The 57671-nt window shown below is 63.0% G+C and carries 41 protein-coding genes, 2 tRNA genes and 3 rRNA genes (2 of these 46 only partly in view); 22 read left to right on the top strand and 24 right to left on the bottom strand.

Annotated elements, in window-relative coordinates; all coding sequences use genetic code 11:
- Nucleotides 1–1432, bottom strand: the 5' portion of a protein-coding gene (locus ABCR88_RS03585) for a POTRA domain-containing protein (protein WP_041115749.1). The gene continues 245 nt to the left of window position 1, outside the view; only the first 1432 of its 1677 coding nucleotides appear in the window; it begins with the start codon at nt 1430–1432; its stop codon lies beyond the left edge, outside the window.
- A 192-nt stretch (nt 1433–1624) separates the two neighbouring features.
- Nucleotides 1625–3235 carry a collagen-like triple helix repeat-containing protein gene (locus ABCR88_RS03590; RefSeq protein WP_041115751.1) on the bottom strand — a complete coding sequence of 537 codons (1611 nt, stop codon included), beginning with the start codon at nt 3233–3235 and terminating at the stop codon, nt 1625–1627.
- 413 nt (nt 3236–3648) lie between these two features.
- Between ABCR88_RS03590 and ABCR88_RS03595 the strand changes: the two genes are divergently transcribed.
- Entirely contained in the window at nt 3649–4098 is a 450-nt protein-coding gene (locus ABCR88_RS03595) for a DMT family transporter (RefSeq protein WP_041115753.1), read from the top strand.
- A gap of 6 nt (nt 4099–4104) precedes the next feature.
- On the opposite strand, the gene ABCR88_RS03600 is transcribed toward ABCR88_RS03595, so the two are convergent.
- Nucleotides 4105–4959 carry a MaoC/PaaZ C-terminal domain-containing protein gene (locus ABCR88_RS03600; RefSeq protein WP_325985490.1) on the bottom strand — a complete coding sequence of 285 codons (855 nt, stop codon included), beginning with the start codon at nt 4957–4959 and terminating at the stop codon, nt 4105–4107.
- A gap of 2 nt (nt 4960–4961) precedes the next feature.
- On the bottom strand, nt 4962–6314 hold the full coding sequence (locus ABCR88_RS03605; RefSeq protein ID WP_015634020.1) for a 3-oxoacyl-ACP reductase: 1353 nt from the start codon (nt 6312–6314) through the stop codon (nt 4962–4964).
- Between the two features lie 130 nt (nt 6315–6444).
- Here ABCR88_RS03605 and ABCR88_RS03610 point away from each other — a divergent pair, with 130 nt between their 5' ends.
- Nucleotides 6445–7722 carry an acetyl-CoA C-acetyltransferase gene (locus tag ABCR88_RS03610; protein WP_015634021.1) on the top strand — a complete coding sequence of 426 codons (1278 nt, stop codon included), beginning with the start codon at nt 6445–6447 and terminating at the stop codon, nt 7720–7722.
- Between the two features lie 83 nt (nt 7723–7805).
- Here the strand turns inward: ABCR88_RS03610 and ABCR88_RS03615 are convergent, their stop codons facing one another.
- Complete coding sequence (locus ABCR88_RS03615) at nt 7806–9752, bottom strand: methyl-accepting chemotaxis protein (protein WP_011059076.1); 1947 nt, start codon at nt 9750–9752, stop codon at nt 7806–7808.
- Nucleotides 9753–10195: 443 nt separating this feature from the next.
- Here ABCR88_RS03615 and ABCR88_RS03620 point away from each other — a divergent pair, with 443 nt between their 5' ends.
- Nucleotides 10196–11092, top strand: a complete 897-nt coding sequence (locus tag ABCR88_RS03620; protein ID WP_011059077.1) for a PA4780 family RIO1-like protein kinase — start codon at nt 10196–10198, stop codon at nt 11090–11092.
- 246 nt (nt 11093–11338) lie between these two features.
- Here ABCR88_RS03620 and cueR read toward each other — a convergent pair whose 3' ends face one another.
- The 3 genes from cueR to ABCR88_RS03635 form a co-directional block, all read right to left on the bottom strand.
- Nucleotides 11339–11743, bottom strand: coding sequence for a Cu(I)-responsive transcriptional regulator (gene cueR / locus ABCR88_RS03625; RefSeq protein WP_011059078.1), 405 nt, complete (start codon nt 11741–11743; stop codon nt 11339–11341).
- Entirely contained in the window at nt 11740–14136 is a 2397-nt protein-coding gene (locus tag ABCR88_RS03630; RefSeq protein ID WP_350404134.1) for a heavy metal translocating P-type ATPase, read from the bottom strand. Before ABCR88_RS03630 ends, cueR begins: the two co-directional genes overlap by 4 nt.
- Before the next feature lie 150 nt (nt 14137–14286).
- Nucleotides 14287–14670 (bottom strand): hypothetical protein, encoded by a 384-nt coding sequence (locus ABCR88_RS03635; protein WP_011059080.1) that lies wholly within the window; start codon nt 14668–14670, stop codon nt 14287–14289.
- 145 nt (nt 14671–14815) lie between these two features.
- On the opposite strand from ABCR88_RS03635, the gene ABCR88_RS03640 reads away from it, so the two are divergent.
- Both ABCR88_RS03640 and ABCR88_RS03645 read left to right on the top strand, forming a co-directional pair.
- Nucleotides 14816–15013, top strand: coding sequence for a cation transporter (locus tag ABCR88_RS03640; protein WP_011059081.1), 198 nt, complete (start codon nt 14816–14818; stop codon nt 15011–15013).
- A 93-nt stretch (nt 15014–15106) separates the two neighbouring features.
- Complete coding sequence (locus ABCR88_RS03645; RefSeq protein WP_011059082.1) at nt 15107–16303, top strand: multidrug effflux MFS transporter; 1197 nt, start codon at nt 15107–15109, stop codon at nt 16301–16303.
- A gap of 1 nt (nt 16304) precedes the next feature.
- Here ABCR88_RS03645 and ABCR88_RS03650 read toward each other — a convergent pair whose 3' ends face one another.
- The 3 genes from ABCR88_RS03650 to ABCR88_RS03660 form a co-directional block, all read right to left on the bottom strand.
- Nucleotides 16305–16481: a hypothetical protein gene (locus ABCR88_RS03650; protein ID WP_015634024.1), complete on the bottom strand. Its 177-nt coding sequence runs from the start codon at nt 16479–16481 to the stop codon at nt 16305–16307.
- Between the two features lie 143 nt (nt 16482–16624).
- Entirely contained in the window at nt 16625–17638 is a 1014-nt protein-coding gene (locus ABCR88_RS03655; protein WP_041115764.1) for a zinc-binding alcohol dehydrogenase family protein, read from the bottom strand.
- 34 nt (nt 17639–17672) lie between these two features.
- On the bottom strand, nt 17673–17966 hold the full coding sequence (locus ABCR88_RS03660) for a putative quinol monooxygenase (RefSeq protein ID WP_015634025.1): 294 nt from the start codon (nt 17964–17966) through the stop codon (nt 17673–17675).
- Nucleotides 17967–18082: 116 nt separating this feature from the next.
- Between ABCR88_RS03660 and ABCR88_RS03665 the strand changes: the two genes are divergently transcribed.
- Nucleotides 18083–18994: a LysR family transcriptional regulator gene (locus ABCR88_RS03665; RefSeq protein ID WP_041115766.1), complete on the top strand. Its 912-nt coding sequence runs from the start codon at nt 18083–18085 to the stop codon at nt 18992–18994.
- Nucleotides 18995–19129: 135 nt separating this feature from the next.
- Nucleotides 19130–20506, top strand: coding sequence for an MFS transporter (locus ABCR88_RS03670; protein WP_041115768.1), 1377 nt, complete (start codon nt 19130–19132; stop codon nt 20504–20506).
- 77 nt (nt 20507–20583) lie between these two features.
- Here ABCR88_RS03670 and ABCR88_RS03675 read toward each other — a convergent pair whose 3' ends face one another.
- The 3 genes from ABCR88_RS03675 to ABCR88_RS03685 all read right to left on the bottom strand — a co-directional run bounded on the left by ABCR88_RS03675 (nt 20584) and on the right by ABCR88_RS03685 (nt 23830).
- Nucleotides 20584–21537 (bottom strand): adenosine deaminase, encoded by a 954-nt coding sequence (locus ABCR88_RS03675; RefSeq protein WP_350404135.1) that lies wholly within the window; start codon nt 21535–21537, stop codon nt 20584–20586.
- 179 nt (nt 21538–21716) lie between these two features.
- Nucleotides 21717–22682 carry a 2-oxoglutarate and iron-dependent oxygenase domain-containing protein gene (locus ABCR88_RS03680; protein ID WP_041115771.1) on the bottom strand — a complete coding sequence of 322 codons (966 nt, stop codon included), beginning with the start codon at nt 22680–22682 and terminating at the stop codon, nt 21717–21719.
- A 65-nt stretch (nt 22683–22747) separates the two neighbouring features.
- A complete protein-coding gene (locus tag ABCR88_RS03685; protein WP_350404136.1) occupies nt 22748–23830 on the bottom strand; it encodes a BMP family ABC transporter substrate-binding protein in 1083 nt (360 codons plus the stop codon).
- A 323-nt stretch (nt 23831–24153) separates the two neighbouring features.
- On the opposite strand from ABCR88_RS03685, the gene ABCR88_RS03690 reads away from it, so the two are divergent.
- Nucleotides 24154–25242 (top strand): calcium:proton antiporter, encoded by a 1089-nt coding sequence (locus ABCR88_RS03690; protein WP_232644100.1) that lies wholly within the window; start codon nt 24154–24156, stop codon nt 25240–25242.
- Here the strand turns inward: ABCR88_RS03690 and ABCR88_RS03695 are convergent.
- The 3 genes from ABCR88_RS03695 to ABCR88_RS03705 form a co-directional block, all read right to left on the bottom strand.
- Nucleotides 25239–26246, bottom strand: coding sequence for an SUMF1/EgtB/PvdO family nonheme iron enzyme (locus ABCR88_RS03695; RefSeq protein ID WP_232644101.1), 1008 nt, complete (start codon nt 26244–26246; stop codon nt 25239–25241). The two genes, ABCR88_RS03690 and ABCR88_RS03695, sit on opposite strands and share 4 nt — an antisense overlap.
- A gap of 111 nt (nt 26247–26357) precedes the next feature.
- A complete protein-coding gene (locus ABCR88_RS03700; RefSeq protein ID WP_350404137.1) occupies nt 26358–27716 on the bottom strand; it encodes an 8-oxoguanine deaminase in 1359 nt (452 codons plus the stop codon).
- A gap of 173 nt (nt 27717–27889) precedes the next feature.
- Complete coding sequence (locus ABCR88_RS03705; protein WP_011059094.1) at nt 27890–28573, bottom strand: SDR family oxidoreductase; 684 nt, start codon at nt 28571–28573, stop codon at nt 27890–27892.
- Between the two features lie 185 nt (nt 28574–28758).
- On the opposite strand from ABCR88_RS03705, the gene ABCR88_RS03710 reads away from it, so the two are divergent.
- The gene (locus ABCR88_RS03710) at nt 28759–29181 is read left to right on the top strand and encodes a hypothetical protein (protein ID WP_041115780.1); all 423 of its coding nucleotides are present in this window, start codon (nt 28759–28761) and stop codon (nt 29179–29181) included.
- Here the strand turns inward: ABCR88_RS03710 and ABCR88_RS03715 are convergent.
- The 7 genes from ABCR88_RS03715 to ABCR88_RS03745 all read right to left on the bottom strand — a co-directional run bounded on the left by ABCR88_RS03715 (nt 29178) and on the right by ABCR88_RS03745 (nt 37109).
- Complete coding sequence (locus ABCR88_RS03715; protein ID WP_041115782.1) at nt 29178–30104, bottom strand: ABC transporter permease; 927 nt, start codon at nt 30102–30104, stop codon at nt 29178–29180. The genes ABCR88_RS03710 and ABCR88_RS03715 overlap by 4 nt on opposite strands.
- Nucleotides 30104–31210 carry an ABC transporter permease gene (locus tag ABCR88_RS03720; protein WP_041115784.1) on the bottom strand — a complete coding sequence of 369 codons (1107 nt, stop codon included), beginning with the start codon at nt 31208–31210 and terminating at the stop codon, nt 30104–30106. Before ABCR88_RS03720 ends, ABCR88_RS03715 begins: the two co-directional genes overlap by 1 nt.
- 11 nt (nt 31211–31221) lie before the next feature.
- Nucleotides 31222–32787, bottom strand: a complete 1566-nt coding sequence (locus ABCR88_RS03725) for an ABC transporter ATP-binding protein (protein WP_041115786.1) — start codon at nt 32785–32787, stop codon at nt 31222–31224.
- A 533-nt stretch (nt 32788–33320) separates the two neighbouring features.
- Complete coding sequence (locus tag ABCR88_RS03730; RefSeq protein WP_019092788.1) at nt 33321–33902, bottom strand: YigZ family protein; 582 nt, start codon at nt 33900–33902, stop codon at nt 33321–33323.
- Between the two features lie 5 nt (nt 33903–33907).
- The gene (locus tag ABCR88_RS03735) at nt 33908–34576 is read right to left on the bottom strand and encodes a TetR/AcrR family transcriptional regulator (protein WP_041115789.1); all 669 of its coding nucleotides are present in this window, start codon (nt 34574–34576) and stop codon (nt 33908–33910) included.
- Between the two features lie 87 nt (nt 34577–34663).
- A complete protein-coding gene (locus tag ABCR88_RS03740) occupies nt 34664–36058 on the bottom strand; it encodes a nucleobase:cation symporter-2 family protein (RefSeq protein WP_041115791.1) in 1395 nt (464 codons plus the stop codon).
- A 130-nt stretch (nt 36059–36188) separates the two neighbouring features.
- Nucleotides 36189–37109 carry a LysR family transcriptional regulator gene (locus ABCR88_RS03745; RefSeq protein WP_011059101.1) on the bottom strand — a complete coding sequence of 307 codons (921 nt, stop codon included), beginning with the start codon at nt 37107–37109 and terminating at the stop codon, nt 36189–36191.
- A 125-nt stretch (nt 37110–37234) separates the two neighbouring features.
- Here ABCR88_RS03745 and ABCR88_RS03750 point away from each other — a divergent pair, with 125 nt between their 5' ends.
- The 13 genes from ABCR88_RS03750 to ABCR88_RS03810 form a co-directional block, all read left to right on the top strand.
- A complete protein-coding gene (locus ABCR88_RS03750) occupies nt 37235–38584 on the top strand; it encodes an aspartate aminotransferase family protein (protein WP_015634038.1) in 1350 nt (449 codons plus the stop codon).
- Between the two features lie 73 nt (nt 38585–38657).
- A complete protein-coding gene (locus ABCR88_RS03755) occupies nt 38658–40151 on the top strand; it encodes a CoA-acylating methylmalonate-semialdehyde dehydrogenase (protein ID WP_041115792.1) in 1494 nt (497 codons plus the stop codon).
- A 626-nt stretch (nt 40152–40777) separates the two neighbouring features.
- A 16S ribosomal RNA gene (locus ABCR88_RS03760) occupies nt 40778–42316 on the top strand.
- A gap of 123 nt (nt 42317–42439) precedes the next feature.
- Nucleotides 42440–42516: transfer RNA gene (locus ABCR88_RS03765), tRNA-Ile, on the top strand.
- A 10-nt stretch (nt 42517–42526) separates the two neighbouring features.
- Nucleotides 42527–42602 (top strand) — tRNA-Ala (locus tag ABCR88_RS03770).
- A 233-nt stretch (nt 42603–42835) separates the two neighbouring features.
- Nucleotides 42836–45727 (top strand): 23S ribosomal RNA (locus ABCR88_RS03775).
- 138 nt (nt 45728–45865) lie between these two features.
- Nucleotides 45866–45981 (top strand): 5S ribosomal RNA (gene rrf / locus ABCR88_RS03780).
- The 16S, 23S and 5S rRNA genes sit together here with 2 tRNA genes alongside, the layout of an rRNA operon.
- 163 nt (nt 45982–46144) lie before the next feature.
- Nucleotides 46145–49597, top strand: coding sequence for an exodeoxyribonuclease V subunit gamma (gene recC, locus ABCR88_RS03785; RefSeq protein WP_350404139.1), 3453 nt, complete (start codon nt 46145–46147; stop codon nt 49595–49597).
- Nucleotides 49594–53286 carry an exodeoxyribonuclease V subunit beta gene (recB, locus tag ABCR88_RS03790; protein WP_041115796.1) on the top strand — a complete coding sequence of 1231 codons (3693 nt, stop codon included), beginning with the start codon at nt 49594–49596 and terminating at the stop codon, nt 53284–53286. The genes recC and recB overlap by 4 nt, the downstream gene beginning before the upstream one ends.
- Nucleotides 53283–55364 carry an exodeoxyribonuclease V subunit alpha gene (recD, locus tag ABCR88_RS03795; protein ID WP_350404140.1) on the top strand — a complete coding sequence of 694 codons (2082 nt, stop codon included), beginning with the start codon at nt 53283–53285 and terminating at the stop codon, nt 55362–55364. Before recB ends, recD begins: the two co-directional genes overlap by 4 nt.
- Before the next feature lie 116 nt (nt 55365–55480).
- A complete protein-coding gene (locus ABCR88_RS03800; RefSeq protein ID WP_026020227.1) occupies nt 55481–56062 on the top strand; it encodes a YfiR family protein in 582 nt (193 codons plus the stop codon).
- Nucleotides 56059–57327, top strand: a complete 1269-nt coding sequence (locus ABCR88_RS03805) for a diguanylate cyclase (RefSeq protein WP_041115800.1) — start codon at nt 56059–56061, stop codon at nt 57325–57327. Before ABCR88_RS03800 ends, ABCR88_RS03805 begins: the two co-directional genes overlap by 4 nt.
- A gap of 14 nt (nt 57328–57341) precedes the next feature.
- Nucleotides 57342–57671, top strand: partial view of an OmpA family protein gene (locus tag ABCR88_RS03810; protein ID WP_041120533.1) — the 5' portion only. Its footprint extends 165 nt past the window's final position; only the first 330 of its 495 coding nucleotides appear in the window; its start codon is at nt 57342–57344; the stop codon falls past the right edge of the window.

Below are 57671 nucleotides of genomic sequence, written 5' to 3' on the forward strand. Positions count from 1 at the left end.
AACTGTAGTTCACTTCGTAGGCCACGCCCCAGCCCTTGTCCCCGGTCGCCTGGTCATCGGGGTAGCCGCGAGCGAAGTTCTGCCCGCCAAAGGACGCCCGCTCGCTGTCGGGCAGGTTGTCGTTGCTCCAGTACCAGGCGGCGGAAAGCACGCCTTGCCAATTGTCCAGGAAACGATCGCTCTGTACCCCGGCCAGGCGCAGGCGGAAGAAATCCAGATCATAGAGGCTGTTGTTGGTCTCGGCGCCCATGCTGTCCAGGCCCCGATACAGGCCGGCGCTGAGAATCCGCAGTTGGCGCGGATCGGACTTGCTCCAGTCCGCCTCAAGCGCCAGGGCGCGGATGTCGGTTTTTTCTTCCAGGGTCAGCGGGCTGTTGCTGACCCGGTAACGGGTCTTGTCATTTACCGCATACAGGCGTGTGCCGGCGGTGAGCATTTCATTGGGCGAGGCGATGAAAGGGTGGCTGACGCCGATGGAAAAGCGGTCGTTCTCCCGATGGGGCTCCAGCTCGATCCCGTTGTCCAGCTGCACGTTGCTCCGTGGGTCGGCGCGGTAGCGAGCGCCGTAGAGGCTCAGTTGCGTGCCTTCCGAACCCAGCAACTGGCTGTAGTCCAGGCGGTAGTAGTGTTCCTTGTCGTGGCCCGGCGGGAACAGCCCGCTGAGGCTGAGCTGTTCGCCCCAGGCGGTCTGCGAGTTGCTGGTGATGCCCACCAAGGCCTGCAGGCCGTTGCGGTTGTCGTCGGTGCTGTTGAGGGTGGTGGCGATGGCCTTGCGGCTGGCCACTGCCACCAGTTGGGTTGCGCCGTCGGTAGTGCCCGGTGGCGGCACTACCGCCTGCAGGGTGACCCCGGGAACCTTGCTCATCAGTGTGGTGTAGCGTTCGAAGGTCTTGCGGGTCAGCGGGCGCTCGGCCTTGAGCTTGCTCACCAGTTTGTCCAGGTAAGCGGATACCGGGCCTATATCGCCCTGCAGCTGGTAGTCCCGAATGTAGCCTTCCACCAGCACCACCCGCAGCACGCCCTGGTCGAAGTTCTGCTGTGGCATGAAGGCGTAGGACAGCAGGTAGCCGTCGTTCTGATAGCGCCGGGTGATGTTGCGCGTGGCCTCGATCAACTGGCCGAAGCTGGCCTCGTGGCCGAGCAGTGGCTGGTAGATCGCTGCCAGTTCTTCGAGGGGGTAGACCGTACCGCCCTCGATCTGCACCTGGCGCACCGTGACCTTGGTGCCCATCATCAGCGGCTGCTGGCCTTGCGGCGCAGTGGGTTGCTCGGGCAGTTGCGGTTGCGGGGTTGCCGGGCGGTAGGCATCCACCGGCAGGTTGGGTTGGGGCAGGTTGTTGATGCTGTCATTGCTGTTGAGAAAGCGCGGAAGGGAGTCGGCGTAAACGGAGGTACAGCATCCAACTAACAACAAACTGGCCAACGTGCGCATAGGACACTCCATGGTCGAGCCGCAGCGGTGTAGAAAGTTCCTGGCTCCAGTTGCCGCTCGGGTCTTGGCCACAATCTGGCTCTGGATGCTTGTCTCTGGATAAACAAAAAGGCGAGAGACTCGTGGGAATCTCCCGCCCTCAACCAAGCGTAGGCGCTGCAGGTGAGGCCGTCGAATCGGCCAGGTGCAAAATTATTTCTTGTTGCCGCCCAGGGCGCCGGTCAGGCCGCCGAGCACTCCACCCAGGCCGCCATTGAGGCCCGCACCGGCAGAGGCACTGCCACTGGCGCTGGCGTTGGCGCCTACGCCAAGGCCACCGAGCAAGCCGCCACTGGGCGCTGTGCCGCCGTTGACCAGGCCGCCAACCGAAGCCACGGTGTTGCCCACGGCTCCAAGGGTGCTGCCCAAGGCGGTACCTATCGGATTGGCGCCACTATTGCTGGCCACGCCCGCACCTACGTTGCTGACTGCGCCGCCCACCTGGCCTAGAAGACTGCTGGTCGGGCTACCCAGGCCGGTAGCAGCACCTACTTGCTGAGTCAGGCCGGCAACCGAACTGGTGACGGGGTTCAATGCCGAGCCCAGGCTCACTCCGACGCTGGCCAATGGTGCAGTGACTACCAGGTTAGGGGTACCGCTGCCGCCTAGAGCGCCGCCTACCGAGGCGATCAGGTTGCCGGCTGCCGCTCCGGTGACCCCGCCTGCGCTAACGGTACCGTTGGTATTGCCGGCATTCAGGCCGTTGCTCAAGTTGGCCACTGCACCGCCGACAGTTTCCAGCAGGCCGTTGTTGCCGCCGAGGCCACTGCCATTCCCGGTTCCGCTACCCGAGTTGCTCACATAACCGCCGGCAGTGCCCACGGCCGTACTTGCGTTGCTCAGGGTGTTGCCCAACAGATTTGTTACAGGGTTGCCGTTGCCAGCGTCAGTGATCTTGTTACCGGTGCTGTCCACGGCCTGAGCTACGCCATTGAGCAGACCTTTTACAGGGGAGCCAAGACCGGTGGCGCCGCCGATATTGCCGGTCACGTCTTCCGCCAGGCTGACCACTGGAACCAGTACCTTATCGCCGACATTGTCGGTCAGTGTTCCCAGAGGTCCGCTGCTGGTGACGGTGCTCAGGGTATTACCGAGCATGGTCACCCGGGTGCCTACGCCGCCGACTACCGGAGCCACCCTGGTCACCAGGCCACCCACCACCGGAACGCTCTGGGTGGTGGTTGCCAGTTTGCCGCTGAGGTCGGTGACCCCGGTGCCCACATCGCCGACCACATTGCCGACGGTGGCAGTGGTCTTGCTCAGTGCCTTGGGATCGGTGCCCAGTTTGCCCAGGCCGTTGGTCAGGCCGTCACCGACGGTGTCCACCACGTTGCCGGTGGTGTTGACGGCGCTTTGTACCACGCCTCCAACCACAGGTACGGTGGCCAGGGAAGTGCCCAGGCCGCTGACACCGGTACCGACGCCGCTGAGGGTGGTACCCAGATCCGAGACCAGGCTGCTGGTCGTCAGGGGAGTGGTGGTACCGCCAGTTCCTCCGGTTCCGCCAGTGCCACCTGTGCCTCCGCCAGTGCCGCCGGTACCACCTGTGCCTCCACCGGTACCACCAGTGCCACCTCCAGTGCCTCCTGTTCCGCCTGTGCCGCCACCAGTGCCACCGGTGCCGTCAGTACCGCCGCTGGCACTGGCTGGCGAGCTGCTGCCACCACTTTTATGACCGCCACCACCGCCGCTGCAGCCTGCCAGGCTGAGGGTCAGGATCATGGTTATTGCCGTTAACGCTTTCCATCCGAATTGAGTTTTCATGTCTGGTATTCCTTGCACCTATTACAACGTTCGTTGTTTTCGATAGCTCTCCAGTTCTTGCGCTGGAGATACCTTCGTCCGTTGTCTACATAAAAGGCGCAGGGAATAAATTGAACAATTATGAACTTGGTATTAATGACTTATTTTTGCTCGGTTTATTGATTTACAAGTAGCTAGTCTCAAAGTATTGGTTGGCGCTCCTAGTGTGTGATGAATTGTTTTAAAACAATGATTTGGTGTTTTTTAGTGTCCTTGGGAAGTGCTCGTTAAACTAAAGTTATATATATACAATTAATAGGCTGTTTTTGTGCAGAGTTCGCGGTACTTGCACTTTCCCGTTGGGGTTTAGTGGCTGGCAGGGGGATGGGGGGCCTGGTTTATACTGCGCCGCCCAAAACTCTCTGGAGCTCAATATGCAGATGCCGGTCTGGTGGCTGCTGTGCCTGCCGTTTGTTGCCGGGGCCTTTCTCGCCCTGCAAGCCGGAATCAACGGTCAACTGGCCAAGCAGGTCGGCGGGGTGCTGGCTGCGGCCCTGATCTCTTTTTTTGTCGGCACCGCGGCGCTGCTGGTGCTGGTGGTGCTGCAGCGCGAAATGCCGACCCTGGGTGCCCTCAAGGGCCTGACCTGGTGGCATTGGTGCGGCGGCCTGCTGGGGGCGTTCTTCATTACCACGGCCGCCTTTGCCGGGCCGCGGGTCGGCGCCCTGCTGTTCATGTCGCTGGTGCTGGCCGGCCAGTTGAGCATGGCTCTGGCGCTGGACCACTTTGGCTGGGTGGGGTTTCGGGAAGCGCCGGTCAGCCTCGGCAAGATTGCCGGATTGCTGCTGATCGTCGTCGGGGTGGTGCTGATCCGCCGGGGCTGAGGCCACTCAGGCGATTGGCTGCCAGTTGCCCAGCATATGCTGCAACTCGCCGCTGCCCAGCAACTGCAGTTCTCCGCTTGAACCCCCGGCACTGGCCAGCAGGCGCACTTCGCTGGGCAGCAGCACGGGCTTCATGAACTGCACCGTCACTTCGATGTTCGCTGCTGGCAGATGCTCGCTCAGGGCTGCCAGGGTGCGCGCCTTGTTCCACAGGCCATGGGCGATGGCCTGGGGAAAGCCGAACAGCCGGGCGCTCCAGGCGCTCAGGTGGATCGGGTTGTAGTCGCCGGAAACCCTGGCGTAGCGCCGGCCGATATCGCGCTCGGCGCGCCAGCAGGCGACTTCGCCGAGATTGTCGGCGTTGGGCAAGTGTTGGCTGGAAGGTTCTCCCACCAACTTGACTCCACGGCAGAGCATGCGGCTTTGCGCTTCCCAGAGGGGGCCCAGCAAATCGTCCACTGTGGTCACCAGGTCGAATGTTGCGCCTTTGGCGTGGGGTTGCAGGTTGCACACCTGGACCCCGATTCGAACGCTGCTGACATTGCCCATGGGGCGCAACACACGAATCCTGTTGCCCAGGTGAATCAGCCCCAGCAGTGGAAATGGAAAGTCCCGGGCAGTAAGCAGTTGCATCTGCAAGGGAAACGCCAGCACATGGGGGTAGGTCGCGGGCAGCAAGCCGTTATCGGCAAAGCCGCAGACCTTGCGGTAGCCCGCCAGTTGCCCGGGGGCCAGGCTGATCCAGCAGCGCAGGCCGTATTCGGGTAACTGCGTGCCGTTGATCCGTCGGCGCATTGCCGCTTTGAGAAACAGCGGCGGCAGGGACGCGGGCAGGTTCAGTTCGTGCCAGTGTGCAGTCATTTTCAGGCCCCCAAGAGACTTTGTCCGCAGACCCGCAGGGCCTGCCCGCTGACGGCGCCGCTGCCCGGCTGGCCGAGCCAGGCCACCGCTTCGGCAACGTCCTGAGGCAGGCCGCCCTGGCCCAGGGAACTCATGCGCCTTCCAGCTTCGCGCAGGGCGAAGGGCACCTTGGCGGTCATCTGGGTCTCGATGAAGCCCGGCGCCACGGCATTGATGCTGATATCCCGGGCGTGCAGCAGCGGCGCCCAGGCCTGGGCCAGGCCAATCAGCCCGGCCTTGCTGGCGGCGTAGTTGGTTTGCCCGCGGTTGCCGGCGATGCCGCTGATGGAGGCCAGCAGGATCACCCGGCCATGGTCGTGCAGGCGTGCGCTGTCCAGCAGGGCCTGGGTCAGCACCTGGGGCGCATTGAGGTTCACCGCCAGCACCGCGTCCCAGTATTCCGGGGTCATGTTGGCCAGGGTCTTGTCCCGGGTGATGCCGGCGTTGTGCACCAGGATGTCGATGCCCTCCGGCAGTTGCTCGATCAACTGTGCCGGAGCGTCTTCGGCGCAGATGTCCAGGCAGATGGCGCGGCCGCCGAGACGGGCCGCCAGGGCTTCCAGATCGGCCTTGACCTGGGGCACGTCCAGCAGCAGGACCTGGGCGCCGTCCCGGGCCAGGGTTTCGGCGATGGCCGCACCAATGCCGCGGGCGGCGCCGGTGACCAGGGCCTTGCGCCCGGCCAGCGGGCGGCTCCAGTCCTGGACCTGGGTCGCGCAGGGCTGCAAGCGGATCACCTGCCCGGAAACGTAGGCGCTCTTGGGCGAGAGAAAGAAGCGCAAGGCGCCTTCCAGCTGTTCTTCTGCTCCGGCTGCCACATACAGCAATTGCAGGGTGGCGCCGTTGCGCAGTTCCTTGGCCAGGGAGCGGCTGAAGCCTTCCAGGGCGCGCTGGGCGCTGGCGGCGAAGGGCTCGTCAAGGGTTTCCGGGGCGCGTCCGAGGATGACCAGGTGGGCGCTGGGCTCGAGGTTTCTCAGCAGTGGCTGGAAGAATTCCCGCAATTGCTTGAGCTGGTCGGTGTGCAGCAGCTCGCTGGCGTCGAACACCACGGCCTTGAGCCTGGGCCCGTGGCCCGGAATCCATGGGGTGGCCAGGGACGGGTCGGCGCCATAGCTGTAGATGCCATCGGTCAGGCGCGGCGCCAGGGCGGCCACCTGTTGTGCCAGCGCGCCGCCGCCGAGCAACAGCGCACCTTCGATAGGCCGCAGGCGACCGGCTTGCCAGCGCTCCAGGCGTACCGGCGACGGCAGGCCAAGAGCCCCGACCAGGCGCTGGCCGATGGACGAGTTGGCGAAGTCGATATAACGGTCAGACATGGAACGCACTCCGAAGGTTGGGGTTCAAAGTGTGGACCATGAATGGCCCGGGGTCGTTCGATCGGCCAGATCCCTCCTACGCTGGAGGAGGTACCCACCGCAGTCGCACTCACAGAATAGGGAGCTTTCCATGACACAGCTGCGTCGCGTCGCGATTATCGGCGGCAACCGCATCCCCTTCGCCCGTTCCAACGGCCCCTATGCCACCGCCAGCAACCAGGCGATGCTCACCGCCGCCCTGGAGGGCCTGATCGAGCGCTACAACCTGCACGGCCTGCGCCTTGGCGAGGTGGCCGCCGGTGCCGTGCTCAAGCATTCCCGGGACTTCAACCTGACCCGCGAATGCGTGCTCGGCTCACGGCTTTCGCCCACCACCCCGGCCTACGATATCCAGCAGGCCTGCGGCACGGGCCTGGAAGCGGCGCTGCTGGTGGCCAACAAGATCGCCCTGGGGCAGATCGACTGCGGCATCGCCGGCGGGGTGGATACCACTTCGGATGCGCCGATCGGGGTCAACGAAGGCCTGCGCAAGATCCTGTTGCAGGCCAACCGCGCCAAGAGCACCGGCGACAAGCTCAAGACCCTGCTGCAACTGCGGCCCCATCACCTCAAGCCGGAACTGCCGCGCAATGGCGAGCCGCGCACCGGCTTGTCCATGGGCGAGCACTGCGAGCAGATGGCCAAGACCTGGAACATTGCCCGCGCCGATCAGGATCAACTGGCCCTGGAAAGCCATCAGAAAATGGCCGCCGCCTACGCCGAAGGCTGGCAGGACGACCTGATCACTCCCTTCCTCGGCCTGACCCGGGACAACAACCTGCGCCCGGACCTGACCCTGGAAAAGCTCGCCAGCCTCAAGCCGGCCTTCGACCGTAGCGCCAGCGGCACGCTGACGGCGGGCAACTCCACGCCCCTGACCGATGGCGCCTCGCTGGTGCTGTTGGGCAGTGAAGCGTGGGCCAGGGAGCGGGGCCTGCCGGTTCTTGCCTACCTGCGCGACGGCGAGGCCGCGGCGGTGGACTTCGTCAACGGCGCCGAGGGCCTGCTGATGGCCCCGGCATACGCCGTGCCGCGCTTGCTGGCGCGCAATGGCCTGAGCCTGCAGGACTTCGACTACTACGAGATCCACGAAGCCTTCGCCGCCCAGGTGCTGTGCACTCTCAAGGCCTGGGAAGACCCCGAATACTGCAAGGCCAGGCTGGGCCTGGAGGCACCTCTGGGCAGCATCGATCGCGCCCGGCTCAACGTCAAAGGCAGTTCCCTGGCGGCAGGGCACCCGTTTGCCGCCACCGGCGGGCGCATCGTCGCCAACCTGGCGAAGCTGCTGAGTGTGGCGGGGCAGGGGCGCGGGCTGATTTCCATCTGTGCCGCGGGCGGCCAGGGTGTGACGGCGATCATCGAGCGCTGAGGTTCGTGGCCTTCCCCGGCACGCAGGCTCCTACACAGAAATGCCGCCCATTCGTAGGAGCCGGCTTGCCGGCGAAAGCGTCTTCAGGTCTTGAAGCGCCGTACCAGGGCGTCCAGCTCATTGGACAGCCCCGCCAGGCTCTGGGAGTCCAGGCGCGCCGAGTTCGCCAGTTCCGCCACCAGTTGCGCATCGCCATGGATCTGGCTGATGTGCCGGTTGATGTCTTCCGCCACCTGATGCTGCTCTTCGGCGGCGGTGGCGATCTGGGTGTTCATGTCGCGGATCACGTCCACCGATTCGCGGATCTGCCCGAAGCTGTTGCGCGCCAGGCCGATGCGGTTCACCGACTGCTGGGACACTTCCAGGCTGGCGTGCATCTGCTGGGTCACGGCGCTGGTGCGTTTGGCCAGGTTGCCCAGCAGCCCGTCGATCTCGGCAGTGGAGTCGGCGGTACGCTTGGCCAGGGCCCGCACCTCGTCGGCCACCACGGCAAAACCGCGACCCTGCTCCCCGGCCCGGGCGGCCTCGATGGCCGCGTTCAGCGCCAGCAGGTTGGTCTGTTCGGCGATCGAGCGGATGGTGCCGAGGATCGACTGGATGTCGGTGCTGTCGCGTTCCAGTTGCTGCATCGACTGCGCCGACTGTTCGATCTCCTGGCTCAGGCGATCGACGCTGTGCACCGCGTCATCGATCTGCTGCTGGCCTTCCCGGGCCTGGCGCTGGCCACTGTCCGCCGACTCGGCGGCCTGGCTGCAGGAGCGGGCCACTTCGTTGGCGGTGGCGACCATTTCGTGGAAAGCGGTGGACACCATGTCCACCGCTTCGCGCTGGCGCCCGGCGGCTTCGGCCATGTCGCTGGAGACCTGGGTCGAACTGTGGGAAGTGGCGAGGATCTTCTGCGCGGCCTGGCCGATGCTCTGGATCAGGTTGCGGATTGCTGCCAGGAACTGGTTGAACCAGTTGGCCAACTGCGCGGTTTCGTCGCTGCCACGGATATTCAGGCTGCGGGTCAGATCGCCTTCGCCTTGGGCAATGCCTTCCAGGCCACTGGCCACGCCGCGGATCGGCCGCACGATGAGGCTGGCGAAACTCGCCCCGAGCACTGCGAACAGCACCGCCAGGATCGCGGCAATACCGGCGATGATCCAGGTCAGCTGGGTGGCCGCGCCCATGACTTCGTTCTGCTTGATCAGGCCGATGAAGGTCCAGCCCAGTTGCTCCGAAGGCCAGACGTTGGCCATGTAGTGCTCGCCGCCCAGCTCCACCTGCACCAGGCCCTTGCCGGCCTTGGCCAGTTGCGCGTAACCCTCGCCGAGGCTGCCCAGGGCCTTGAAGTTGTGCTCCGGCTGCTTGGGGTCCACCAGCACCGTGCCGTTGTTTTCCATCAGCATCAGGTAGCCCGATTCGCCCAGCTTGATCTGTTTGACGATCTCGGTGAGCTGCTTGAGCGACACGTCGACTGCGACCACGCCGCCCTGGGGGCCCAACTGGTTGGCCAGCGAGCGCACGGTGCTGACCAGCACCGCATCGTCGCTGGCCCAGTAATAGGCCTCGGTGCGCAGGGTCTTGCCCGGGTTGGCCTGGGCGGTCTTGTACCAGGGGCGTACGCGGGGGTCGTAGTTGGCCAGCTTCAGGTCGGCGGGCCAGGAGACGTATCCGCCGTTGCTCACGCCATAGGACACATAGGAATAGGCAGGATGGCTGGCGGCCATGGCGGCGAACAGCTCGAAGATTCGTTTGTCCTGCTCGCCTTCCGGTGCCTTCGCGGCATCGGCGCTCATCCAGGTCTTGAGGTTGTCACCGGCCTGGGTGATCAAGGGTTGAGCGGCCAGGTAATCGATGTTCTGGCTGATGCCTTCGAAGAACAGCTGCATGGCGTTGGCCACTTGGCGGATCTCGCGGCCGCTGCCGTCGACGAAGGTGTTTTCGGCCTCGCTGCGCAGGTTGATCACCACCAGCGTGGCTACCAGCACCACGGGCAGGCTGGCGATGACGGCAAAGGCCCAGGTCAATTTCTGTTTGATGTTCATCCGCGCTCCAGTTTTTTGTAAGACCACGAAGTGCAGGCGACTCGCGGATTTATCGGCAGCTTGAAAGATGACGCTGATTGCATCCCTGGGGTGAAGTCGAGCCCGCGGCGATCGAACCTTGGCCGGTGGCTGACGTCTTTATTGGATTGTCGGACAAACTCCCTGTCTCTCTGAGGGCTTCGGCTGGCGCCGAGCAATATTGAGCCGCAGGCAGAAAAAAACTTCCGCGGGCAGGCCCGCGAAGGGGTTGGCTTGAGTGCCACTGATGGACGGTTGCGGACGCCGTCTCGGCTATGATCCTTGGCGGCGTCGATGGATTGATCTGGCACATTGAGTGCATTGCTGTCGCTCGGTGGTCGGCAGCCCTTTCCCGTCGTGGGAGGATTGCCGTATAACGAGTGACTTTCGCGTGTTTGGTAACAAGGGACCCACAATAAAAGCTGATGAAGACTCCAAAACGCATTGAACCGCTGATTGAAGACGGTCTGGTAGACGAGGTGCTGCGCCCACTCATGAGTGGTAAAGAGGCAGCTGTGTATGTGGTGCGCTGCGGCAACGAGCTACGTTGCGCCAAGGTCTACAAGGAGGCGAACAAACGCAGTTTCCGTCAGGCGGCGGAGTATCAGGAGGGGCGCAAGGTTCGTAACAGCCGTCAGGCGCGGGCCATGGCCAAGGGCTCGAAGTTCGGGCGCAAGGAAACCGAGGACGCCTGGCAGAACGCCGAAGTGGCGGCGTTGTTCCGTCTGGCCAATGCCGGGGTGCGGGTGCCCAAGCCGTTCGACTTCCTCGAAGGTGTGCTGTTGATGGAGTTGGTGGCCGACGAGTACGGCGATGCGGCGCCGCGGCTCAACGATGTGGTGCTGGAACCGGACCAGGCCCGTGAATATCACGCCTTCCTGATTTCCCAGATCGTGCTGATGTTGTGTACCGGCCTGGTGCACGGTGACCTTTCCGAGTTCAACGTGCTGCTGACCCCGGATGGCCCGGTGATCATCGACCTGCCCCAGGCGGTGGATGCTGCCGGCAACAACCATGCCTTCAGCATGCTGGAGCGTGACGTCGGCAACATGGCGTCCTATTTCGGGCGTTTTGCCCCGGAACTCAAGGGCACTCGGTATGCCAAGGAAATGTGGGCCCTGTACGAAGCTGGCACCTTGCATCCGGGCAGCGTGCTGACCGGCGAGTTCGACGACCCTGAAGAACTGGCGGATGTCGGCAGCGTGATCCGCGAGATCGAAGCGGCGCGCCTGGACGAGGAGCGTCGCCAGGCAGTACGCGCGGCGGATGATGCGCCGCCGGGCAAATCCGAAGAACCACCGCCTCCGCCCTGGATGCAGTGATGCCATAAAAAAATCCGGCCTTGGCCGGATTTTTCATTCCCGCAAACTACCCGGCCCCTGGGCCCCTGGGCCCCTTGACCCCTTGCACCTTGTAGCCGCTGCCGAAGGCTGCGCACGGCCCGAAGGGACGCAGGGATCTTGAGGGCGCCGAGGTCTGGCGGGAGATCGCCAAGCAAGGTCCTGCGGGCCTTTTCGCAGCCTCGCCCAGGGCTCGGCAGCGGCTACATGGGGCGGCAGGTCACAGGCTCAGGATCCGCAGCAACTGCCCGAGGCCAGTTCCTTGAGGATCGGGCAGTCCGGGCGGTGGTCGCCCTGGCAGTGCTCCACCAGGTCCTGCAGGGTGTCGCGCAGCCCTGCCAGCTCGCGGATCTTCTGGTTCAACTCGTCGATATGCTGGCGGGCCAGGGCCTTCACATCGGCGCTGGCCCGCTGCCGGTCCTGCCACAGGGTCAGCAGCTTGCCCACCTCCTCCAGGGAAAACCCCAGGTCCCGGGAGCGCTTGATGAAGGCCAGGCTGTGCAGGTCGTCATCGCCATACAGGCGATAGCCGCTGTCACTGCGATGGGCGGGCTTGAGCAGGCCGATGGACTCGTAGTAACGGATCATCTTGGCGCTCAGGCCGCTCTTTCGGGCTGCTTGGCCGATGTTCATTCGGCGTTCTCCAGGTCTTTGGGTTTCCAGGTTTTCAACAGTAGCGCATTGCTGACCACGCTGACGCTGGACAGCGCCATGGCCGCCCCGGCGAGCACCGGGTTGAGCAGGCCGAAGGCCGCCAGCGGGATGCCGATCAGGTTGTAGACGAAGGCCCAGAACAGGTTCTGGCGAATCTTCGCGTAGGTCTTGCGGCTGATTTCCAGGGCCGCCGGGATCAACCGTGGATCGCCGCGCATCAGGGTGATGCCGGCCGCATGCATGGCCACGTCGGTGCCGCCGCCCATGGCGATGCCGATGTCCGCCGCCGCGAGGGCCGGGGCGTCGTTGATACCATCCCCGACCATGGCCACCACGCCGGTCTTTTTCAGCTCGGCCACCGTGGCCGCCTTGTCCGCCGGCAGCACTTCGGCGTGCACGTCGGTGATGCCCAGGGCGTCGGCCACCACCTTGGCGCTGCCGCGGTTGTCGCCGGTCAGCAAATGGCTGCTGATATGCCGTGCATTGAGTTGCTGCACCGCCTGCAACGCGCCGGGCTTGAGGGTGTCGCCAAAGGCGAACAGGCCCAGCACCCGGGATTGCGGGCTCTGCTCGATCAGCCAGGACAGGGTCCGGCCTTCGTGTTCCCAGTCCCTGGCTGCCTGGGCCAGATCGCCGGGGTTGAGGCCGCTTTCTTCCAGCAGGCGGCGGTTGCCCAGGGCCAGTTGGCGGCCCTCCAGGGTGCCGGCGATACCTCGCCCGGTGAGGGACTGGCTGGCGCTGACGTCAGCCACCGGCAGTTGGCGTTCCTGGCACAGGTCCAGCACCGCCTTGGCCAGAGGGTGCTCACTGCCGCGCTGCAGGGCACCGGCCAGTTGCAGCACGCTGTTTTCATCGCCTTCCACCGCCTGCATATGGGCGATACGTGGGGTGCCGGAGGTCAGGGTGCCGGTCTTGTCGAAGACCACCGAACTGACTTCATGGGCCCGCTCCAGGGCTTCGGCATCCTTGATCAGGATGCCGTGGCGGGCCGCCACGCCGGTGCCGGCCATGATCGCCGTGGGCGTGGCCAGCCCCAGGGCGCAAGGGCAGGCGATCACCAGCACCGCCACGGCGTTGATCACCGCGGTTTCCAGCGGTGCGCCGTGCAGCCACCAGCCCACCAGCGTGATCAGCGCCAGCACCAGGACAGTGGGCACGAACACCTGGCTGACTTTATCCACCAGTTTCTGGATCGGTGCCTTGCCGGCCTGGGCGTCTTCCACCAGGCGAATGATCCGCGCCAGCACGGTTTCCGCCCCCAGGGCCAGGGTGCGCACCAGCAGCCGGCCTTCGCCGTTGATGGCGCCACCGGTGACCTTGTCGCCGGGTTGCTTGGGCACGGGCAGGCTCTCGCCGCTGATCAGCGCTTCATCGGCATGGCTCTGGCCTTCGATGACTTCGCCGTCCACCGGAAAGCGCTCGCCGGGCTTGACCAGCACCAGGTCACCCAGGCGCAAGGCGCTGATCGCGACTTCCTGTTCGCGGCCGTCGATGACCTGGATCGCTCGTTCCGGACGCAGGGCTTCCAGGGCGCGGATGGCACTGGCGGTCTGGCGCTTGGCGCGGCTTTCCAGGTATTTGCCCAGCAGCACCAGGGCGATTACCACCGCCGAGGCCTCGAAGTACAGGTGCGGCATGCTGCCCGCGGCGGCGGTGGCCCACTCGTACAGGCTCAGGCCATAGCCGGCGCTGGTGCCCAGGGCCACCAGCAGGTCCATGTTGCCGCTGCCGGCGCGCACGGCCTTCCAGGCCGCGACATAAAAGCGTGCACCGAAGATGAACTGCACCGGGGTGGCCAGGGCGAACTGGGCCCAGGCCGGAAGCATCCAGTGCAGGCCGAACGGCTGCACCAGCATCGGCAGCACCAGGGGCAGGGCCAGGAGGATGGCCAGCACCAGGCTCCAGCGCTCGCGTCGCAGGTTCTGCTGTTGCTCGTCGCCCTGTTTCTGCTCGGCCTGCCACAGGCTGGCGGAGTAGCCGGCCTGGGTCACGGCATTGATCAGCAGCGTCGGGTCGACCTGGCCCAGCAGTTCGACATGGGCACGCTCGGTGGCCAGGTTGACGCTGGCGCTGCGGACGCCGGGGAGTTTGTTCAAGGCGCGTTCGACTCGCCCGGCGCAGGTGGCGCAGGTCATGCCGCCGATGCTCAGTTCGACGGCTTGCACCGGCACGCTGTAGCCGGCGTTTTCCACGGCTTCCAGCAGGGCCGGCAGGCTGTCTTGCGGTGCTTCGACCCGAGCCTGTTCCGTGGCCAGGTTGACGCTGACCGTGCGAATGCCGGCGACCTTGCCCAGGGCACGCTCTACGCGCCCGGCGCAACTGGCGCAGGTCATGCCGGCAATCGGCAGGTCGAAAGTGGTTGATTCAGGCATGGCGACGCTCCCTGTGAATGTTGCCTACAGGATCAACCTTGCCACGCAGGCAAGGTCAAGGGGGCATTGCACGGGTGCTTCATTTTGTCCCAGGGGCTGCTCGCAGTGCGCGAACAGCAGGCCCCCGGTAGCTCGGCAGGGGGCGGGGTGTCAGTATTCCAGGGCGGCGGGCTTGAGGTACATGCCCGAGGCGTTCATGGCGATGCGGAACTTCAGCACATCGCCAGCCCGCAGGCTGATGTCCTGGGAACTCGGGGCAAGCAGCCCGGCGTTGCAGCCCGGGGCCTGGCCTGGCAGCAGTTTCAGGCGCAGGGAAACCTTGCCCGGCGGCAGGTTGAACGAGGCGCTCTGTTCCTGGAACAGCCGACCGGCGAGCTGGTCCTGGATGTACAGGCCGATCTCGCAGGACGTGGCGACTTCCAGCCGCTCCCTGGAAATGATCAGCACGCCGTAGTCCTCTCCGGCGGCCAGCGCCGATGGGGTTGCCGCGAACAGGCCCAGGAGGCCGACGAGGCTGAAAGTTGACCAGCGCATGGCTGAATCTCCCGCTGTGATGTCGTAAGACGTGCAGCTTGGCCGAGCGCGCCGCCGATTTCCAGCCCGGCAGATCAATCCGGAACTTGACCTTGCCACGGTGGCAAGGACAAGACTTGCTCCAACCCAATACAGGAGAAGCGCAATGCAAGTATTCAACGTTCAAGGCATGTCCTGCGGTCACTGTGTGCGTGCCATCACCCAGGCGCTGCAAAGCAAGGACCCGGCGGCCACCGTGCGGGTGGATCTGGCGGCCAAGGAAGTCGGAGTCGAGAGCCGCCTGTCCAGCGATGAGGTGATCAGCCTGATCAGCGAGGAAGGCTACGCGGTCAAGGTTGCCTGAGCCTTTTTATATAGTTAGCGACCTATCGGAATGTTCAAGGCGTCCAAGCGCGGCTAGACTGTGCGACCGCTGACCAACGCTCGTTTGGATGCCATGAACCTCCGCACAATCCTGATTCTCGGCGCTCTGAGCGCTTTCGGCCCGCTGGCCATCGACTTCTACCTGCCGGCTTTCCCCTCGATGGCCCTGGCTTTCGGCACCGATGAAAAACACGTTCAGCTGACCCTGGCCGCCTACTTCCTCGGCCTGTCCATCGGCCAGTTGGCCTATGGCCCGGTGGCCGATCGTTTTGGCCGGCGCCTGCCGCTGCTGGCGGGGGTGGGCCTGTTCACGCTGGCCTCCCTGGCCTGCGCCTATGCGCCGAACCTGGAATGGCTGATCGGCGCACGCTTTGTCCAGGCCCTGGGCGGATGCGCCGGGATGGTGATTTCCCGGGCCGTGGTCAGCGACAAGTGCGATGCGGTGGGTTCGGCCAAGGTCTTCTCCCAACTGATGCTGGTGATGGGCCTGGCCCCGATCCTGGCGCCAATGCTGGGCGGCCTGCTGGTCAACCTCTACGGCTGGCAGTCGATCTTCATCATGCTCACGGTGTTCAGTGCACTGTCCGGGCTGGCAGTGGCCCTGGGCCTGCCGGAAAGCATGCCGGCCACCCGCCCGCGTCTGCCTCTGTCCGGGGCGTTGCGCCAATATGGCCTGCTGCTGTCGGACCGGGTATTTCTCGGCCACGCCTTGACCGGCGGGATCGCCATTGCCGGGATGTTTTCCTACATTGCCGGTTCGCCCTTTGTCTTCATCAAGCTCTATGGCGTGCCAGCGGAGCACTTCGGCTGGTTCTTCGGGATCAATGCCGGGGGCTTCATCCTGGTGGCGCAGATCAATGCGCGCCTGCTGGCCAAGCGTGGCCCGGCGTTCCTGCTGGCGCGCACCGTGTGGATCTACCTGGCAGCGGGCCTGACCCTGCTCGGCGTCAGCGCCTTGCACACCAGTGCGCTCTGGCCGCTGCTGCTGCCGTTGTTCGTGTGTATCGCCAGCCTGGGCTGCATCATTCCCAATGCCGCAGCCTGCGCCATGAATGGTCAGGGCGCACGGGCCGGCAGCGCCTCGGCGATGCTCGGTTGCCTGCAATTCAGCGTGGCGGCAGGGGCGGCGTACCTGGTGGGTGTGCTGCATGACGGCAGCGCCATGCCGATGGCCATGGTCATCAGCCTGTGCGGTGTGCTAGCGGTGAGCATGGCGGTCATGACCCGGCGCTTGCAGAATGCCCGGGCGCTGAAGGCTGCCGAGCTCTGAGTCAGCCGGTGGCGCGCTGGCTCTGGGGAATCGGGTGGGGGGCTTGCAGGCGGCTTTGCAGGGTCTGGGTGAAGGCCCGGGCTTCGGCCTCGCTGCGGAACGTCACCACATGCTGGTCGAGCCGCACCTGCCATTGAGAGCCCTGGGGGTGTGCCAATTCTTTTATCAGGATCTTCATTGCTGACCTCCTAACGGTAAAAGACTGCGCTGCAAGGGCCCCCAGTGTAGACCCGAATACGGTCACAAATATGACCGGAATCAACTCTCGGACTGACGGCAGCCAGCACCTTTTACCGGTGCCGGCTGCCGTTCGTTAACGCCTCAGAAACCTTCGAGGACGATCTTGCCGCGAGCCTTGCCGCTCTCCAGCAGGGCGTGGGCGCGGCGCAGGTTGGCTGCGTTGATCTGGCCGAAGTGCTCACCCACCGTGGTCTTCAAGGTGCCGGCGTCAATCAGTTCGGCGACCCGGTTGAGCAGCACGTGCTGCTCTTGCATGTCGGCGGTTTCGAACAGCGAACGGGTGTACATGAACTCCCAGTGCAACGACAGGCTCTTGCGCTTGAGCTTGGTCACGTCGAGGCTTTTCGGATCGTCGATCAGCGCCAGCTTGCCCTGGGGTGCCAGGGCTTCCACCAGTTGGTCGAGGTGGGCATCGGTCTGGGTCAGGCTGGCGACGTGGGTCACCTGGCCTGCGCCAATGCGCTGGAGTTCGGCGCTCAGTGGCTGGCTATGGTCCACCACCGCATGGGCGCCCAGCTCGCGGACCCAGGCCTGGGTCTGTTCGCGAGAGGCACTGCCGATCACCTTGAGGCCGGTGAGCTGACGAGCCAGCTGGGTGAGGATCGAACCAACCCCGCCGGCAGCGCCGACGATCAGCAGGCTCTGGCCTTTGTCAGCCGGCTCCTGGCTGATCTGCAGGCGTTCGAACAGCAGCTCCCAGGCGGTGATCGCGGTCAGCGGCAGGGCGGCGGCCGCGGCGAAGCCCAGGCTCTTGGGCATGTGGCCGACGATCCGTTCATCCACAGTGTGCAGCTCACTGTTGCCGCCGGCCCGGGCGATGGAGCCGGCGTAGAACACCCGGTCACCGACCTTGAACAGGCTGACGTCGCTGCCCACGGCCTTGACCACCCCGGCCACGTCCCAACCCAGCACCTTGGCTGCGCCGCCTTCGGGCTGGACGTTCTGGCGTACCTTGGTGTCCACCGGGTTGACCGAGATGGCCCTGACCTCCACCAGCAGATCGCGAGGGCCGGCCACGGGCTCGGGCAGCTCGATGTCTTGCAGGGACTTGGGATCGTCGATGGGCAGGGAAGCGTAATAGGCGATGGCTTTCATGTTGAGTTCCTGATGATGAGTAGGGAAAAAAGGCTCAGACAATTAACTGCAGGCGCTTGAGCTCAAAGTGCTCGATCGCCTCGCGGGTCTGATGGAGGAAATGCCGGAAGTGCGCGGTGTTGTTATGAAACTCCAGGGCTGCTTCATCGTCCCAGCGCTCCAACACGTAAAAGGTGCCCGGTTGCTCGGCATCCTGGTGCAGCTCGTAGTACTGGCAACCGCTTTCCTCGCGGCTGGGCGAGACCAGGGCGCTGAGCTCGCGCTTGAGAACGTCTTGCTGCTGGGGCTTGGCGATCAGGGTGGCAATCGCGGTGAAGGCTTGGGACATGTGGGCTTCCTCAGGTGCTGGGCGATGGAAGGGATGATTGGCTATTTCTCCCGAGGATAAAACCGGCTAAAAGAGCAGGCTCTTTCAATATTTTTTTGATAATCCAGGAAGGCCTCATGCTGCGATTCGATGACCTGCAGTTGTTCGTGCGTGCCGCAGACCTGGGCAGCCTGTCGGCGGCGGCCCGGGTCATGGACCTGTCGCCGGCGGTGGCCAGCGCTGCCCTCAAGCGCATCGAGGAACACCTGGGCGCACGCCTGCTGGCCCGTTCCACCCGCAGCCTGCGGCTCACCGCGGAGGGCGAGGGCTTTCTCGAATACGCCCGGGCGGCCTTGAGCAACCTGGATGAAGGCCGGCGCCTGCTGGCCAGTGGTCAGGATCAGGTCAGTGGCGTGTTGCAGCTTTCTGCCCCTTCGGATTTTGGCCGCAATCTGCTGTTGCCCTGGCTCGACGAGTTCCAGCGTGAACATCCCAAGCTCAGCGTGCGCCTGCTGCTGGGGGACCGGATTGCCGACCTGTTCCGCCAGCCGGTGGACATTGCCCTGCGTTACGGCGAACCGGAGGACTCCAGCCTGGTGGCGCTGCCAGTGGCTCCGGACAACCGCCGGGTGCTGTGCGCCGCCCCCAGTTATCTGGCCCGCTACGGCGAGCCGCGCCAGCTGGAGCAACTGGCCCAGCACAACTGCCTGTTGTACATGCTCGACAGCCGGGCTCATGACCTCTGGAGCTTTCATGACGGCAAGCGCGAGGTGAGCCTCACCGTCAGTGGTGACCGTCTGAGCGACGACGCCGATGTGGTGCGGCGCTGGGCAGTGGCCGGAGCAGGAATTGCCTACAAGTCCTGGCTGGATGTGGCCGCCGATGTGCTGGCCGGCCGCCTGCAGATATTGCTGCCGGAACTGCGCTGCGAAGGCGCGTCGCTGAACCTGCTGTGCACCCACCGGGCGCACCTGAGCAAACCGGTGAAATTACTGCGTGACCTGCTCCAGGAGCGTTGCGCGCAGATCAGCGCGCAACGCCCGCGATAGGAGCCGGCTTGCCGGCGAGTCTGGCCACCGTGCCCTCGGCGTCGCTGGCGGACGCGAACAGGTCGCCCTCGGCAATCAGCCCCGGCCTCGATCCCGCACACTCGGGCGGTCAAGCATTCAACCGGGGGAACGGGCATGGGCATACAGGAATACAGCGCCGCAGAGCGCCTGGAACGGTTACCCATCAGCGGCTATCACCGGGTGATTTTCATCATCATCGCCCTGGCGTTTTTCTTCGACTCCATGGACCTGGCGATGATGACTTTCCTCCTCGGCTCGATCAAAACCGAGTTTGGTCTGAGTTCGGCCCAGGCCGGCCTGCTGGCCAGCTCCAGTTTCTTCGGCATGGTGCTGGGCGCCTCGCTGTCGGGCATGCTTGCCGACCGCTATGGGCGCAAGCCGGTGTTCCAGTGGAGCATCGTGCTCTGGGGCGTGGCCAGTTACCTGTGTTCCACCGCCCAGAGCGTGGACAGCCTGACCCTGTTCCGGGTGCTGCTGGGGATCGGCATGGGCATGGAGTTTCCCATCGCCCAGTCGATGCTCTCGGAGATGATTCCGGCCCAGCGTCGCGGGCGCTACATAGCCCTGATGGACGGCTTCTGGCCCCTGGGTTTCGTCGCCGCCGGGGTGCTCTCGTATTTCCTCCTGCCGCTGATCGGCTGGCGTGACATCTTCCTGGTGCTGGCAGTACCGGCGGTGTTCGTGCTGGTGATCCGCTTCTTCATTCCCGAGTCACCGCGCTGGCTGGAACAGGCCGGGCGCCACGCCGATGCGGATCGGGTGCTGTGTGGCATCGAAGACAAGGTGCGCGCTTCCCTGGGCACGGCGCAATTGCCGGAGCCGCTGCACCTGCCGCGTATCGAGAGTGCGCCGGGGCACTTTTTCTCGGCACTGAAGCAGATCTGGTCGCCGCTCTATCGCCAGCGCACGATGATGATCTGGAGCCTGTGGTTCTTCGCCCTGCTGGGCTTCTACGGCCTGACGTCCTGGCTCAGCGCCTTGCTCCAGCAGTCCGGTTTCGCGGTGACCCAGTCGGTGTACTACACGGTGCTGATTTCCCTGGGCGGAATTCCCGGGTTCCTCATGGCGGCCTGGCTGGTGGAGCGCTGGGGGCGCAAGCCGGTGTGCATCGTGACCTTGCTCGGCGGCGGGGTCATGGCCTTCTTCTACGGGCAGAGCGCGGTCTTTGGCGGCAACGTCAGCCTGCTGATCGGCACCGGGCTGCTGATGCAGTTTTTCCTGTTCGGCATGTGGGCGGTGCTCTACACCTATACCCCCGAGTTGTACCCGACGTCGGCCCGGGCCACGGGCTCGGGGTTCGCTTCGGCGGTGGGGCGCATCGGTTCGCTGTTGGGGCCGCTGGTGACCGGGCTGGTGTTTCCGTTGACCGGGCAGGGCGGCGTATTCGCCCTGGGGGCGGCGTGCTTCGTGATTGCCGCGGGGGTGGTCTGGCTGTTCGGGATGGAAACCCGGGGCAAGACCCTGGAGGAGTTGAGCGAGGCGGGGAGCTGATAGAGACGGGGGGGCCTGTTCGCCGGCCAGCCGGCTCCTACAGGTTCGTGTAGGAGCCGGCTGGCCGGCGAAGGCCGTTACGGCTTGACCAGCCGTGCATCCAGGCTGTTCTGCGCCAGGCGCCGGGCCTGGTCCTGGGTCATGCCCAGGTCGGTGTGCAGGGCGTGGAAGTTCTCGGTGACGTAGCCGCCGAAGTAGGCCGGGTCATCGGAGTTGACCGTGACCTTCACCCCGCGCTCCAGCATTTGCAGGATGTTGTGCTGGGACATGTGGTCGAACACGCAGAGCTTGGTGTTGGACAGCGGGCACACAGTCAGCGGGATCTGCTCGTCGATGATGCGCTGCATCAGCCGCTCGTCTTCGAAGGCCCGTACACCGTGGTCGATGCGCTGGATCTTCAACAGGTCCAGGGCTTCCCAGATGTACTCCGGCGGGCCTTCTTCACCGGCGTGGGCGACGGTCAGGAGGCCTTCGCTGCGCGCGCGGTCGAATACCCGCTGGAACTTGCTCGGTGGGTGGCCCATTTCCGAACTGTCCAGGCCCACGGCGACGAATGCATCGCGAAACGGCAGCGCCTGGTCGAGGGTCTTCTGCGCCTCTTCTTCGCTCAAGTGGCGCAGGAAACTGAGGATCAGGCCGCTGGTGATGCCCAGTTGCTGCTCGCCATCTTTGAGTGCGCTGGCGATGCCGTTGAGCACCACTTCGAACGGCACGCCACGGTCGGTGTGGGTCTGCGGGTCGAAGAAGGGTTCGGTGTGGATCACGTTCTGTTCTTTGCAGCGCAGCAGGTAGGCCCAGGTCAGGTCGTAGAAGTCCTGGGAGGTGCGCAGCACGTCGGCGCCCTGGTAGTACAGGTCGAGGAATTCCTGCAGGTTGTTGAAGGCGTAGGCCTTGCGCAGGGTCTCGACGTCGCTCCAGGGCAGGGCGATCTTGTTGCGTTCGGCCAGGGCGAACAGCAGTTCCGGTTCCAGGGAACCTTCCAGGTGCAGGTGCAACTCGGCCTTGGGCAAGGCGTTCAGCCAGTCATACATGGTGTCGTCTCATCAGGTGCAGGCGGGCGCTGCGAGAGTGATGCGCTGCCGGGGCCGTGCCCTTCTGTGGGGAACTGGCTGTGGCTTGCGGCTTTCGCCAGGTTTTCACCGGGCCCGAAAAAGCCGCCATTCTACATCTGGCGGCGCAAATGTTCGGCAAAACCTGACCGAGGGGGCGGTCAGGCCTGCCCCAGCTCCCGGCGGTAGGCGTAGGTATCGGCAAAGCGCGACAGGAGAAATTCGGCGCAGGTGGTCACCGGGTACTTGGCCGGGTGCTCGCGGTCCTGGCAGCCGGGCAGGCACTCGATGCGGGTATCCGGGTGCGGTTCGGCGAAGAACGGCATCGAGTAGCGGTCCACCCCCAGCGGGCTGATGACCCGGTGCGGGGTCGACAGGTAACGGTCGTTGCTCCAGCGCGCCATCATGTCGCCGAGGTTGACCACGAAGCTGCCGTCGATGGGCGGGGCGTCGATCCACTGGCCCTTGACGTTGCGCACCTGCAAGCCGCCGGCGGCGTCCTGGTAGAGCAGGGTGATGCAGCCGTAGTCGGTGTGGGCGCCGGCGCCTTGCTGTTCTGCGCTGCTGGCGGTGTGGCGCGGCGGATAATGGATCATCCGCAGCACGCTCACCGGGTCCTGGAAGCGGCGGTCGAAGAAGTCGCGTTCGATGCCCAGGGCCAGGGTCATGGCCCGTAGCAGGGTCTGGGCCAGGGCCTGCATGTCCTGGTAGTGCTGCTCCATCAGGGCTTGCCAGCCGGGCAGGTCAGGGTGGCGGTTGGGCCCGCGCAGGGGTTTTTCCGCCAGCACGTCCGGGTGCTCGGCCGGCAGGTGCAGGCCCATGTCGAAGGTTTCCTTGAGGTCGCTGGGCTTGCTTGGGTCCAGCTGCTCGGTGGCGATGGCGCCGTAGCCGCGATGGTGACGGCTCTGGGTGATATCGATCTTGAGTTTTTCAACACTGGGCAGGGCGAAGAAGTGCTTGGCCGTGTTCAGCAATTGCTCGATGCGTTGTGCGCTGATCGGGTGACCCTTGATGTAGAAGAAGCCCCATTCGCGACAGGCGCGGTCGATCTGCTTGGCGACACTGTCCCAGCCTTGCTGCTCATCCTGATACAGCGGGCTGATATCGATGATCGGCAGTTGATTCATGAAAATGCTCCCATCCTGTTGGCGGTCCGTCGTCGCTGGCGGATGCTCCGACAGCGACGAGTAGATTATTTGGGGATGTCCGCCTTCAGGCCTTCGACGTAGTAGTTCATCGAGGCCAGTTCGGCATTGCTGGCGCTGACCCCCGCGGCGATTTTTTCGACCCCGGCCTGGTCCTTGATCGGGCCGGTGAACGGGTGGAACTCGCCACTCTTGATGCTGGCGATGATCTGCTGGGCCTCGGTTTTCACCGGGGCCGGCAGCAGGTCGCTGAGGGGCAGTTCAACCGTACCCTCTTTCAGCCCACCCCAGTAGTCCTGGGGTTTCCAACTGTGGTCCATCACCCCCTGGGTGGCCTGGATGTAGTGCGGGCCCCAGTTGTTGACGATGGAGGTCAGCACCGCCTTGGGGCCGAAGTGGGCCATGTCCGAGGCATAGCCCACCGCGTACACGCCACGCCGCTGCGCGGCCTGGATCGGCGCCGGGCTGTCGGTGTGCTGGAAGATCACGTCGGCGCCCTGGTCGATCAGGGCATTGGCGGCGTCGGCTTCCTTGCCCGGATCGAACCAGGAATTGACCCACACCACCTTGATCTCGGTGCCCGGGTTGTACTTGTTCAGGGCCAGCTGGATGGCGTTGATGTCGCGGATCACCTCCGGAATGGGGAAGGAGGCGACGTAGCCGATCTTCTTGCTCTTGGTCATCTTCGCCGCGAGGAAACCACCCACGTAGCGGCCCTCGTAGGTGCGCGCCAGGTAGGTGCCGAGGTTCTTGTCCTGCTTGTAGCCGGTGGCGTGTTCGAAGGTCACCTTGGGGAACTGCCTGGCGACCTTCAGCGTGGGGTTCATGTAGCCGAAGGAGGTGGTGAAGATCAGGTCGTAGTTGTCCTTGGCCATGTTGCGGATCACCCGCTCGGCGTCGGCGCCTTCGGCTACGTTCTCCACGTAGTTGGTCTTGATCTGGTCGCCGAATTTTTCCACCAGGGCCTTGCGCCCCTGTTCATGCTGATAGGTCCAGCCGTGATCGCCTATGGGGCCGATGTAGACGAAACCGACCTTCAGCGGATCGGCGGCGCTGGCGGTAAGGCTGGCACTCAGGCCGATGGCGGCGGCCAGGGTGCAGAGCAACTTGTGCAACGGGCGTGTATGCATGAATGGGAGCTCCATCTTGTTGTGGGGGCTGGGTCGGCAAGCGCTGGAGGGCAATGCAAATAGCTGACCAACAGGACAACAAAGATGGTCGTTGCGCCGGCGAGGCGGTTTCTACGGGGGCTTTGGGGCGTACTTTTCGCTGGTAAGCCAGCTCCTACGGGGCTGGAATGCAGGAGGCCGCTTGCCGGCGAAGGGCTGTACAAGAACCAACCCGGTGCGCGGCGCCTGGGGCTGGTGCACTAACATGTAACGAAACGTTAGTGACTTGGTGCAGTCTTTCAGTCATCTCCTGTACTCGTTTTTATTCCCGTCAAAGGACTGCAATGCTCAATTCCCTCAAGCAAGAAAAGTTTCTACTGCTTGCGCTGCTGGCCGCCGTGGCCGCCTATCCGCTTGAACACCTGTTGCTGGGCAGTGGCCAGGGCATCGCCCTGGGCGCAGGGCTGGTGCTGATCGGCTTTATCGTCATCGCCTCGATGCGCGTCGCCCATCACGCCGAACTGTTGGCGGAAAAGGTCGGCGACCCCTACGGCACCATGATCCTGACCCTGGCCGCGGTGCTGGTGGAAGTGGTGATCCTGGCGATCATGATGAGCAACGAAGCCTCGCCTACCCTGGTGCGCGACACCATCTACTCGGCGGTGATGCTGGACATCAACGGCATCCTCGGCCTGGCCGCACTGATGGGCGGCATCAAGCATGGCGAGCAGCCCTACAACGACGACTCGGCGCGTACCTACAGCGTGATGATCCTCACCGCCATGGGCGTGTCGATGGTGGTGCCGGAGTTCATCCCCGAGGCCGACTGGAAGGTCTACTCGGCCTTCACCATCGGCGCCATGGTGGTGCTCTATACCCTGTTCCTGCGTATGCAGGTCGGGCCGCACAGCTATTTCTTCAGCTACAGCTACCCGGAAAAACGCCGCAATAAAGAGGCCCAGGAACAGCCCCAGGCCATCAACCTGGCCTGGAGCATCGGCATCCTGGTGTTCGGGGTGGTGGTAATCGGCGCCCTGGCCGAGGTGATGTCCAAGACCCTGGACCTGGGCCTGGAAGGCACGGGCGCACCGCCGGTGATCACGGCGATCCTGGTGGCGGCGATTTCCGCCGCGCCGGAAATCCTGACCGCCCTGCGCGCCGCCCTGGCCAACCGCATGCAGTCGGTGGTCAACGTGGCCCTGGGCGCTTCCCTGTCGACGGTGATCCTCACGGTGCCGGTGATGGAGGCCATGGCCTTGTACACCGGCCAGCCCTTCCAGATGGCCATGACCCCGGTGCAAACGGTGATGGTGTTCATCACCCTGATCGTCAGCGCGATCAACCTCAACGACGGTGAAACCAATGCCATTGAGGGCATGACCCACTTCGTGCTGTTTGCGACCTTCATCATGCTGTCGCTGCTGGGTCTTTAAAGCGGCTGCGCTGACTGGATGGCACAGCGAAAGCTGACCCCGGGGGCATTCCAGGCCGCGAGTGCCCCCCAACTCCAACGACGCACGGTGCTGGCCGAGGGCGAAAAGGTCGGGTCGTTGGCATTTACGTTGTTGGCGCCCCGTTGCGCCCGATAAATGCCTGTTTCAGGCCCTTGCGGGTTCTCCACGGGAGACTCGCGATAGTAGTGTTTATCGTACCAATCGTTGACCCATTCACTGGCGTTGCCGGTGAGGTTGTAGAGGCCCAGCGGATTGGGCACGAACCTGTCCACGGCGAAGGTTTCGTTGTCGTCAGGGGCCGGGAAGTTGCGGCCGTAATCCAGATTGCCATTGTCGGTGGCGAACATCACCGGTTGGCCGCGGTTGCGCGCCGCATATTCCCATTGGGCCTCGGTGGGTAGATCGACGGGATAGCCGCTGAGTTCTGCCAGCCAGCCGCAATAATCCTTGGCTTCTTGCCATTCTTTAGACGCCGGGGCGGGCAGGTTTGCCTGGTAAAGGTGCTTCATCTCGGCGAGTTCGCGCAGTTTCGCGTCGAACGGCGGCTTGCCTTGCGCGAGGAAGAACAGATCGAAATCGCCCAGGGTGGTTTGCAACGAGGACAGGTAATAGCTGCTCAATTTGACCGGATGAACGAAGTCGTCATCGACCTCGAGGCTGATCCGCTCCATTTTTTCCGGGGCCACGCCACAGGGCCATTGGCACAAGGCCTGTGGGTCGAAGCCACGGGGCCAGCCGAAATCACCCATCTGGAATTCGCCCCCCTCAATCAGCACCATGTTGTCCAGCGAGCGGACCACTGTGTTAAGTACGGCCTCGCGGTTTTGTGGGGACAGATTCGGGTATTTACGGCTGATGGTCGACGCAATTTCTGCCACTTTTTCAGCTGACAGCACGTTACTGGGCGGGCCAGCAACCTCCTGTTTCTCGCAGCCTGAAATCAGCAGCGCGACGCAAAGCGCCAGTCCGTACTTTTGTTTCACGTAATGTCCCTATAGCGGTTCGTTCGAGGGCGGAAACTAACATGTTTCCTCAATCCGATTCCGCTTAAGGCGCAGGCGAGGGATCGGGTCCCTCGCTGTGGGCGGCAAAGATCAGGTGCCGGCGATCAGTTGCCGGGCCGCCTGGCTGTGATCGGCGATCAGGTTTTTCAGATCCAGCCCTTCGACCTGGCCATCAATCACCCGCCACTGGCCGCCGATCATGACCCGGTCCGCCCGATCCGCGCCGCACAACAGCAGTGCCGAAACCGGATCATGGCTGCCCGAGAAACGCAGTTCATCGAGCTTGAACAACGCCAGGTCCGCCTGCTTGCCTACCGCCAGTTCGCCGATGTCGGTACGGCCCAACAGGCTTGCCGACCCCTGGGTCGCCCAGCCCAGTACACGCTCCGGGGTGATCTTTTCGGCGCCGTAACGCAGGCGCTGGATGTACAGCGCCTGACGCGCTTCGAGGATCATGTTCGAGGCGTCATTGGACGCCGAACCGTCCACGCCCAAGCCGAACAGCGCACCTGCATCGGTCAGCTCGATGCTGGGGCAGATGCCGGACGCCAGGCGCATGTTCGAACTCGGGCAATGGCAGATGCCGGTACCGGCCTGGCCGAGGCGGGCGATTTCATCCGGGTTGAAGTGGATGCCGTGGGCCAGCCAGGTGCGCGGACCGAGCCAGCCGACGCTGTCCAGATAATCCACCGTGCGCAGGCCGAAACGCTGCAGGCAGAAGTCTTCTTCGTCGAGGGTCTCGGCCAGGTGGGTGTGCAGGCGCACATCGAGCCCGTTGGCCAGTTCGGCGCTGGCCGACATGATTTCCGGGGTCACCGAGAATGGCGAGCACGGTGCCAGGGCGATCTGGATCTGCGCACCGTCGCCACGCTCGTGGTACTGCTGGATCAGGCGCTGACTGTCGTCGAGAATCACCTGGCCTTGCTGCACGGTCTGTTGCGGTGGCAGGCCGCCGTCCTTTTCGCCAAGGCTCATCGAGCCGCGGGTGAGCATCGCGCGCATGCCCAGTTCACGCACGGTTTCGACTTGCACGTCGATGGCATTTTCCAGGCCGTCCGGGAACAGATAGTGATGGTCGGCGGCGGTGGTACAGCCGGAGAGCAGCAGTTCGGCCAGTGCCACTTTGGTCGCCAGGGCGAGTTTTTCCGGGGTCAGCCGGGCCCAGACCGGGTACAGGGTCTTGAGCCAGGGGAACAGCGGCTGGTTGACCACCGGCGCCCAGGCGCGGGTCAGGGTTTGATAGAAGTGATGGTGGGTGTTGATCAGGCCGGGCAGCAGCACGTGCTCGCGGGCATCGAAGACCTGCAGGCAGGGGCTTGCAGGTTGCTGGCCGAGGCCTAGCACTTCAACGATCAGGCCGTCTTGCAGTACCAGGCCGCCACGGGCGTCGAGGGCATTGCCGGTGAAGATGGCCAGGGGATTTTTTAACCAAGTACGGATCGCAGGCATGGTTGCCGGCTCCTCTGAAAGTGGGTTCAGGTTAGCCAGCTCAGTGATGCCCTGTCTGCTGATCCAGGGTCGCCGCAAGGGGGCGAGGTGCGCAGTCTAGCGAAAGATGTGCCGGGGGACAAAACTTGCATTTTGCCCTCCGTTCCAGAGCCTTCGCTGGCCTGAGCAAGGGCTTACCAGGGGATGGTTTCGCCTTTGTAGTTGACGAAGTGATGGCCGCCCTTGCCGGTGTAGGCATTGACCTGGGCGATCAGCCCGCGGGTGCTGGTCTGCACATCGATATCGGCGCCTTCGCCGCCCATGTCGGTCTTCACCCAGCCCGGGTGCAGCGAAAGCACGGTGAGCTTTTGCCCCAACTGGGTCACGAAGCTGTTGGTCATGGAGTTCAGCGCGGCCTTGCTGGCCTTGTACAGGGCCAGCTCCGGCGCGTCGGGCATGGTCACGCTGCCCAGCACCGAACTCATGAACGCCAGCACGCCGCTGTCCTTGCGGATCTGCCCGACGAAGCGCTGGGCCAGGTTGATCGGCGCCACGGCGTTGGTGAAGAACAGCTGGCCGACTTCGGCCAGGGTCGCCTGCCCCGGCAACTGGTTGTCCGGACCCTTAACCCCGGCATTGACGAACAGCAGGTCGAACACCTGGTCCTTGAGCTTCTGGCTCAGGGCAATCACCGCTTGCTGATCGTCCATGTCCAGTTGCTCGATCTGCACTTTGCCCAGGGCTTGCAGCGCCTCGGCCTTGTGCGGGTTGCGCACAGTGGCGGTGACCTGCCAGCCGTCTTCCAGCAGGCGTTGGACCAGGCCGAGGCCCAAGCCCCGGGAGGCGCCGATGATCAGTGCGGTTTTTGCCGTGGACATGATGAGGTTCCTTGATAAGTGAGGATCACGGATTCAATGGACAGGCTTGTCCCAGTCGCAGTTGCAGCTCGGGGCGCAACTGGCCCGGTTCTCCGATGCGCAAGCATGGGGCTCGAAAGGGCTTGACCCTGGAGCATACTCCAGGCTTTAGCCTGCGCGCTCCTTGAATCGATGGAGCGACATCTATGTGGACCACCAAACAGTATCGAAAACTGGTCCGGGCCAGCGGCTGGTACGACTTGCTGGTGACTTTGGCCTTCGCCACCCCCTGGAGTTTCATGGCCCTGCACGGGCTGCTGCAGGACACGGTCCAGGCCCTCAACCTGCCGGGAGCACTGCCGGTTTTCGAACCCATGCACATGCTGATGGCCAACCTGATGGGCTCGATCATCTGCGTGTGGTCAGTACTGCGTATTCGTGACCCGCAGCAGGCGTTCGGCCGCTATGACGCGGTGGGGCGCATCCTCTTCGCCACCTGGCAGGTCTATGCCCTGGCCCACGGAGCCACGGCATTGATCGGGGTGATCCTGTTCTTCGAGCTGGCCTGGTGCGTGGCCCAGTTGCTGCCGGTGCGAGCGACTGCCGGTCAGGCCCCGGCAGTCATCTAGTGTCCCGACTGCCACGGCTGGCCGAGGGACACCGGTGCATACAGCCGGGTGCGCAAGGCATCCCGGGATAGCAGCACCAGCACCAGGATGGTCGCGGCATAGGGCAGCATCGCCAGCAGGTTGGAAGGAATCGCCAGGCCCAGGCCCTGGGCCACCAGGTGCAGGATGCTCGCCAGGCCGAACAGGTAGGCGCCGAGCAGCAGCCGCCACACTCGCCAGCTGGCGAACACCACCAGCGCCAGGGCGATCCAGCCGCGTCCGGCGCTCATGTTCTCGGCCCACATCGGGGTGTAGGCCAGGGACAGGTAGGCCCCGGCCAGCCCCGCCATGGCGCCGCCGAATAGCACCGCGAGCGTGCGCACCCGCAGCACCGGCAGGCCCATGGCGCTGGCGGCGTCGGGGTTCTCGCCGACGGCCTGGATGATCAGGCCGACCCGGCTTTTGAGAACCACCCAGGCCACCAGGGCGAACAGGGTGAAGGACAGGTACACCAGCAAATCCTGGGCGAACAGCATGCGGCCGATCAGCGGGATTTCGCTCAGCAGCGGCAGCGCCAGCGGTTCGAAGCCGACCAGGGGCTTGCCGACCCAGGCCGCACCGACAAAGCTCGACAGGCCGACCCCGAAGATCGTCAGCGCCAGCCCGGTAGCCACCTGGTTCGCGGTGAACACCAGGGCCACCAGTGCGAACAGCGCCGCCAGCAGCATCCCGGCGGCCATCGCCAGCAGCACCCCGAGCCACAAATGGCCGCTGTTGAGGGCGACGATAAAACCTATCACCGCGCCGAACAGCATCATGCCTTCCTGCCCCAGGTTGAGGACGCCGCTCTTTTCACAGATCAGTTCCCCCAGGGCCACCAGCAGCAGAGGGGTGCCGCAGCGCACCATGGCGTAGAGAATATTGCTCAGCAGATCGATATCCATCACAGGGCTCCGGCGGTAGCAGTGGCGCTGGCGTTACGGCGCACCCAACGCAGGTTCAGGCGCGGGCGATAGAGAATCAGCACGTCGCTGGCCAGGAGAAAGAACAGCATCATTCCCTGGAACAGCTGGGTGATGGCCTGGGGCAGGTTGAGGCTCATCTGCGCGCTCTCGCCACCGATGTACAGCAACGCCATCAGCAGGCTGGAAAACACAATGCCGATGGGGTTCAGGCGGCCGAGAAAAGCCACGGTAATGGCCGCGTAGCCGTAGCCGGGAGACACCTGGGGCACCAGTTGGCCGATGGGGCCGGCGACTTCGCAGACCCCAGCCAGCCCTGCCAGCGCACCGCTGGTCAACAGCGCCAGCCAGACCAGGCGCTTCTGGCGAAAGCCGACGAAGCCGGCGGCACGCTGGTCCAGGCCGAGCACCCTGATCTGGAAGCCGACAAAGCTTTTCTGCAGCAGCACCCAGACCGCCACCAGGGCCAGCAGGGCGAAGTACACCCCGGCGTGGACCCGGCCGTCTTCCATCAGCAGCGGCAGGCGGCTGGCGTCGCCGAACATCGCCGATTCGGGAAAGTTGAACCCGGCGGGGTCTTTCAACGGGCCATGCACGCAGTACAGCAACAGGTTCAGGGCAATGTAGTTGAGCATGATGCTGGTGAGGATTTCGTTGGCGTTGAAGCGGGTGCGCAACCAGGCGGTGAGCCCGGCCCAGGCGGCGCCGGCCAGGGTTCCGGCAAGCAGGATCAGCACCAGCGCCCAGCGGCTTTGCAGCTCGATGAGATTGACCGCCAGGGCGCTACCGACCAGGGCCCCGAGCAGCAACTGGCCCTCGGCGCCGATGTTCCACACCCGCGCCTGGTAGGCCACCGCCAGGCCCAGGGCACAGAGCAGGATAGGTAGCGCCTTGACCAGCAGTTCGGACACGCCATACAGGTCGCTGACCGGGGCGATCAGCAGGGTGTGCAAGGTCAGCCAGGGGTCATGCCCCAGGGCCATGAACAGCAGGGAACCGCAGCCCAGGGTCAGCAGCGCCGCCAACAGTGGCGAGCACCAGAGCATCAGCCGCGACTGGCGGCCACGGGGTTCGAGTGAAAGCAGCATGGACAGCTCCGTTAAATCGCCAGGGCAGCGGGTGAGGGCAGGGAATCGGCGTGGCCGGCCATCCAGCCGCCAACCTCCACCAGCGAGGTGTCGGCGCAGGCCTTGAGGGGCGAAAGGCGTCCAGCGCACAGGGCAGCGAGGCGGTCGCTGATCTGGAACAGCTCGTCCAGGTCTTCGGAGATCACCAGGATCGCCGCGCCGGCATCGCGCAAGGCGATCAGTGCCCGGTGGATAGTGGCGGCGGCCCCTACATCCACGCCCCAGGTCGGGTGCGCGGCGATCAGCAGGCGAGGCTGCTGGAGAATCTCGCGGCCCAGGATGAATTTCTGCAGGTTGCCGCCGGACAGGCTGCGGGCCGGGCTCTGGGAACCGGCGCTCTTGACCCCGAAACGCTGGATGATGCGCTCGGCCAGTTCTCGTACCTTGCGTCGCTGGATCAGACCGTGGCGCACCAGGCCCTGTTGAAAGGCGCTGAGCAGGGCGTTGTCCTCCAGGCTCAGTTCCGGCACCGCGCCGTGGCCCAGGCGTTCGGCGGGAACGAAAGCCAGGCCGCGCTGGCGTCGGGCGTCGGGATACAGATGTGCCACGCCCTGGCCGGCGAAACAGATACGTTCGGCTTCGCCACGGGGCAGGCGCTGTTCACCGCTGAGCAGGGCCAGCAGTTCGTCCTGGCCATTGCCGGCGACTCCGGCGATGCCGACGATCTCGCCGCTGCGCAGGCGCAGGTCGATGTTCTTCAGTGAGCAGCCGAAAGGATCGGGGTTGTCCCAGCTGAGGTTGTCCAGGCGCAGGAAGTCGTTCGTGCCGCGGGCTTTCGGGTAGTCGGTGATCATCGCCGCCGCGTCCCCCACCATCAGCCGCGCCAGCTCGCGATCCGAGCACTGCGCCGGCCTGCAGTGCCCGGCCACCCGGCCCGCGCGCAGCACCGTGGCGCTGTGGCACAGGGCGCGCACCTCGGCGAGCTTGTGGCTGATGAACAGGATGCTGCAGCCTTCGTCGGCTAGCCGGCGCAGGGTGACGAACAGGTCGTCGGCCTCCTGCGGGGTCAGGACCGAGGTCGGCTCGTCGAGAATCAGCAGGCGGATGTCCTGCATCAGGCAGCGGACGATTTCCACCCGCTGGCGTTCGCCGATGGACAGGCTGTGCACCAGGCGCTGGGGTTCGAGGGCCATGCCGTAACGCTGGGAAACCTCGCGGATTCTGCCTTCCAGCTGGCTCGGCGTACCGGCGCCGGCGCCCATGGCCAGGGCAATGTTCTGCGCCACGCTGAGGGTTTCGAACAGCGAGAAATGCTGGAACACCATGCCGATCCCCAGGCTGCGTGCCTGGGCCGGGTTGTCGATGAGCTGGCGTCGTCCTTGCCAGAGCAGTTCCCCCGAATCGGCCTGGACCACCCCATAGATGATCTTCATCAAGGTGCTTTTGCCGGCGCCGTTTTCGCCCAGCAACGCATGGATTTCACCCGCAGCGATGTTCAGGTCGATGGCGTCGTTGGCCAGGCAGCCGGGATAGCGTTTGCTGATCCGGCGCAGTTGCAGGCGTGGTGCCTGGCTGCTGGGTGCAGGGTGATTGGACATGACAGGCTCGGCTTCTGGGAGTTGTGCCTGTGGATAAAGCAATTTCCTGGCCAGTGGGTCAGGAAAGCCGGTGGAGTGCTCCCGGGCGGCATCCTGCCTGGCTGACAGGACCAGGGTCCTGGCACCACTTCGGGGCAAGGTGGTTGAAAAGGCGCTGTTTTTGTCCCCAGGCCGTTGCACAGAAAATGATCAGTTGCCTGCAGACCCTGCGCAATCAGGGGCTGGAGCAGCCTTGCACGGGTTATCCACAGCTTGCTCCACAGTAATTGTGTGCAAGAGCGGCGCTTGGGCATCAGCACCACTGGCTTGCCCGGGAACTGTGATAAACCGGCTTAAGTTGCTGTTTCGCTGTGGAAAAAAGCTTCCTGGGGAGGCTTTGGACAAAAAATGAACAAAGCCCGCAAAGCCACGTTGCAGAAGGGTTACAGCGCTATGTGCTCAGCTTATCCACAGTCGGGTGCACAGTAGATGTGGGCAAGTGCCTGGGGCCCTTGCGGGTTATGCACAAGGTGGCCCGGGCCGGGTTGGTGCCGTCAGCGCTGCAAAAGGATGCGCCCGCGGCTGAGGTCCGCCAGCTGTTGCTGCAGGGTGTCGATCTGCTCTTCGCCCAGGGCCAGTTGCAGCTCTACGCCATTGGCGGTGAAGTCTTCCTGGACCAGCAGCCCGCCCAGTTCGGCTACCCGTAGCTTGACCAGCGCCAGCTCGCTGAAGCTGCAGGCGCAACGCAGCGGTACGCGGTTGACCAGGGCGATGCGCTCGGCGCCTTGCAGGCACTTGTTGGCGCCGCCGCCATAGGCTCGGGCCAGGCCGCCGGTGCCCAGCTGGATGCCGCCGTACCAGCGGATCACCAGCACCGCCACCTGGTCACAGTCCTGGGCCTCGATGGCCGCAAGGATCGGTCGCCCGGCGGTGCCGCCGGGTTCACCGTCGTCGTTGCTCCGGTACTGGTCGGCGAGTTTCCACGCCCAGCAGTTATGCGAAGCGTTGAGGTCGCTGTACTGCTGGATGAAGGCTTGGGCCTCGGCCGCGCTGCTGATGGGCGCGGCAAAGGTGATGAAGCGGCTTTTGCGAATTTCCTCGCGGTATTCGCAAAGGCCGGCCAGGGTAAAGGGCATGGGGGTCAGTCTTTCAGTGCAGGTGTCAGGCCACAGCCTTTGAGAATGATGCGGATCAGGTTGTTGCCGGCGTCTTCCATGTCCTGCTTGGTCAGCCGGGTGCGCCCGGTGACGCGGCAGATCTGGGTGGCGAAATCGGCATAGTGCTGGGTGCTGCCCCACAGCAGGAAGATCAGGTGCACCGGGTCCACCGGGTCCATCTTGCCGGCGTCGATCCAGGCCTGGAACACCGCGGCGCGGCCCTGGAACCAGGCGCGGTAGTCCTGGCTGAAATACTCGCTCAGGCACTCGCCACCGCTGATGATCTCCATGGCGAAGATCCGCGAGGCTTGCGGCTGGCGGCGGGAGAATTCCATCTTGGCGCGGATGTAGCGGGTCAGGGCTTCGGCCGGATCATCTTCGGCGGTGAGGGTGTTGAAGGTGCTGTCCCAGAGTTCCAGGATGTTGCTCAGCACCGCGATGTACAGCCCCAGCTTGTTGGTGAAGTAGTAGTGCAGGTTGGCTTTGGGCAGGCCGGCCTTCTGCGCGATGGTGTTCATGCTGGTGCCTTTGAAACCGTGACGGGCGAACTCGTCCTCGGCGGCCTGGAGGATGGCCTCTTCATTCTTCTGCCGAATGCGGCTGGCGGGTTTGCCGGGGTGAGGAGTGCTGTGGGCGGGGACTTCAAAGGTCATGGAGGTTTCCGAGCAAGTCTGTGGGTGCAACCTGTGCGTTGATAGCGCACCCACGTGGATCAGACAAGCCTTGGCGTTACAAAAGCCTCAGTGGGCCTTCAGGGTGTCGTTTTCCGGAATCGGATTTGCGTCATTCGCCGCGCCCTTGCTTTCCGGCAACAGCAGGCTCATCAGCAAGGCGGTGAGGCCGCCGCTGGTGATCGCCGAATCGAACAGGTTCTGCACCACCTTGGGCAGCAGGTGCAGCAGGTTCGGTTGCGCGGCGATGCCCAGGCCGACGCCGAACGAAGTAGCGATGATCAGCATGCTGCGCCGGTCCAGCGGGGCCTGGGCGAGGATCCGTATCCCGGCTGCGGCGACGCTGCCAAACATCACCAGGGTGGCACCGCCGAGTACCGGCTTGGGGATCTGTTGCAGCAGCGCGCCGATCAGCGGGAACAGGCCCAGGCAGAACAGGATCAGGCCGATGTACAGGCCGACGAAGCGGCTGGCCACACCGGTCAACTGAATCACCCCGTTGTTCTGGGCGAAGGTGGTGTTGGGGAAGGCACTGAAGGTGGCGGCGATCATGCAACTGACGCCGTCCCCCAGGACCCCGCCCTTGAGCCGGCTTATATAGGAAGGGCCGCTGATGGGCTGGCGCGCCAGCATGCAGTTGGCGGTCAGATCTCCCACGGTTTCCAGGGTGCTGATCAGGTAGATCAGGGCTACGGGAATAAAGGCGCTCCAGTCGAAACTGAAGCCGTACCTGAAGGGCAGGGGCAGGCTGATCAACGGCAGGTCCGGCAGCGGCTGGGGCACCAGCTTGCCGCTGAACCAGGCCGCCAGGCTGCCCAGGGCCAGGCCGATGATGATGGCGCTGAGGCGCACCCACGGGGTGTTGCTGCGGTTGAGCAGAATGATGGTCAGCAGCACCAGCAGGCCCAGGCCGAGATTGCCCGTGGCGCCGAAGTCCGCGGCATTGAAGCCGCCGCCCAGGTCGGTGATGCCGACCTTGATCAGGCTGATGCCGATCAGGGTAATGACGATGCCGGTCACCAACGGGGTGATCACCCGGCGCAGTCGCCCGATAAAGCGGCTGAGGACGATCTGCACCAGCGCGCCGAAGAAACACACGCCGAAGATCATCGCCAGGATGTCTTCCGGGCTGCCGCCCCGTTGCTTGACCAGGAACCCCGCCGACAGTACGGCGCCGAGGAAGGCGAAGCTGGTGCCTTGCAGGCAGATCATGCCGGCCCCGATACCCCAGGGGCGCCGGGCCTGGATAAAGGTGCCGACCCCGGAGACCATCAGCGCCATGCTGATCAGGTATGGCAGGTGTGCCGAAAGGCCCAGGGCCGAACCAATCACCAGTGGTGGGGTGATGATGCCGACAAAGCTGGCCAGCACATGCTGCAAGGCCGCCAGCAGCGCGGGCAGGGGTTGCGGGCGGTCGTCGAGGCCGTAGATCAGTTCGCTGGGGCGGGAAGCATCTGGCTGCATGGCGTGGAGCTCGGGCTGGGGTTCAAGGTGCCGAGGTCTTTGCAAAAAGCTGTCCAGGTGCTCAGGTTATTTTTTCTGTTTTGCGGTGCGGTCCTTTGAATACGGGGCCTTGCTGGTGAGTGGAGACGCTCTAGCGGGTTGCCGCCAGGCTTTCCAGAAAGCTTTCGAGCACCAAATGAGGGCGCCGGCCCTTGCGCGTGACCGATGCCAGGCTCAGGTCGTAGAAGCGTGACTTGGGTTTGAGGGCACGCAACCGGCCCTGCTGCACCCAGAGGCTGGCGTAGTGGTCCGGCAGGTAGCCGATGTAGCGGCCGGTGAGAATCAGGAACGCCATGCCTTCCCGGTCGGATGCGCTGGCGGTGCAATTCAGCGCCTGGTAGTGGGCCTGGATCTCGGCCGGCAGGCGAAAGGTCGGGGCGATGGCGTCCTGGTCGTTGAGGCGCTGGTCGTCCAGTTGCCGGTCATCCACATAGAACAGCGGGTGGCCCACTGCGCAGTACAGCAGCGAGCGCTCGTCATACAGTGGCTGGTATTCCAGGCCGGGCAGGGCACTGGCCTGGGGCACCACGCCGACATGCAGGCGGCCGTCGAGCACCCCTTGCTCGACTTCGTTGGGGGCGATCATGCGGATCTGGATCTGCACGTCCGGGCCACGCTCCTTCAATTGCGCCAGGGCGTGGGTGATGCGCATGTGGGGCAGGGTCACCAGGTTGTCGGTGAGGCCGATGATCAATTCGCCGCGCAGGTGGCGGTGCAGGCCGTTGACCTCGGTACGGAAGCTTTCCAGGGCACTGAGCAGTTGCAGGGTCGACTGATAGACCTCGCGGCCCTCCTCGGTCAGGGAGAACCCGGCGCGCCCGCGCTGGCACAGGCGCAGGCCGACCCGCTGCTCCAGGTCGCTCATCTGCTGGCTGATGGCGGAGCGGCCGATGCCGAGCACGGTTTCCGCGGCAGAGAAACCACCGCACTCCACCACGCTGCGAAAGATCCGCAGCAGGCGGATATCAAAGTCGCTGACTTGCGCCAGCGGGTCGGCTCGACGGCTGCTCATAGTTTAGTAGATGCCAGACTGAAGGTTATTAAAGTTGGATTTCACCGACTTTATAGCCGTGGCAACTTAGCTGCAACAACGCTTTTCATTCCTACGCCGCTTCATTGCCTTGCGAGGTTTTGCTCATGAACATGCCGGAAACCGCCCCTCAGTCCCTGGCCAGCCAGCTCAAGCTCGACGCTCACTGGATGCCCTACACCGCCAACCGTAACTTCCAGCGTGACCCGCGCCTGATCGTCGGCGCCGAAGGCAGCTGGCTGGTGGATGACAAGGGCCGCAAGATCTATGACTCGCTGTCGGGTCTGTGGACCTGCGGCGCCGGTCACTCGCGCAAGGAGATCCAGGAAGCGGTCGCCAAGCAGTTGGGCACCCTGGATTACTCCCCTGGCTTCCAATACGGTCACCCGCTGTCGTTTCAACTGGCAGAGAAAATCACCGACCTGACCCCGGGCAACCTGAACCACGTGTTCTTCACCGACTCCGGCTCCGAGTGCGCCGATACCGCAGTGAAGATGGTGCGTGCCTACTGGCGCCTGAAAGGCCAGTCGACCAAGACCAAGATGATCGGCCGTGCCCGTGGCTATCATGGGGTGAACATCGCCGGCACCAGCCTGGGCGGTGTCAACGGCAACCGTAAGCTGTTCGGCCAGGCAATGATGGATGTGGACCACCTGCCGCATACGTTGCTGGCCAGTAACGCGTTTTCCCGTGGCATGCCGGAGCAGGGCGGTATTGCCCTGGCCGATGAGCTGCTGAAGCTGATCGAGTTGCACGATGCTTCCAATATCGCTGCAGTCTTCGTCGAGCCGATGGCCGGCTCGGCTGGCGTGCTGGTGCCGCCACAGGGTTACCTCAAGCGCCTGCGGGAAATCTGCGACCAGCACAACATCCTGCTGGTGTTCGACGAAGTGATCACTGGCTTCGGCCGTACCGGTGCCATGTTCGGCGCTGACAGCTTCGGCGTGACGCCGGATCTGATGTGCGTGGCCAAGCAGGTCACCAACGGCGCGATCCCCATGGGCGCGGTGATTGCCAGCTCCGAGATCTATCAGACCTTCATGAACCAGGCGACACCCGAGTACGCAGTGGAATTCCCCCACGGCTACACCTACTCGGCGCACCCGGTGGCGTGCGCTGCGGGCCTGGCGGCACTGGACCTGCTGCAGAAGGAAAACCTGGTCCAGAGCGTGGCCGAGGTTGCCCCGCATTTCGAGAATGCACTGCACGGCATCAAGGGCACGAAGAACGTGATCGACATCCGTAACTTCGGCCTGGCTGGCGCGATCCAGATTGCACCCCGTGATGGCGATGCCATCGTGCGTCCGTTCGAGGCTGGCATGGCGTTGTGGAAAGCCGGTTTCTATGTGCGCTTCGGCGGCGACACCCTGCAGTTCGGCCCAACCTTCAACAGTAAGCCGCAAGACCTCGATCGTCTGTTCGACGCGGTTGGCGAAGTGCTGAGCAAGCTCGACTGATTCGATCCCTCTTATATAGAAGCAGGCGCGAAGTGTTTCGCGCCTGCGCTTTCCCTCTTTCAGGAGTCCCCGCATGAGTCTGATTCAACACCTGATCCACGGTGAGCTGGTAAGCGACAACGGTCGCAGCGCTGACGTGTTCAACCCATCCACCGGTCAGGCGATCCATAAAGTGCCGCTGGCCAGCCGTGAAACCATCCAGCAAGCCATCGACTCGGCCAAGTCGGCATTCCCGGCCTGGCGCAATACGCCACCGGCCAAGCGCGCCCAGGTGATGTTCCGCTTCAAGCAATTGCTGGAGCAGAACGAAGCCCGTATTGCCAAGCTGATCAGCGAAGAGCACGGCAAGACCCTGGAAGATGCTGCTGGCGAATTGAAGCGCGGTATCGAGAACGTCGAATACGCCTGCGCCGCACCGGAAATCCTCAAGGGCGAGTACAGCCGTAACGTGGGCCCGAACATCGACGCCTGGTCCGACTTCCAGCCGCTGGGCGTAGTGGCCGGCATTACCCCGTTCAACTTCCCGGCCATGGTGCCGCTGTGGATGTATCCGCTGGCGATCGCCTGTGGCAACTGCTTCATCCTCAAGCCTTCTGAGCGTGACCCAAGCTCGACCCTGCTGATTGCCGAACTGCTGCATGAGGCCGGCCTGCCCAAGGGCGTGCTGAACGTGGTGCACGGTGACAAAACTGCGGTGGACGCGCTGATCGAGGCACCGGAAGTCAAGGCGCTGAGTTTTGTCGGTTCGACGCCAATTGCCGAGTACATCTATGCCGAAGGCACCAAGCGCGGCAAGCGCGTTCAGGCTCTGGGGGGGGCGAAGAACCACGCGGTGCTGATGCCGGATGCCGACCTGGATAACGCCGTCAGTGCGTTGATGGGCGCGGCCTACGGTTCATGTGGTGAGCGTTGTATGGCGATCTCGGTAGCCGTGTGCGTGGGCGACCAGGTGGCCGATGCCCTGGTGGCCAAGCTGGTGCCACAGATCAAGGCGCTGAAGATTGGTGCCGGTACTTCCTGTGGCCTGGACATGGGGCCGCTGGTTACCGCCCAGGCGCGTGACAAGGTCAGTGGTTATGTAGAAGACGGCGTGGCCGCAGGTGCGCAACTGGTGGTGGACGGTCGTGGCCTGAGCGTGGCCGGTCATGAAGACGGCTTCTTCCTCGGTGGCTGCCTGTTCGACCGCGTTACCCCGCAGATGCGCATCTATAAGGAAGAGATCTTCGGGCCGGTGCTGTGCATCGTCCGGGTCAACAGCCTGGAGGAGGCCATGCAACTGATCAACGGTCACGAGTACGGCAACGGTACCTGCATCTTTACCCGTGACGGTGAAGCGGCACGTCTGTTCTGCGACGAGATCGAAGTGGGCATGGTGGGCGTCAACGTGCCGCTGCCGGTACCTGTGGCCTATCACAGCTTCGGTGGCTGGAAGCGTTCACTGTTCGGTGACCTGCATGCCTACGGTCCCGATGGTGTGCGTTTCTATACCCGTCGCAAGGCGATCACTCAGCGCTGGCCGCAACGTGCCAGCCACGAAGCCTCGCAGTTCGCCTTCCCTAGCCTGTAAGAGTGAAGCAATAAAGGCCGGCCCCTTGGTGCCGGCCTTTGCTTTTATGGGCTTTTCTGACCGATATGACAGATTTATGAAAATAACTGTTGACGGCAGATTCTACAGGTCTATAATTCGCCCCACTTCCGGCGCAGTCGAAACGGAAAACTCCTTGAGATTCAATGAGTTACGCAGTTTTCGACAGCGGTTACGCTTCAGTTCATCGAAGCCAGAAGCAGTTGGTAAGGCAGTCAGTTTTCGCCTTATTAACGATTCGATCCTCTCGGTCGAAAGCGGTTGAAAAGAGGTGTTGACAGCAGCGTGTAACGCTGTAGAATTCGCCTCCCGCTAACGAGAGATCGGAAGCGCAAGTGGTTGAAGTTAAAAAGGAAACTTTGAAAACTTCTTAAAAAAATCACTTGACAGCAAATGAGGCTGCTGTAGAATGCGCGCCTCGGTTGAGACGAAAGATCTTAACCAACCGCTCTTTAACAACTGAATCAAGCAATTCGTGTGGGTGCTTGTGGAGTCAGACTGATAGTCAAAAAGATTATCAGCATCACAAGTTACTCCGCGAGAAATCAAAGATGTAACCAACGATTGCTGAGCCAAGTTTAGGGTTTTCTCAAAACCCAAAGATGTTTGAACTGAAGAGTTTGATCATGGCTCAGATTGAACGCTGGCGGCAGGCCTAACACATGCAAGTCGAGCGGCAGCACGGGTACTTGTACCTGGTGGCGAGCGGCGGACGGGTGAGTAATGCCTAGGAATCTGCCTAGTAGTGGGGGATAACGTCCGGAAACGGGCGCTAATACCGCATACGTCCTACGGGAGAAAGTGGGGGATCTTCGGACCTCACGCTATTAGATGAGCCTAGGTCGGATTAGCTAGTTGGTGAGGTAATGGCTCACCAAGGCGACGATCCGTAACTGGTCTGAGAGGATGATCAGTCACACTGGAACTGAGACACGGTCCAGACTCCTACGGGAGGCAGCAGTGGGGAATATTGGACAATGGGCGAAAGCCTGATCCAGCCATGCCGCGTGTGTGAAGAAGGTCTTCGGATTGTAAAGCACTTTAAGTTGGGAGGAAGGGCAGTTACCTAATACGTGATTGTTTTGACGTTACCGACAGAATAAGCACCGGCTAACTCTGTGCCAGCAGCCGCGGTAATACAGAGGGTGCAAGCGTTAATCGGAATTACTGGGCGTAAAGCGCGCGTAGGTGGTTTGTTAAGTTGGATGTGAAAGCCCCGGGCTCAACCTGGGAACTGCATCCAAAACTGGCAAGCTAGAGTATGGTAGAGGGTGGTGGAATTTCCTGTGTAGCGGTGAAATGCGTAGATATAGGAAGGAACACCAGTGGCGAAGGCGACCACCTGGACTGATACTGACACTGAGGTGCGAAAGCGTGGGGAGCAAACAGGATTAGATACCCTGGTAGTCCACGCCGTAAACGATGTCAACTAGCCGTTGGGAGCCTTGAGCTCTTAGTGGCGCAGCTAACGCATTAAGTTGACCGCCTGGGGAGTACGGCCGCAAGGTTAAAACTCAAATGAATTGACGGGGGCCCGCACAAGCGGTGGAGCATGTGGTTTAATTCGAAGCAACGCGAAGAACCTTACCAGGCCTTGACATCCAATGAACTTTCTAGAGATAGATTGGTGCCTTCGGGAACATTGAGACAGGTGCTGCATGGCTGTCGTCAGCTCGTGTCGTGAGATGTTGGGTTAAGTCCCGTAACGAGCGCAACCCTTGTCCTTAGTTACCAGCACGTTATGGTGGGCACTCTAAGGAGACTGCCGGTGACAAACCGGAGGAAGGTGGGGATGACGTCAAGTCATCATGGCCCTTACGGCCTGGGCTACACACGTGCTACAATGGTCGGTACAAAGGGTTGCCAAGCCGCGAGGTGGAGCTAATCCCATAAAACCGATCGTAGTCCGGATCGCAGTCTGCAACTCGACTGCGTGAAGTCGGAATCGCTAGTAATCGCGAATCAGAATGTCGCGGTGAATACGTTCCCGGGCCTTGTACACACCGCCCGTCACACCATGGGAGTGGGTTGCACCAGAAGTAGCTAGTCTAACCTTCGGGAGGACGGTTACCACGGTGTGATTCATGACTGGGGTGAAGTCGTAACAAGGTAGCCGTAGGGGAACCTGCGGCTGGATCACCTCCTTAATCGACGACATCAGCTGCTTCATAAGCTCCCACACGAATTGCTTGATTCATTGAAGAAGACGATAGAAGCAGCTTTAAGCTCCAAGCTGATAGCTCCAAGCTAACAGTTACAAGCTCGAAATTGGGTCTGTAGCTCAGTTGGTTAGAGCGCACCCCTGATAAGGGTGAGGTCGGCAGTTCGAATCTGCCCAGACCCACCAATTTTGTTATGGGGCCATAGCTCAGCTGGGAGAGCGCCTGCCTTGCACGCAGGAGGTCAGCGGTTCGATCCCGCTTGGCTCCACCATAAACTGCTTCTGAAAGCTTAGAAATGAGCATTCACTTTGAATGTTGATTTCTAGTCTTTTGATTAGATCGTTCTTTAAAAATTTGGGTATGTGATAGAAAGATAGACTGAACGTTACTTTCACTGGTAACGGATCAGGCTAAGGTAAAATTTGTGAGTTCTCTTTTAATTAAGAATGCAAATTTTCGGCGAATGTCGTCTTCATAGTATAACCAGATTGCTTGGGGTTATATGGTCAAGTGAAGAAGCGCATACGGTGGATGCCTTGGCAGTCAGAGGCGATGAAAGACGTGGTAGCCTGCGATAAGCTTCGGGGAGTCGGCAAACAGACTTTGATCCGGAGATCTCTGAATGGGGGAACCCAGCCATCATAAGATGGTTATCTTGTACTGAATACATAGGTGCAAGAGGCGAACCAGGGGAACTGAAACATCTAAGTACCCTGAGGAAAAGAAATCAACCGAGATTCCCTTAGTAGTGGCGAGCGAACGGGGACTAGCCCTTAAGTGGCTTTGAGATTAGCGGAACGCTCTGGAAAGTGCGGCCATAGTGGGTGATAGCCCTGTACGCGAAAATCTCTTAGTCATGAAATCGAGTAGGACGGGGCACGAGAAACCTTGTCTGAATATGGGGGGACCATCCTCCAAGGCTAAATACTACTGACTGACCGATAGTGAACTAGTACCGTGAGGGAAAGGCGAAAAGAACCCCGGAGAGGGGAGTGAAATAGATCCTGAAACCGTATGCGTACAAGCAGTGGGAGCAGACTTTGTTCTGTGACTGCGTACCTTTTGTATAATGGGTCAGCGACTTATTTTCAGTGGCAAGCTTAACCGAATAGGGGAGGCGTAGCGAAAGCGAGTCTTAATAGGGCGTCTAGTCGCTGGGAATAGACCCGAAACCGGGCGATCTATCCATGGGCAGGTTGAAGGTTAGGTAACACTGACTGGAGGACCGAACCGACTACCGTTGAAAAGTTAGCGGATGACCTGTGGATCGGAGTGAAAGGCTAATCAAGCTCGGAGATAGCTGGTTCTCCTCGAAAGCTATTTAGGTAGCGCCTCATGTATCACTGTAGGGGGTAGAGCACTGTTTCGGCTAGGGGGTCATCCCGACTTACCAAACCGATGCAAACTCCGAATACCTACAAGTGCCGAGCATGGGAGACACACGGCGGGTGCTAACGTCCGTCGTGAAAAGGGAAACAACCCAGACCGTCAGCTAAGGTCCCAAAGTTATGGTTAAGTGGGAAACGATGTGGGAAGGCTTAGACAGCTAGGAGGTTGGCTTAGAAGCAGCCACCCTTTAAAGAAAGCGTAATAGCTCACTAGTCGAGTCGGCCTGCGCGGAAGATGTAACGGGGCTCAAACCATACACCGAAGCTACGGGTATCACGTAAGTGATGCGGTAGAGGAGCGTTCTGTAAGCCTGTGAAGGTGAGTTGAGAAGCTTGCTGGAGGTATCAGAAGTGCGAATGCTGACATGAGTAACGACAATGGGTGTGAAAAACACCCACGCCGAAAGACCAAGGTTTCCTGCGCAACGTTAATCGACGCAGGGTTAGTCGGTCCCTAAGGCGAGGCTGAAAAGCGTAGTCGATGGAAAACAGGTTAATATTCCTGTACTTCTAGTTATTGCGATGGAGGGACGGAGAAGGCTAGGCCAGCTTGGCGTTGGTTGTCCAAGTTTAAGGTGGTAGGCTGGAATCTTAGGTAAATCCGGGGTTCTAAGGCCGAGAGCTGATGACGAGTTGCCTTTTAGGTGACGAAGTGGTTGATGCCATGCTTCCAAGAAAAGCTTCTAAGCTTCAGATAACTAGGAACCGTACCCCAAACCGACACAGGTGGTTGGGTAGAGAATACCAAGGCGCTTGAGAGAACTCGGGTGAAGGAACTAGGCAAAATGGCACCGTAACTTCGGGAGAAGGTGCGCCGGTGAGGGTGAAGGACTTGCTCCGTAAGCTCATGCCGGTCGAAGATACCAGGCCGCTGCGACTGTTTATTAAAAACACAGCACTCTGCAAACACGAAAGTGGACGTATAGGGTGTGACGCCTGCCCGGTGCCGGAAGGTTAATTGATGGGGTTAGCTAACGCGAAGCTCTTGATCGAAGCCCCGGTAAACGGCGGCCGTAACTATAACGGTCCTAAGGTAGCGAAATTCCTTGTCGGGTAAGTTCCGACCTGCACGAATGGCGTAACGATGGCGGCGCTGTCTCCACCCGAGACTCAGTGAAATTGAAATCGCTGTGAAGATGCAGTGTATCCGCGGCTAGACGGAAAGACCCCGTGAACCTTTACTATAGCTTTGCACTGGACTTTGAATTTGCTTGTGTAGGATAGGTGGGAGGCTTTGAAGCGTGAACGCCAGTTTGCGTGGAGCCATCCTTGAAATACCACCCTGGCAACTTTGAGGTTCTAACTCAGGTCCGTTATCCGGATCGAGGACAGTGTATGGTGGGTAGTTTGACTGGGGCGGTCTCCTCCTAAAGAGTAACGGAGGAGTACGAAGGTGCGCTCAGACCGGTCGGAAATCGGTCGTAGAGTATAAAGGCAAAAGCGCGCTTGACTGCGAGACAGACACGTCGAGCAGGTACGAAAGTAGGTCTTAGTGATCCGGTGGTTCTGTATGGAAGGGCCATCGCTCAACGGATAAAAGGTACTCCGGGGATAACAGGCTGATACCGCCCAAGAGTTCATATCGACGGCGGTGTTTGGCACCTCGATGTCGGCTCATCACATCCTGGGGCTGAAGCCGGTCCCAAGGGTATGGCTGTTCGCCATTTAAAGTGGTACGCGAGCTGGGTTTAGAACGTCGTGAGACAGTTCGGTCCCTATCTGCCGTGGACGTTTGAGATTTGAGAGGGGCTGCTCCTAGTACGAGAGGACCGGAGTGGACGAACCTCTGGTGTTCCGGTTGTCACGCCAGTGGCATTGCCGGGTAGCTATGTTCGGAAAAGATAACCGCTGAAAGCATCTAAGCGGGAAACTTGCCTCAAGATGAGATCTCACTGGAACCTTGAGTTCCCTAAAGGGCCGTCGAAGACTACGACGTTGATAGGTTGGGTGTGTAAGCGCTGTGAGGCGTTGAGCTAACCAATACTAATTGCCCGTGAGGCTTGACCATATAACACCCAAGCAATTTGCTTAAGAAGCGAGTTGCGGTGTGTGAAGACGATACAAACCGAAAGTTTGCGAACACACAAATCTATTACATACCCATTCGCTGGCACGTTGCACAAGCAACGGACTGGCTACCGAATTTCTTGACGACCATAGAGCGTTGGAACCACCTGATCCCATCCCGAACTCAGAAGTGAAACGATGCATCGCCGATGGTAGTGTGGGGTTTCCCCATGTGAGAGTAGGTCATCGTCAAGATTAAATTCCGAAACCCCAACTGCATATGCAGTTGGGGTTTTGTTTTTGCGCGACATAAAAGCCTGGCGCTTTCTCTGTCACTGTTTGCTCGACCTGGCTGCCACTGCCCGGTGACAGTGCTAAGGTTCCGCCCTAGCTTTTTGCATTCTCCAAGGAAGCCTTTATGCCGGACGCCTCGTCCCTCAACCCTGGTTTCATGGTGGTTCACGGTAACCGCCTGGACGAGTTGCGCAGCCTGGTGGTCAGCTGGATGCGGCGTTATCCCCTGGCGCCCCTGGAAAATGAAATTGCCCTGGTACAGAGCAACGGTATCGCCCAATGGCTGAAACTGGCCCTGGCCGAAGACCCCGAAGTGGATGACGGCGGTGGCTGCGGTATTGCCGCTGCCATTGATGTGCAATTGCCGGGCAGTTTCATGTGGCAGTTGTACCGCCTGGTCCTGGGGCGAGACGAAATCCCGCCCAAATCCCTGCTGGATAAAGCTCCCCTGACCTGGCGGCTGATGCGCCTGTTGCCGGAGTTGATCGATGAGCCGCATTTCGAACCCCTGCAACGCTTCCTGACCCACGACAGTGACCTGCGCAAGCGCTATCAATTGGCCGAGCGTCTGGCCGATCTGTTCGACCAATACCAGGTCTATCGAGCCGACTGGCTGGAGGATTGGGCCGCCGGCCGCCACCAACTGCGCAATGGTCGTGGTGAAACCAAGGTCCTGACGCCTGCCAACTGCTGGCAGGCCGAGCTATGGCGCGCGCTGCTGTTGGATGTCGGCACCGAGGGGATGGCCCAGAGTCGCGCAGGCGTTCACCAGCGCTTTATCGAACGGATCAACCAACTGGAGGTGGCGCCCAGTGGCTTGCCGTCCCGAGTGATCGTTTTCGGTATCTCTTCGCTGCCGGCCCAGGCCCTGGAGGCACTGGCCGGGTTGGCCCACTTCAGTCAGGTGCTGCTGTGTGTGCACAACCCTTGTCGCCATCACTGGGCCGATATCGTTGCCGACAAGGACCTGCTGCGCCACCAATACAAACGCCAGGCGCGCAAGGCCGGCATGCCTCAGGCCCTGGATCCGCAAACCCTGCACCAGCACGCCCACCCGCTGCTGGCCGCCTGGGGCAAGCAAGGCCGTGACTACATCAACCTGCTGGACAGCTATGACGATCCCAACAGCTATCGCAGCGCTTTTCGCGATGGCCGGATCGATCTGTTCAGTGACAGCCAGCCGGCCAGCATGCTCCAGCAATTGCAGGACGACATTCTCGAGCTGCGCCCGCTGAACGAAACACGTGAGTTGTGGCCGCAGGTCGATATCCAGCACGACCAATCGATCCGTTTTCACATTGCCCACAGCGCCCAGCGAGAAGTGGAGATCCTTCACGACCAGCTCCTGGCGCGCTTCAGTGCAGAGCCCGACCTGCGGCCCCGGGATGTGATCGTCATGGTCCCGGACATCGACAGCTACGCCCCGCATATCCGCGCGGTGTTCGGCCAGCTGGAGCGGGATGACCGGCGCTTCATTCCCTTCACCCTCACAGACCAGGGCCAGCGTGGCCGTGACCCGCTGCTGATCGCCGTCGAGCATCTATTGAAGCTGCCGGACAGTCGTTTTCCGGTCAGTGAGATTCTCGACCTGCTGGACGTTCCAGCCCTGCGTGCGCGTTTTGGCGTTGACGAAGCCGACCTGCCGACCCTGCACCGCTGGATTGAAGGTGCCGGCATCCGTTGGGGAATGAATGCCGAGCAGCGCGCAGAACTGGGGCTGCCCCCGGAACTGGAGCAGAACAGCTGGCGTTTCGGCTTGCGGCGCATGCTCCTGGGTTATGCCGTCGGCCGTTCCGACGCCTGTGACGGTATCGAGCCTTATGACGAGATCGGTGGCCTGGATGCGGCGCTGATCGGTCCCCTGGTCGCCCTTCTTGACGCCCTGCAGATCGCCTACCAGCAACTCACCCAGCCGGCGGTTCCGGCGGAGTGGGGCGAGCGCCTGCACAACCTGTTGGAACAGTTCTTCCTTGCCAGCAACGAGCACGATGATTACCTGCTGGGACAGCTCGACGACCTGCGGGAAACCTGGCTGGAAACCTGCGAGTCTGTGGGCCTGCAAGATCAGTTGCCGCTGACGGTGGTCCGCGAAGCCTGGCTGGCCGGCCTGGACCAGGGGCGCCTGTCCCAGCGTTTCCTCGCCGGAGCGGTGAACTTCTGCACCCTGATGCCAATGCGCGCCATCCCCTTCAAGCTGGTGTGCCTGCTGGGCATGAACGATGGCGATTACCCCAGGGCGCAGCCGCCTCTGGACTTCGACCTGATGGGGAGCGACTACCGCCCCGGCGACCGATCACGGCGCGAAGACGACCGTTACCTGCTGCTTGAAGCGCTGCTCTCGGCTCGTGACCAACTTTATGTCAGTTGGGTTGGCCGCAGCATTCGCGACAACAGCGAGCGCCCGGCCTCGGTCCTGATCGGCCAGTTGCGCGATCACCTGGCCAGCGGCTGGCGGCTGCCCAATGAGCAGGACTCCCTGCTGGAGGCCCTGACCCAGGAGCATCCCCTGCAACCCTTCAGTGCCCGCTATTTCCACGACAGCGACACGCTGTTCAGCTACGCCCGGGAGTGGCAAGTGCTGCATCAGGTCCGAGAGGAACTGGGCGCAGTCGAACGCCTGGAACCCTATGTCCAGGACGAGCCCCTGAGCCTTGCCCAGTTGCAGGATTTCCTGCGCAACCCGGTGCGGCATTTCTTCAGCCAAAGGCTCAAGGTGTTCTTTGAAGCCATGGAAGCACCGCTGGCCGATGAAGAGCCCTTCGTGCTCGATGCTCTACAGCGCTACAGCCTCAGCGACAGCCTGCTGGAAGCGGCGCTGGGCGACGCCGCGCAGCCCGAGCAAGCCTTGCAGGCCCAGGCCCAGAGGCTGCAAGCCAGTGGCCTGTTGCCCATGGCCGGTTTTGGCGAATGCCTGCAGCGCGAACTGCTGGAGCCCCTGCCGGACCTGTTGCAGCGTTATCGGCAACTGCTCGACCTGTGGCCGACCCCGGTAACCAGTGCGCTGCCTGTGAGCCTGGAACTGCAAGGCGTGCGCCTGGAAGGTTGGCTCAGCAGCCTGCACCAGCGAGCTGATGGCGGGTTGTTGGCTGTGAGCGCCATCCCCAACGGCATCGGCTCGACCAAGACCCGTAAATGGCATCGGCTGATCAAGCCTTGGGTCAATCATCTGCTGGCCTGCGCCAGTGGTTACTCCTTGACCACCGCGCTGGTGGCCAGCGATGACAGCCTGTTGTTGCCGCCGCTGGAGCAGGAGGTGGCCCGGCAGATTCTCGGCAACCTGCTGCAGGCCTGGCAGGCCGGCATGCGCCAGCCGCTGCCGGTGGCGATCAAGACCGCCTTCGCCTGGCTGGGCCAGAGCGACCCGGACAAAGCCGCGGCCGCTGCACGCAAGACCTACGATGGCGACGGCCAGAACAGCGAGGGCGAACGCCGGCAAAGCCCGGCCCTGGCCCGCCAATTCGCCGACTACAACGCACTGATCGCCGATGAAACCTTCAGCGGTTGGGCCGAGACCCTTTATCGACCCCTGTTGAATGCTCCCTGGCGTTCGGCGCTCGGCGAGGAGGCAGGCGCATGACTGCACAAGCTCCCCTGGCCCTGGCATTTCCTCTGCGCGGCAGCCAGTTGATCGAGGCCAGTGCCGGTACCGGCAAGACCTTCACCATCTCCGCGCTCTACTTGCGCCTGGTGCTGGGCCATGGCGGTGAGGCGGCGGGTTTCGGGCGTGAATTGCTGCCGCCGCAGATACTGGTGGTGACCTTTACCGATGCCGCCACCAAGGAATTGCGCGAGCGCATTCGCACGCGCCTGGCGGAAGCCGCGCGCTTCTTTCGCGATGAAACCAGCGCCCCCGATGGCCTGATCGTCGAGTTGCGTGAGCAATACCCCGTCGAGCAGTGGGCCGCCTGTGCCAATCGCCTGGACATCGCCGCGCAATGGATGGATGAGGCCGCGGTCTCGACCATCCACAGTTGGTGCCAGCGCATGTTGCGCGAACATGCGTTCGACAGCGGCAGCCTGTTCACCCAGACCCTGGAAACCGACCACAGCGACCTGCTGGGCCAGGTTCTGCGCGATTACTGGCGGCTGTTCTGCTACCCGATGCAGGGTGATGCCCTGAACTGGGTGCGCAGCCATTGGGTCGGGCCGGCCGAACTCATGCCCCGAGTGCGGGCAATGTTCGGCAACGAGCGTCGGGACCCACCCGAACAGACGCCGAGCGAGTTGATCGAAGCCTGCCTGCAAGAACGTCGTGAAGCCCTGGTGCAGATCAAGGCGCCCTGGCGCGAGTGGGCCGCGCAACTGCGGGAGATCTGCCTGCAAGGCGTGGCCAGCAAGAGCGTCGACGGGCGCAAGATGCAGGCCCGGTTCTTCGAGCCCTGGTTCGAAAAGATCAGTGCCTGGGCCGAGGACGAATCCGTCGAGCAGCTGGACATCGGCACCGGCTTCACCCGCCTGACCCCCGAAGGCATGAGCGAGGCCTGGAAAGGCGCGGCCCCCGATCACCCCGGGCTCGACGCCATGGCCGGGCTCAAGGCCAGCCTCGATGCCTTGCCCAGCCCGGATGCGGCGGTCCTGCAACACGCCGCGCAATGGGTGGGGGCACGTTTCGAAGAAGAGAAGCGGCGGCGCGCCGAGATGGGCTTCGACGACATGCTGCTGCGCCTGGACAGCGCCCTGCAGAGCGATGGCGGCGAGCGCCTGGCGACCCTGATTCGCGAGCAGTTCCCGGTGGCCCTGATCGACGAATTCCAGGACACCGACCCGGTGCAGTACCGGATCTTCGAAAGCATCTACCGGATCGAGGCCAACGACCCCGAGACCGGCCTGTTCCTGATCGGCGATCCCAAGCAGGCGATCTACGCCTTCCGTGGCGCCGATATCTACACCTACCTGCGGGCACGCCAGGCCACCAGCGGGCGCCTGCACACCCTGGGCACCAACTTCCGTTCCAGCCAGGCGATGGTCAGCGCGGTCAACCATGTGTTCCTGCAAGCCGAACAGCGGCCGCAGGGACAGGGAGCCTTCCTGTTTCGCGAAGCGGATGGCGAGAACCCGGTGCCATTCCTGGCGGTGGCCGCCCAGGGGCGCAAGGAGCAACTGCTGGTCGACGGCCAGCCGGTGCCGGCACTTAACTTCTGGCAATTGCCTTCGGAACAGCCGCTGTCCGGGGCCCAGTATCGCCAGCATCAGGCGGCGGCTTGCGCCACTGCGATTGTCGGCCTGCTCAATGGCGGCCAGCAGGGGCGCAGTGGGTTTGTCCGTGAGCAGCAAGCGCTGAAAGGCTTGCTACCGGCGGATATCGCGATCCTGGTGCGCGATGGCAAGGAGGCCCAGGCCGTGCGCGGCGAGCTGGCGGCCCGCGGGGTGCGCAGTGTGTACCTGTCGGACAAGGACTCGGTGTTCGCCGCCCAGGAAGCCCGGGATGTGCTGGTGTGGCTCAAGGCTTGCGCCGAGCCGGACGTGGAGCGGCCGCTGCGCGCGGCCCTGGCGTCCCTCACCCTGAACCTGCCGCTGCTGGAGCTGGAGCGGCTCAACCAGGATGAACTGGCCTGGGAAGCGCGGGTCATGCAGTTCCGTGGCTACCGGGCGATCTGGCGCAGCCAGGGCGTGCTGCCCATGCTGCGGCGCCTGCTGCATGACTTCCAGCTGCCCCAGGCGCTGATGGCCCGCAGTGATGGCGAGCGGGTGCTGACCAACCTTCTGCACCTGTCCGAGCTGCTGCAACAAAGCGCCGCCGAACTCGACGGCGAGCAGGCCCTGATCCGCCATCTGGCCGAGCACCTGGCGCTGTCCGGGCAGGCGGGGGAGGAGCAGATCCTGCGCCTGGAAAGCGATGAGCAACTGGTCAAGGTGGTGACCATCCACAAGTCCAAGGGCCTGGAATACCCCTTGGTGTTCCTGCCCTTCATCTGTTCCACCAAGCCGGTGGATGGCAGCCGCTTGCCGCTGCATTACCACGATGCTGCCGGCAAGCCCCAGGTCAGCCTGCGGCCCACCCCGGAGCTGATTGCCCTGGCCGATGAAGAGCGCCTGGCGGAAGACCTGCGGCTGCTCTATGTGGCCCTGACCAGGGCCCAGCATGCCTGCTGGCTGGGGGTGGCCGATCTCAAGCGGGGCAATCACAGCAGCTCGGTATTGCACCTTTCGGCCCTGGGTTACCTGCTGGGGGGCGGCGATGTCCTGGGCGAATCCAGCGCCTTGTTGCGCTGGCTGCTGGACCTGCAGCAGGGCTGCGCTGCGATTGGCGTGTCCGAGCTGCCCGTCGTCGATGACCAGCGCTATCGGCCACCGCGCAACGAGGCCACCCTGCTGGCGCCGCTGACGCCCAGCCGCCGCGCCGCGGAAAACTGGTGGATTGCCTCCTACAGTGCCTTGCGCATCAGCGACATCCTGGGGGCGGGCAGCACCGAGGCGCCGGAAAACCCCCAGGCGCAGAAACTCTTCGACGACGAACGCCTGGACCCCGAAGCTCCTCGGGAAACCCTGGCCAGCGGCGGCGATATCCACCGCTTCCCCCGCGGCCCGAACCCCGGGACCTTCCTTCATGGCCTGCTGGAGTGGGCTGGGGAGGAGGGTTTTGCCGCTGCCCCCGAGGCGATCGAGGACGCCGTGGCCCGGCGCTGCAATCGCCGCGGCTGGCAAGGCTGGATCCCGACCCTGAGCGACTGGCTGCAGCACCTGCTGCAAGCGCCCTTGCCCCTGGGCGAGGGCCAGGCACCGGTGGTGCTCGGGCAGTTGACCCAGTACCGGGTCGAGATGGAGTTCTGGTTCGCCAGCCACAAGGTCGATGTGCTCAAGCTCGATGAGCGGGTACGCCAGCAAACCCATCAGGGCGCGCCCCGAGTCACGGCCGAGCCGGTATTGCTCAACGGCATGTTCAAGGGTTTTATCGACCTGACCTTCGAACACCAGGGCCGCTATTACGTGGCCGACTACAAATCCAACTGGCTGGGCGCGGACGACGCGGCCTACACCGAGCAGGCCATGGAACAATCGATTCTCGACAACCGTTACGACCTGCAATACGTGCTGTACCTGCTGGCCCTGCACCGACAATTGAAGGCCCGGCTGGCGGACTACGACTACGATCGCCATGTGGGCGGCGCCTTGTACCTGTTCCTGCGGGGCACCCGTGCCGCCAGCCAGGGGGCCTACTTCGTCCGGCCGCCTCGACAGTTGATCGAGCAACTGGACCGCATGTTCCAGGGCCAGCCCGAGCCACCCAAGGCCGAGCCCGCCTGGGAGCAGGGAGTGCTGCTATGAGCCAGGACCTGTTCGATGCACTGGACCAGGCGCCGCAACCGGCCTTCGACCTGGTGCCCCTGAGCCGCGCCGACGACTTGCTGCTGTTGCTTGAGCGCTGGGTCGAGCGCGGCTGGCTACGTTCCCTGGACCGGGCCTTTGTCGGCTTCCTGCATGAGCTGGACCCGGGCTGTGATCCGCTGGTACTGATGGCCGCGGCCCTGACCAGCCATCAGCTGGGGCACGGGCATGTCTGCCTGGACCTGTTCGAAACCCTCAAGGAGCCGGACTTCGCCCTGTCGCTGCCGCCCGAAGGCGACGCACAAAACGGCGCACCGGCGCTGCCGTCCCAGGTGTTGATGGGGCTTGAAGGGGCGCACTGGTGCAAGGTCCTGGCCGGCAGCCGCCTGGTGGCCCTGGCGGCGGATCATGCCGAGTCTTCCCGGCAGCGGCCGCTGGTGCTGTCTGGCAAGCGCCTGTACCTGCGCCGCTACTGGGCCTATGAGCGGCGTATCGACAACGCCTTGCGCCAGCGCCTGGCCTTGGCCGAGGCCACGCCGGAAAACCTCGCGGCGCGCCTCGACGGGCTGTTCGGCCCGGCCAAGGCGGCGGGGCCCGTCGACTGGCAGAAACTCGCCTGTGCCCTGGCCACCCGGGGCGCCTTCAGCATCATCACCGGCGGCCCCGGCACCGGCAAGACCACCACCGTGGTGCGCCTGCTGGCCTTGCTCCAGGGCCCGGCGGTGGAAGCACGCAAGCCGCTGCGCATTCGCCTGGCGGCGCCTACCGGCAAGGCCGCGGCGCGCCTGACCGAGTCCATCAGCTTGCAGGTGCGTTCCCTGGCGGTGCCCGATGAGGTGCGGGAAATGATCCCCAGCGAGGTGACCACCGTGCACCGCTTGCTGGGCAATCGCCCGGGCACCCGGCATTTCCGCCATCACGCCGGCAACCGGTTGCCCCTGGATGTCCTGGTGGTGGACGAAGCCTCGATGATCGACCTGGAAATGATGGCCAACCTGCTGGACGCCTTGCCCCTCCATGCACGCCTGGTGTTGCTGGGGGACAAGGACCAACTGGCCTCGGTGGAAGCCGGCGCCGTGCTCGGCGACCTGTGCCGTGACGCCGAGGCCGGTTGGTACAACCCGCAGACCCGGGCCTGGCTGGAGGCGGTCAGTGGCGAGAACCTGGGAGCCAGCGGCCTGCAGGAAGACAGCGCCCACCAGCATCCCCTGGCGCAGCAGGTGGTGATGCTGCGCCATTCCCGGCGTTTCGGCGAAGGCAGCGGCATCGGCCAGCTGGCGCGTTGGGTCAACCAGCAGCAGGCCGATGAAGCCCGGCGCCTGCTGGCGGCTCGCAGCCATGCCGACCTGTATGGCCTGAGCCTCAAGGGCGAGCAGGATCGGGCCCTGGAGCGGCTGCTGCTGGAGGGCCATGGCGAGGGGCCGCAAGGCTACCGCCACTACCTGAATGTACTGCGCAGCCAGCGCCCGCCGCCGGGTACGCCTCTGGCGGATCGGCGCTGGACCGACTGGGCGCGCCATGTCCTGCAGGCCTTTGATCGCTTCCAATTGCTGTGCGCGGTGCGCAAGGGCCCCTGGGGTGTCGAAGGCCTGAACCTGCGGATCACCCAGGCGCTGTTCAAGGCCCGGCTGATCGACAGCGACCAGCAATGGTACGAGGGCCGCCCGGTGCTGATGACCCGCAACGATTACGGCCTGGGCCTGATGAACGGTGATATCGGCATCACCCTGAAACTGCCTGAGCAGGAAGGCTCGGAGGCGGGGCGTCAGGTGCTGCGCGTCGCCTTTCCGCGCAACGATGGCCAGGGCGGGGTGCGGTTGGTGCTGCCAAGCCGGCTCAATGACGTGGAAACCGTTTACGCCATGACTGTGCATAAGTCCCAGGGCTCGGAGTTCGCCCACACCGCGTTGATCCTGCCCGACGCTTTGAACCCGGTGCTGACCAAGGAGCTGATCTACACCGGTATCACCCGGGCCAAGGACTGGTTCAGCCTGATCGAGCCCCGTGCCGGAGTGTTCGAAGAGGCTGTTCGGCGCAAGGTCAAGCGTCTGAGCGGGTTGATGCTGGAGTTGGACTGACGCCCATGTTTCCGGCTTTTCTCAGGCATCGTGCTCGGGCGCTGGTCTCGCTGCATTTTCCCGGGCTGTGCTATCGTTGCGGCATCATTTCCGTGAAAATCAAAGAGAATCCCTGCATGGACGTGGCTGTCTTGAGGACAGAGCGCATTTTGGGGTGGAGACAGTGTGTGCTGTCGACCATTCTCTGCCTGTTCAGCCTGTTGGCCATCGCGCAGTCGGAGCCACCGGCGTCCGCGAGCCTGGCCGAGCAACGGGCCAAGGCTGTAACCCAAGTGGTGCTGGGCATTCTCAGCTACGCTCGCTGGCCCGTGGAGCCTGCGCAACTGCGTCTGTGCGTGGTTGGCCCCACCGAATACACCGATGACCTGCTCAAGGGCGCGACCCAGGCCACCGGCCGCCCGGTGCTGGTGCGGCGTCTGCTGGCCAACAACCCGTCGTTGGCCAGTGAGTGCGATTCGGTCTATGTCGGCAAATTGTCCAATGATGAGCGTACCCGGCTGTTCAACTCGCTGATCGGGCAACCGGTGCTGAGCATCAGCGAGGGGGGCGACCAGTGCACCGTGGGCAGCCTGTTCTGCCTGCGGGTCGGCGACAGCCAGGTGTCGTTCGAGGTCAACCTGGATTCCGTGGCGCGCAGTGGGGTGAAGATTCATCCCAGCGTGCTGCAGCTTTCCCGTCGTCGTCCGGCGGCCCCATGAAACTGTTCAAGCCCAACGCCCGCCCTACACTGCGGTCGGTCATCGGTCGCGGCCACCTGATCGTCGCTCTGCTGGCGATCTCCATGGCCAGCCTGTCCCTGACCTTTCTCGGAGTGTTGGCCCTGCGCGTGTACGCCGATCACAACCTGCACCTGATCGCCCGCTCCATCAGCTACACCGTGGAAGCTGCAGTGGTGTTCAACGACAGTGTGGTGGCCACCGAGGCCCTGGCCCTGATCGCCTCCACCGAAGAGGTGGCCGACGCCAAGGTGTATGACAGCCAGGGCCAGTTGCTGGCCAGCTGGCAGCGCCCGGAAAGCGGCTTTCTGACCAATCTGGAAATGCACGTCGCCAGCGCCTTTCTGGAAAAGCCCATCAGCCTGCCGATCCTGCACCAGGGGCGGGAAATCGGCACCATCAATGTCACCGGCCATGGCGGCAGCCTGTTGCGGTTTCTCCTCAGTGGCCTGGTGGGCATCGTGCTGTGCATTGCCCTCAGCGCCTGGTTGGCGCTGTACCTGGCGCGCCGCCAGCTGCGGGGCATCACCGGGCCGTTGCGCAGCCTCGCCGATGTGGCCCACGCGGCCCGGCGCGAGCGGGCCTTCGATCAGCGGGTGCCGCCTGCGGAAATCGCCGAACTGGACAACCTGGGCAACGACTTCAACGCCCTGCTCGATGAGCTGGAGGCCTGGCAGACCCATCTGCAAAGCGAGAATGAAACCCTGGCCCACCAGGCCAGCCACGACAGCCTGACCGGCCTGCCCAACCGGGCGTTCTTCGAAGGCCGGCTGATCCGTGCCCTGCGCAGCGCCAACAAGCTCAACGAGCGCATGGCGGTGCTGTTTCTCGACAGCGACCGGTTCAAGGAGATCAACGATAACTTCGGCCACGCCGCCGGCGATGCGGTGCTGGTGGCTGTGGCCACGCGGATTCGCGCGCAGTTGCGCGAGGACGACCTGGTGGCGCGCCTGGGCGGGGACGAATTTGCCGTGCTGCTGACCCCGCTGCACCGGGTCGAGGATGCCCAGCGCATCGCCGACAAGATCATCAGCAGCATGGAAGTACCGATTCAACTGCCCGGCAGCCTGTCGATCCTGACATCGCTGAGTATCGGTATTGCCGTGTACCCGGATCATGGCGCGACACCGGGCAGTCTGTTGAATGCCGCCGACGCGGCCATGTACCAAGCCAAGCGCGGTTCGCGAGGCGGGCAACACACAGTGGGGGCGGAGCTCCCTATCGTTCAGGTTCAAAACAGGAGCTAATTCCCTTGTTCTCGATGACGCAACGTTCGGTTCGACTGTTCAGCACTCTGGTGTTCATGGCCCTGCTGGCCCTGGCCGGCTGTCAGAGCGTGCCGCCCAAAGGTCTGACCCCGAAACAGATCGCGGTTCTGAAACAGGAGGGCTTCGAACTGACGGATGAAGGCTGGGCCTTTGGCCTGTCGGGCAAGGTGCTGTTTGGCAGCGATGTGGAAACCCTGAACCAGGCCAGCACCGAGATCGTCCAGCGCATCGGCAAGGCGCTGCTCAGCGTCGATATCCAGAAGGTCCGGGTCGACGGTCACACCGACGCGTCGGGCAAGGAGGCCTATAACGTGCAACTGTCC

This window comes from Pseudomonas sp. W17, assembly GCF_040268305.1.
Classification (GTDB): domain Bacteria; phylum Pseudomonadota; class Gammaproteobacteria; order Pseudomonadales; family Pseudomonadaceae; genus Aquipseudomonas; species Aquipseudomonas protegens.

Excerpts from the sequence above, each read along its gene's own strand:
- ABCR88_RS03590 (WP_041115751.1), bottom strand. The coding sequence starts at position 3,235 with ATGAAAACTCAATTCGGATGGAAAGCGTTAACGGCAATAACCATGATC.
- ABCR88_RS03595 (WP_041115753.1), top strand. The coding sequence starts at position 3,649 with ATGCAGATGCCGGTCTGGTGGCTGCTGTGCCTGCCGTTTGTTGCCGGG.
- ABCR88_RS03600 (WP_325985490.1), bottom strand. The coding sequence starts at position 4,959 with ATGACTGCACACTGGCACGAACTGAACCTGCCCGCGTCCCTGCCGCCG.
- ABCR88_RS03605 (WP_015634020.1), bottom strand. The coding sequence starts at position 6,314 with ATGTCTGACCGTTATATCGACTTCGCCAACTCGTCCATCGGCCAGCGC.
- ABCR88_RS03610 (WP_015634021.1), top strand. The coding sequence starts at position 6,445 with ATGACACAGCTGCGTCGCGTCGCGATTATCGGCGGCAACCGCATCCCC.
- ABCR88_RS03615 (WP_011059076.1), bottom strand. The coding sequence starts at position 9,752 with ATGAACATCAAACAGAAATTGACCTGGGCCTTTGCCGTCATCGCCAGC.
- ABCR88_RS03620 (WP_011059077.1), top strand. The coding sequence starts at position 10,196 with ATGAAGACTCCAAAACGCATTGAACCGCTGATTGAAGACGGTCTGGTA.
- cueR (WP_011059078.1), bottom strand. The coding sequence starts at position 11,743 with ATGAACATCGGCCAAGCAGCCCGAAAGAGCGGCCTGAGCGCCAAGATG.
- ABCR88_RS03630 (WP_350404134.1), bottom strand. The coding sequence starts at position 14,136 with ATGCCTGAATCAACCACTTTCGACCTGCCGATTGCCGGCATGACCTGC.
- ABCR88_RS03635 (WP_011059080.1), bottom strand. The coding sequence starts at position 14,670 with ATGCGCTGGTCAACTTTCAGCCTCGTCGGCCTCCTGGGCCTGTTCGCG.
- ABCR88_RS03640 (WP_011059081.1), top strand. The coding sequence starts at position 14,816 with ATGCAAGTATTCAACGTTCAAGGCATGTCCTGCGGTCACTGTGTGCGT.
- ABCR88_RS03645 (WP_011059082.1), top strand. The coding sequence starts at position 15,107 with ATGAACCTCCGCACAATCCTGATTCTCGGCGCTCTGAGCGCTTTCGGC.
- ABCR88_RS03650 (WP_015634024.1), bottom strand. The coding sequence starts at position 16,481 with ATGAAGATCCTGATAAAAGAATTGGCACACCCCCAGGGCTCTCAATGG.
- ABCR88_RS03655 (WP_041115764.1), bottom strand. The coding sequence starts at position 17,638 with ATGAAAGCCATCGCCTATTACGCTTCCCTGCCCATCGACGATCCCAAG.
- ABCR88_RS03660 (WP_015634025.1), bottom strand. The coding sequence starts at position 17,966 with ATGTCCCAAGCCTTCACCGCGATTGCCACCCTGATCGCCAAGCCCCAG.
- ABCR88_RS03665 (WP_041115766.1), top strand. The coding sequence starts at position 18,083 with ATGCTGCGATTCGATGACCTGCAGTTGTTCGTGCGTGCCGCAGACCTG.
- ABCR88_RS03670 (WP_041115768.1), top strand. The coding sequence starts at position 19,130 with ATGGGCATACAGGAATACAGCGCCGCAGAGCGCCTGGAACGGTTACCC.
- ABCR88_RS03675 (WP_350404135.1), bottom strand. The coding sequence starts at position 21,537 with ATGTATGACTGGCTGAACGCCTTGCCCAAGGCCGAGTTGCACCTGCAC.
- ABCR88_RS03680 (WP_041115771.1), bottom strand. The coding sequence starts at position 22,682 with ATGAATCAACTGCCGATCATCGATATCAGCCCGCTGTATCAGGATGAG.
- ABCR88_RS03685 (WP_350404136.1), bottom strand. The coding sequence starts at position 23,830 with ATGCATACACGCCCGTTGCACAAGTTGCTCTGCACCCTGGCCGCCGCC.
- ABCR88_RS03690 (WP_232644100.1), top strand. The coding sequence starts at position 24,154 with ATGCTCAATTCCCTCAAGCAAGAAAAGTTTCTACTGCTTGCGCTGCTG.
- ABCR88_RS03700 (WP_350404137.1), bottom strand. The coding sequence starts at position 27,716 with ATGCCTGCGATCCGTACTTGGTTAAAAAATCCCCTGGCCATCTTCACC.
- ABCR88_RS03705 (WP_011059094.1), bottom strand. The coding sequence starts at position 28,573 with ATGTCCACGGCAAAAACCGCACTGATCATCGGCGCCTCCCGGGGCTTG.
- ABCR88_RS03710 (WP_041115780.1), top strand. The coding sequence starts at position 28,759 with ATGTGGACCACCAAACAGTATCGAAAACTGGTCCGGGCCAGCGGCTGG.
- ABCR88_RS03715 (WP_041115782.1), bottom strand. The coding sequence starts at position 30,104 with ATGGATATCGATCTGCTGAGCAATATTCTCTACGCCATGGTGCGCTGC.
- ABCR88_RS03720 (WP_041115784.1), bottom strand. The coding sequence starts at position 31,210 with ATGCTGCTTTCACTCGAACCCCGTGGCCGCCAGTCGCGGCTGATGCTC.
- ABCR88_RS03725 (WP_041115786.1), bottom strand. The coding sequence starts at position 32,787 with ATGTCCAATCACCCTGCACCCAGCAGCCAGGCACCACGCCTGCAACTG.
- ABCR88_RS03730 (WP_019092788.1), bottom strand. The coding sequence starts at position 33,902 with ATGCCCTTTACCCTGGCCGGCCTTTGCGAATACCGCGAGGAAATTCGC.
- ABCR88_RS03735 (WP_041115789.1), bottom strand. The coding sequence starts at position 34,576 with ATGACCTTTGAAGTCCCCGCCCACAGCACTCCTCACCCCGGCAAACCC.
- ABCR88_RS03740 (WP_041115791.1), bottom strand. The coding sequence starts at position 36,058 with ATGCAGCCAGATGCTTCCCGCCCCAGCGAACTGATCTACGGCCTCGAC.
- ABCR88_RS03745 (WP_011059101.1), bottom strand. The coding sequence starts at position 37,109 with ATGAGCAGCCGTCGAGCCGACCCGCTGGCGCAAGTCAGCGACTTTGAT.
- ABCR88_RS03750 (WP_015634038.1), top strand. The coding sequence starts at position 37,235 with ATGAACATGCCGGAAACCGCCCCTCAGTCCCTGGCCAGCCAGCTCAAG.
- ABCR88_RS03755 (WP_041115792.1), top strand. The coding sequence starts at position 38,658 with ATGAGTCTGATTCAACACCTGATCCACGGTGAGCTGGTAAGCGACAAC.
- recC (WP_350404139.1), top strand. The coding sequence starts at position 46,145 with ATGCCGGACGCCTCGTCCCTCAACCCTGGTTTCATGGTGGTTCACGGT.
- recB (WP_041115796.1), top strand. The coding sequence starts at position 49,594 with ATGACTGCACAAGCTCCCCTGGCCCTGGCATTTCCTCTGCGCGGCAGC.
- recD (WP_350404140.1), top strand. The coding sequence starts at position 53,283 with ATGAGCCAGGACCTGTTCGATGCACTGGACCAGGCGCCGCAACCGGCC.
- ABCR88_RS03800 (WP_026020227.1), top strand. The coding sequence starts at position 55,481 with ATGGACGTGGCTGTCTTGAGGACAGAGCGCATTTTGGGGTGGAGACAG.
- ABCR88_RS03805 (WP_041115800.1), top strand. The coding sequence starts at position 56,059 with ATGAAACTGTTCAAGCCCAACGCCCGCCCTACACTGCGGTCGGTCATC.